Annotated in this window: 53 protein-coding genes and 1 riboswitch (1 of these 54 running past the window's edge); of the genes, 29 read left to right on the plus strand and 24 right to left on the minus strand. The window is 53.5% G+C overall.

Features of this window, described 5'->3' with window-relative positions:
• The first annotated feature begins 125 nt into the window (after window positions 1–125).
• The gene (locus QT231_RS14890; protein ID WP_308337635.1) at window positions 126–779 is read left to right on the plus strand and encodes a YrhK family protein; all 654 of its coding nucleotides are present in this window, start codon (window positions 126–128) and stop codon (window positions 777–779) included.
• A gap of 200 nt (window positions 780–979) precedes the next feature.
• On the opposite strand, the gene QT231_RS14895 is transcribed toward QT231_RS14890, so the two are convergent.
• The 8 genes from QT231_RS14895 to QT231_RS14930 form a co-directional block, all read right to left on the minus strand.
• Entirely contained in the window at window positions 980–1,351 is a 372-nt protein-coding gene (locus tag QT231_RS14895; protein ID WP_308337636.1) for an alanine:cation symporter family protein, read from the minus strand.
• Window positions 1,329–2,417 carry an alanine/glycine:cation symporter family protein gene (locus QT231_RS14900; protein WP_308337637.1) on the minus strand — a complete coding sequence of 363 codons (1,089 nt, stop codon included), beginning with the start codon at window positions 2,415–2,417 and terminating at the stop codon, window positions 1,329–1,331. Before QT231_RS14900 ends, QT231_RS14895 begins: the two co-directional genes overlap by 23 nt.
• A gap of 318 nt (window positions 2,418–2,735) precedes the next feature.
• Window positions 2,736–3,524 carry an ABC transporter permease gene (locus QT231_RS14905; protein WP_308337638.1) on the minus strand — a complete coding sequence of 263 codons (789 nt, stop codon included), beginning with the start codon at window positions 3,522–3,524 and terminating at the stop codon, window positions 2,736–2,738.
• Window positions 3,521–4,420: an ABC transporter permease gene (locus tag QT231_RS14910; RefSeq protein ID WP_308337639.1), complete on the minus strand. Its 900-nt coding sequence runs from the start codon at window positions 4,418–4,420 to the stop codon at window positions 3,521–3,523. The genes QT231_RS14905 and QT231_RS14910 overlap by 4 nt, the downstream gene beginning before the upstream one ends.
• Window positions 4,421–4,490: 70 nt before the next feature.
• The gene (locus tag QT231_RS14915; RefSeq protein WP_308337640.1) at window positions 4,491–5,546 is read right to left on the minus strand and encodes an ABC transporter substrate-binding protein; all 1,056 of its coding nucleotides are present in this window, start codon (window positions 5,544–5,546) and stop codon (window positions 4,491–4,493) included.
• A 37-nt stretch (window positions 5,547–5,583) separates the two neighbouring features.
• Complete coding sequence (locus tag QT231_RS14920) at window positions 5,584–6,891, minus strand: FAD-binding oxidoreductase (protein WP_308337641.1); 1,308 nt, start codon at window positions 6,889–6,891, stop codon at window positions 5,584–5,586.
• 1 nt (window position 6,892) lies between these two features.
• A complete protein-coding gene (locus QT231_RS14925) occupies window positions 6,893–7,591 on the minus strand; it encodes an HAD-IA family hydrolase (protein WP_308337642.1) in 699 nt (232 codons plus the stop codon).
• A 39-nt stretch (window positions 7,592–7,630) separates the two neighbouring features.
• Window positions 7,631–8,740: an ABC transporter ATP-binding protein gene (locus QT231_RS14930; protein WP_308337643.1), complete on the minus strand. Its 1,110-nt coding sequence runs from the start codon at window positions 8,738–8,740 to the stop codon at window positions 7,631–7,633.
• A 110-nt stretch (window positions 8,741–8,850) separates the two neighbouring features.
• Here QT231_RS14930 and QT231_RS14935 point away from each other — a divergent pair, with 110 nt between their 5' ends.
• The gene (locus QT231_RS14935; RefSeq protein WP_308337644.1) at window positions 8,851–9,807 is read left to right on the plus strand and encodes a LysR substrate-binding domain-containing protein; all 957 of its coding nucleotides are present in this window, start codon (window positions 8,851–8,853) and stop codon (window positions 9,805–9,807) included.
• A gap of 140 nt (window positions 9,808–9,947) precedes the next feature.
• Here QT231_RS14935 and QT231_RS14940 read toward each other — a convergent pair whose 3' ends face one another.
• Complete coding sequence (locus QT231_RS14940) at window positions 9,948–10,781, minus strand: oxidoreductase (RefSeq protein WP_308337645.1); 834 nt, start codon at window positions 10,779–10,781, stop codon at window positions 9,948–9,950.
• Window positions 10,782–10,895: 114 nt separating this feature from the next.
• Here QT231_RS14940 and QT231_RS14945 point away from each other — a divergent pair, with 114 nt between their 5' ends.
• The 3 genes from QT231_RS14945 to QT231_RS14955 all read left to right on the plus strand — a co-directional run bounded on the left by QT231_RS14945 (window position 10,896) and on the right by QT231_RS14955 (window position 14,207).
• Complete coding sequence (locus tag QT231_RS14945; protein WP_308337646.1) at window positions 10,896–11,852, plus strand: AraC family transcriptional regulator; 957 nt, start codon at window positions 10,896–10,898, stop codon at window positions 11,850–11,852.
• Between the two features lie 129 nt (window positions 11,853–11,981).
• Complete coding sequence (locus tag QT231_RS14950; protein WP_308321033.1) at window positions 11,982–12,419, plus strand: GNAT family N-acetyltransferase; 438 nt, start codon at window positions 11,982–11,984, stop codon at window positions 12,417–12,419.
• 174 nt (window positions 12,420–12,593) lie between these two features.
• The gene (locus QT231_RS14955; protein ID WP_308337647.1) at window positions 12,594–14,207 is read left to right on the plus strand and encodes an ABC-F family ATP-binding cassette domain-containing protein; all 1,614 of its coding nucleotides are present in this window, start codon (window positions 12,594–12,596) and stop codon (window positions 14,205–14,207) included.
• 56 nt (window positions 14,208–14,263) lie between these two features.
• Here the strand turns inward: QT231_RS14955 and QT231_RS14960 are convergent, their stop codons facing one another.
• Both QT231_RS14960 and QT231_RS14965 read right to left on the minus strand, forming a co-directional pair.
• A complete protein-coding gene (locus QT231_RS14960; RefSeq protein ID WP_308337648.1) occupies window positions 14,264–14,566 on the minus strand; it encodes a helix-turn-helix transcriptional regulator in 303 nt (100 codons plus the stop codon).
• Between the two features lie 10 nt (window positions 14,567–14,576).
• A complete protein-coding gene (locus tag QT231_RS14965; protein WP_374694402.1) occupies window positions 14,577–14,987 on the minus strand; it encodes a type II toxin-antitoxin system RelE/ParE family toxin in 411 nt (136 codons plus the stop codon).
• A gap of 444 nt (window positions 14,988–15,431) precedes the next feature.
• Here QT231_RS14965 and QT231_RS14970 point away from each other — a divergent pair, with 444 nt between their 5' ends.
• Both QT231_RS14970 and QT231_RS14975 read left to right on the plus strand, forming a co-directional pair.
• On the plus strand, window positions 15,432–15,740 hold the full coding sequence (locus QT231_RS14970; protein WP_308337649.1) for a HigA family addiction module antitoxin: 309 nt from the start codon (window positions 15,432–15,434) through the stop codon (window positions 15,738–15,740).
• A gap of 94 nt (window positions 15,741–15,834) precedes the next feature.
• On the plus strand, window positions 15,835–16,773 hold the full coding sequence (locus QT231_RS14975) for a LysR family transcriptional regulator (protein WP_308337650.1): 939 nt from the start codon (window positions 15,835–15,837) through the stop codon (window positions 16,771–16,773).
• Between the two features lie 184 nt (window positions 16,774–16,957).
• Here QT231_RS14975 and QT231_RS14980 read toward each other — a convergent pair whose 3' ends face one another.
• Both QT231_RS14980 and QT231_RS14985 read right to left on the minus strand, forming a co-directional pair.
• On the minus strand, window positions 16,958–17,950 hold the full coding sequence (locus QT231_RS14980; protein ID WP_308337651.1) for an adenosine deaminase: 993 nt from the start codon (window positions 17,948–17,950) through the stop codon (window positions 16,958–16,960).
• A gap of 11 nt (window positions 17,951–17,961) precedes the next feature.
• Window positions 17,962–18,576, minus strand: coding sequence for a hypothetical protein (locus QT231_RS14985; protein ID WP_308337652.1), 615 nt, complete (start codon window positions 18,574–18,576; stop codon window positions 17,962–17,964).
• Window positions 18,577–18,886: 310 nt separating this feature from the next.
• Window positions 18,887–18,986, minus strand: a riboswitch (purine riboswitch).
• A gap of 413 nt (window positions 18,987–19,399) precedes the next feature.
• Between QT231_RS14985 and QT231_RS14990 the strand changes: the two genes are divergently transcribed.
• The 3 genes from QT231_RS14990 (at window position 19,400) to QT231_RS15000 (ending at window position 21,515) form a co-directional block, all read left to right on the plus strand.
• Window positions 19,400–20,635 carry an MFS transporter gene (locus tag QT231_RS14990; RefSeq protein ID WP_308337653.1) on the plus strand — a complete coding sequence of 412 codons (1,236 nt, stop codon included), beginning with the start codon at window positions 19,400–19,402 and terminating at the stop codon, window positions 20,633–20,635.
• Window positions 20,616–20,765: a hypothetical protein gene (locus tag QT231_RS14995; RefSeq protein ID WP_308337654.1), complete on the plus strand. Its 150-nt coding sequence runs from the start codon at window positions 20,616–20,618 to the stop codon at window positions 20,763–20,765. Before QT231_RS14990 ends, QT231_RS14995 begins: the two co-directional genes overlap by 20 nt.
• 114 nt (window positions 20,766–20,879) lie before the next feature.
• Complete coding sequence (locus tag QT231_RS15000; RefSeq protein WP_308337655.1) at window positions 20,880–21,515, plus strand: LysE family translocator; 636 nt, start codon at window positions 20,880–20,882, stop codon at window positions 21,513–21,515.
• A gap of 31 nt (window positions 21,516–21,546) precedes the next feature.
• On the opposite strand, the gene QT231_RS15005 is transcribed toward QT231_RS15000, so the two are convergent.
• The gene (locus QT231_RS15005) at window positions 21,547–22,440 is read right to left on the minus strand and encodes a LysR substrate-binding domain-containing protein (RefSeq protein ID WP_308337656.1); all 894 of its coding nucleotides are present in this window, start codon (window positions 22,438–22,440) and stop codon (window positions 21,547–21,549) included.
• A gap of 145 nt (window positions 22,441–22,585) precedes the next feature.
• Between QT231_RS15005 and QT231_RS15010 the strand changes: the two genes are divergently transcribed.
• The 4 genes from QT231_RS15010 to mmuM all read left to right on the plus strand — a co-directional run bounded on the left by QT231_RS15010 (window position 22,586) and on the right by mmuM (window position 27,111).
• Complete coding sequence (locus QT231_RS15010; RefSeq protein WP_308337657.1) at window positions 22,586–23,800, plus strand: YbfB/YjiJ family MFS transporter; 1,215 nt, start codon at window positions 22,586–22,588, stop codon at window positions 23,798–23,800.
• A gap of 35 nt (window positions 23,801–23,835) precedes the next feature.
• A complete protein-coding gene (locus tag QT231_RS15015; protein WP_308337658.1) occupies window positions 23,836–24,438 on the plus strand; it encodes a glutathione S-transferase N-terminal domain-containing protein in 603 nt (200 codons plus the stop codon).
• A gap of 250 nt (window positions 24,439–24,688) precedes the next feature.
• Window positions 24,689–26,143: an amino acid permease gene (locus QT231_RS15020; protein WP_308337659.1), complete on the plus strand. Its 1,455-nt coding sequence runs from the start codon at window positions 24,689–24,691 to the stop codon at window positions 26,141–26,143.
• Window positions 26,140–27,111 (plus strand): homocysteine S-methyltransferase, encoded by a 972-nt coding sequence (gene mmuM / locus QT231_RS15025; RefSeq protein ID WP_308337660.1) that lies wholly within the window; start codon window positions 26,140–26,142, stop codon window positions 27,109–27,111. The genes QT231_RS15020 and mmuM overlap by 4 nt, the downstream gene beginning before the upstream one ends.
• Window positions 27,112–27,123: 12 nt before the next feature.
• Here mmuM and QT231_RS15030 read toward each other — a convergent pair whose 3' ends face one another.
• The 3 genes from QT231_RS15030 to QT231_RS15040 all read right to left on the minus strand — a co-directional run bounded on the left by QT231_RS15030 (window position 27,124) and on the right by QT231_RS15040 (window position 29,820).
• Complete coding sequence (locus QT231_RS15030) at window positions 27,124–27,351, minus strand: hypothetical protein (RefSeq protein WP_308337661.1); 228 nt, start codon at window positions 27,349–27,351, stop codon at window positions 27,124–27,126.
• 462 nt (window positions 27,352–27,813) lie between these two features.
• Window positions 27,814–28,782, minus strand: a complete 969-nt coding sequence (locus QT231_RS15035) for an Rpn family recombination-promoting nuclease/putative transposase (protein ID WP_308337662.1) — start codon at window positions 28,780–28,782, stop codon at window positions 27,814–27,816.
• A gap of 147 nt (window positions 28,783–28,929) precedes the next feature.
• The gene (locus QT231_RS15040; protein WP_308337663.1) at window positions 28,930–29,820 is read right to left on the minus strand and encodes a LysR family transcriptional regulator; all 891 of its coding nucleotides are present in this window, start codon (window positions 29,818–29,820) and stop codon (window positions 28,930–28,932) included.
• A 143-nt stretch (window positions 29,821–29,963) separates the two neighbouring features.
• Between QT231_RS15040 and QT231_RS15045 the strand changes: the two genes are divergently transcribed.
• The 8 genes from QT231_RS15045 to QT231_RS15080 all read left to right on the plus strand — a co-directional run bounded on the left by QT231_RS15045 (window position 29,964) and on the right by QT231_RS15080 (window position 40,011).
• Complete coding sequence (locus QT231_RS15045; protein WP_308337664.1) at window positions 29,964–30,830, plus strand: SDR family NAD(P)-dependent oxidoreductase; 867 nt, start codon at window positions 29,964–29,966, stop codon at window positions 30,828–30,830.
• Window positions 30,827–31,672, plus strand: a complete 846-nt coding sequence (locus QT231_RS15050) for an SMP-30/gluconolactonase/LRE family protein (RefSeq protein WP_308337665.1) — start codon at window positions 30,827–30,829, stop codon at window positions 31,670–31,672. Before QT231_RS15045 ends, QT231_RS15050 begins: the two co-directional genes overlap by 4 nt.
• Window positions 31,673–31,806: 134 nt before the next feature.
• Window positions 31,807–32,856: a DUF2235 domain-containing protein gene (locus QT231_RS15055; RefSeq protein WP_308337666.1), complete on the plus strand. Its 1,050-nt coding sequence runs from the start codon at window positions 31,807–31,809 to the stop codon at window positions 32,854–32,856.
• Between the two features lie 23 nt (window positions 32,857–32,879).
• On the plus strand, window positions 32,880–33,239 hold the full coding sequence (locus tag QT231_RS15060) for a hypothetical protein (protein ID WP_308337667.1): 360 nt from the start codon (window positions 32,880–32,882) through the stop codon (window positions 33,237–33,239).
• 83 nt (window positions 33,240–33,322) lie between these two features.
• Window positions 33,323–33,643, plus strand: a complete 321-nt coding sequence (locus QT231_RS15065) for a DUF427 domain-containing protein (protein ID WP_308337668.1) — start codon at window positions 33,323–33,325, stop codon at window positions 33,641–33,643.
• 228 nt (window positions 33,644–33,871) lie between these two features.
• Window positions 33,872–35,695, plus strand: a complete 1,824-nt coding sequence (locus QT231_RS15070; protein ID WP_308337669.1) for a hypothetical protein — start codon at window positions 33,872–33,874, stop codon at window positions 35,693–35,695.
• Between the two features lie 282 nt (window positions 35,696–35,977).
• Entirely contained in the window at window positions 35,978–38,002 is a 2,025-nt protein-coding gene (locus tag QT231_RS15075; RefSeq protein ID WP_308337670.1) for an ATP-dependent endonuclease, read from the plus strand.
• Window positions 37,987–40,011 (plus strand): UvrD-helicase domain-containing protein, encoded by a 2,025-nt coding sequence (locus tag QT231_RS15080; protein WP_308337671.1) that lies wholly within the window; start codon window positions 37,987–37,989, stop codon window positions 40,009–40,011. The genes QT231_RS15075 and QT231_RS15080 overlap by 16 nt, the downstream gene beginning before the upstream one ends.
• A 210-nt stretch (window positions 40,012–40,221) precedes the next feature.
• Here QT231_RS15080 and recD read toward each other — a convergent pair whose 3' ends face one another.
• The 5 genes from recD to QT231_RS15105 form a co-directional block, all read right to left on the minus strand.
• A complete protein-coding gene (recD, locus tag QT231_RS15085) occupies window positions 40,222–42,507 on the minus strand; it encodes an exodeoxyribonuclease V subunit alpha (RefSeq protein WP_374694404.1) in 2,286 nt (761 codons plus the stop codon).
• 32 nt (window positions 42,508–42,539) lie between these two features.
• A complete protein-coding gene (gene recB, locus QT231_RS15090; RefSeq protein ID WP_308337673.1) occupies window positions 42,540–46,472 on the minus strand; it encodes an exodeoxyribonuclease V subunit beta in 3,933 nt (1,310 codons plus the stop codon).
• Window positions 46,469–46,996 (minus strand): hypothetical protein, encoded by a 528-nt coding sequence (locus QT231_RS15095; RefSeq protein WP_308337674.1) that lies wholly within the window; start codon window positions 46,994–46,996, stop codon window positions 46,469–46,471. The genes recB and QT231_RS15095 overlap by 4 nt, the downstream gene beginning before the upstream one ends.
• Window positions 46,993–47,301 carry a nucleotidyltransferase domain-containing protein gene (locus tag QT231_RS15100; protein ID WP_308337675.1) on the minus strand — a complete coding sequence of 103 codons (309 nt, stop codon included), beginning with the start codon at window positions 47,299–47,301 and terminating at the stop codon, window positions 46,993–46,995. The genes QT231_RS15095 and QT231_RS15100 overlap by 4 nt, the downstream gene beginning before the upstream one ends.
• Before the next feature lie 89 nt (window positions 47,302–47,390).
• Entirely contained in the window at window positions 47,391–47,684 is a 294-nt protein-coding gene (locus tag QT231_RS15105) for a nucleotidyltransferase domain-containing protein (protein ID WP_308337676.1), read from the minus strand.
• Between the two features lie 120 nt (window positions 47,685–47,804).
• On the opposite strand from QT231_RS15105, the gene pncB reads away from it, so the two are divergent.
• Window positions 47,805–48,986, plus strand: coding sequence for a nicotinate phosphoribosyltransferase (pncB, locus tag QT231_RS15110; RefSeq protein WP_308337677.1), 1,182 nt, complete (start codon window positions 47,805–47,807; stop codon window positions 48,984–48,986).
• Window positions 48,987–49,001: 15 nt separating this feature from the next.
• Here the strand turns inward: pncB and recC are convergent, their stop codons facing one another.
• Window positions 49,002–52,619 (minus strand): exodeoxyribonuclease V subunit gamma, encoded by a 3,618-nt coding sequence (recC, locus tag QT231_RS15115; RefSeq protein WP_308337678.1) that lies wholly within the window; start codon window positions 52,617–52,619, stop codon window positions 49,002–49,004.
• A gap of 192 nt (window positions 52,620–52,811) precedes the next feature.
• Here recC and QT231_RS15120 point away from each other — a divergent pair, with 192 nt between their 5' ends.
• The 6 genes from QT231_RS15120 to QT231_RS15145 all read left to right on the plus strand — a co-directional run bounded on the left by QT231_RS15120 (window position 52,812) and on the right by QT231_RS15145 (window position 57,427).
• The gene (locus tag QT231_RS15120; protein ID WP_308337679.1) at window positions 52,812–53,243 is read left to right on the plus strand and encodes a DUF2384 domain-containing protein; all 432 of its coding nucleotides are present in this window, start codon (window positions 52,812–52,814) and stop codon (window positions 53,241–53,243) included.
• A gap of 35 nt (window positions 53,244–53,278) precedes the next feature.
• Window positions 53,279–53,758, plus strand: a complete 480-nt coding sequence (locus QT231_RS15125) for an RES domain-containing protein (RefSeq protein WP_308337680.1) — start codon at window positions 53,279–53,281, stop codon at window positions 53,756–53,758.
• Window positions 53,759–53,860: 102 nt separating this feature from the next.
• A complete protein-coding gene (gene ilvD, locus QT231_RS15130; protein WP_308337681.1) occupies window positions 53,861–55,543 on the plus strand; it encodes a dihydroxy-acid dehydratase in 1,683 nt (560 codons plus the stop codon).
• A 110-nt stretch (window positions 55,544–55,653) separates the two neighbouring features.
• A complete protein-coding gene (gene chrA, locus QT231_RS15135; protein ID WP_308337682.1) occupies window positions 55,654–56,850 on the plus strand; it encodes a chromate efflux transporter in 1,197 nt (398 codons plus the stop codon).
• 115 nt (window positions 56,851–56,965) lie between these two features.
• Window positions 56,966–57,208: a hypothetical protein gene (locus QT231_RS15140; protein WP_308337683.1), complete on the plus strand. Its 243-nt coding sequence runs from the start codon at window positions 56,966–56,968 to the stop codon at window positions 57,206–57,208.
• Between the two features lie 42 nt (window positions 57,209–57,250).
• Entirely contained in the window at window positions 57,251–57,427 is a 177-nt protein-coding gene (locus QT231_RS15145) for a hypothetical protein (protein WP_308337684.1), read from the plus strand.
• 54 nt (window positions 57,428–57,481) lie between these two features.
• Here the strand turns inward: QT231_RS15145 and QT231_RS15150 are convergent, their stop codons facing one another.
• A protein-coding gene (locus QT231_RS15150) for an XRE family transcriptional regulator (protein ID WP_308337685.1) crosses the window boundary here: on the minus strand, window positions 57,482–57,554 show its 3' portion. 200 nt of this gene lie beyond the right edge of the window; only the last 73 of its 273 coding nucleotides appear in the window; the start codon falls outside the window, past its right edge; its stop codon occupies window positions 57,482–57,484.

The following is a 57,554-nucleotide window of genomic DNA, read 5'->3' on the forward strand; positions in this document are numbered from 1 at the left end:
CCAGGGACTGATCTCGATACTGGACGCGGTAAGATGGCTCAAGCGTTCTTCATGAACCGCCGTGGTACGGAACCGTATGCCCGGTGGTGTGAGAGGACAGGGGAGGCGACTCCCCTTCCTACTCGATGGAAGGCCTGAATGCTTCAGCCTACATCGTGGGAGCCGTCGCCTTTGTGATAGGGAGTCTCTTTTTCCTGCCGGCCTTTGAGAAACACTTGGCGGCGGGTGCCTGGCTGTTCATCTTGGGTTCATTAATCTATTTGGCTGTGACAGCAAACGATTGTGTAGAAATCATCAGCCATTATCGCCGTCACCCCTCGCACGGCACAAAAACAATGCTTGAGTTTGTAATGTCGGCAGGCTACATCATCGGTAGTGTACTGTTCCTGGTAGGCAGCGCCTTGTTTTTGCCGAGTGTAGGCTGGGAGAGAGGCGGAGCCTGGTGCTTTATCATTGGCAGCATTCTGTTCACGATTGGTGCGACGGTTAACGTGACGCAAATCACACAGGCTGGAAACATAGTTGTCTTGCAACTGCTCAATGCCGTTGCCATCTCGTTTATTATCGGTTCCATTCTGTTTCTGGTCTTCTCGATTCCTTATCTCTGGCCGAGCTATCAGACGCCGCTTGCCCATACACTGCATACCTATTTGGGTGCTCAGTTCATTTTCGCCAGTATGCTGTTTCTCGCTGGGGGAATAGTCAACTTCTATAGAGCTTATAGGGCTCACCAAGACCATCAAAAAAAGGAAGACGTCAAAAACCAGTGCCTCTCCTGATTAGCCAGCATCGCTTCCGAATGCTTGTACATCATGGCTAATCGGCAGGGGAGAATAAGCATTGAGTTGTGCTGAAGGGCGATGGCGGGAACGTTGAGGTATGAGATAGGAACATCCCCGAGCACTGATGTGCACAGGGATGTCGATCAAACATTTGACGAGGGCCTGATGCGTTAGGGAGCAATCTCTAGCAACATAGATTAGCGTTGCTCATCGCTATATTCTGACCAGGCCGTATGATCAATATCCAGGTCATTGAATTTATTGGAATCAAACACCGGGCGTTTAATACCTTGAGCAAGCTGCTCGCGAAAATCTTTCAGCAGGCGTAGGCAAGTAGGCAGCAGCATCATAATGGCCACCAAGTTAACCAAGGCCAGTAGCCCCATCATCGGGTCTGAGAAGAAGAACACCGATGTTGCCCCAGGCGCGATGGCGCCTAGGAAGACGATGCCGATAATTACGACGCGTAGTACCTGAATGGCTATCGGATTTTGGGTCATCACGGCCACGGCATTCTCGCCAAGGTAGTAGTTATAGATGATCGAGCTAAATGAAAATAGCAATATCATTAAAGACAGCAGATATTGCGTCCAATCCCCCCAAATGATAGGCCAACGACTGCTGTGTCAGCACCACGCCGTCGATATCACTGGCACCAGGCTCATAAACGCCTCCTAGCAAGATCATAAACGCCGTGCATGAACAGATAAGCATGGTATCGATAAAGACTGAGAACGATTGCGTGATTCCTTGGCTAATGGGGTGACGCACATCAGCGGCAGCGGCAACGTTTGGCGCTGACCCCAGACCGGCTTCGTTAGAAAACAGCCCGCGCCGAATGCCCTGCGCAATCGCGGCCCCCATACCACCGCCTACCGCCTCCTCGAAACCAAACGCATTAGCAACAATAGTGGCGATGACGCCGGGAATTTCAGTGATGTTCATTACGATGATGAGCAGCGCCATCAGTATGTAACCCATCGCCATCACCGGCACCACCGCTTCGGAAACCTTGGCAATGCGTCGAATGCCGCCAAACACGATCAAGCCTGTTGCACCGGCCAGCAGCGTACCTGTGACATAGCGGCTGACGCCCAGGCTGCTCTCGATTGACCCCGCCACGGTATTGCCCTGAAAGGCATTAAAACCAAGGCCAAAAGCAGCCAGCAAACACACTGCATAAAAGACCGCGAGCCATTTGTACTCAGCGCCTAAGCCGTAAATAATCGAATTGGCGGGGCCACCTCTGAAGGTGCCATCGGCCTGGCGACGTTTAAAAAGCTGTGCGAGCGAAGATTCCACCAAGCTTGTGGCCATGCCCACCAAGGCAATCGCCCACATCCAGAACACCGCCCCTGGGCCGCCGAGGGTAATCGCCACAGCAACCCCCGCAATATTGCCGCCGCCCACACGCCCACCCACAGAGAGCATCAAGGCAGCGCGGGCGCTCACGCTATTCGGGTCAGACGACTCACTTTTAGCGGATAGAACGCGGAACATACGCGTGAAGAACCTGAATTGAACAAATCCGGTCATTAAGGTAATGAACAGCCCAAAGACGACCAGCAGGGGTATCAGTGCCCATCCCCAGGTTAGGTCTTCCAGTACACCAAAGAAATTTTCGATAAAAGCCATAGTCTCTTACTCCGCCTATTAGGTGAGATGTTGGTGAGATTCGGCGTCAATTCTGAAAAAGCATCGCGTATTTTTTTATATGACTAACTCGAGTGACTAGATTGAGCATATGGACATTTTTGCGAGGAAAGCAAAATTTTTTAGATTGAACAGCTACATGGGGCAGGGTAATTTTAAGGCATATATCCAAAACGATGACCATCAGCGGCTATACCGCCGCCATTGTTCTGTAGAGCGAAAGAGAGGGTTCTCAATAGCCACGCAGGGGGTCGATGGTTCCCCCCATCTCGCGGCCTGCCGTGGCGTGCAGTTCGATGCTCATGCTGGCGCCTGCTTGCGTGCCAGCACCAGCAGTAACACCAGTGCGAATGAAGCAGCGGTTAATAACGTGCTGATGGCGGCGATGGTCGGATCAATCTCGTCGCGCAGCGCGGTGAACATGCGTACGGTCAAAGGCTGGTTCTGACCACCCGAAATAAACAGCGCCACCATGGTTTCGTCCAGCGCCTGAATAAACGCAAAGATCGCGCCGGTTACCACGCTAGGCATGATCTGCGGCAGGGTGACGCTCATGAAAGCGCGGAAGCGATTCATACCCAGGCTTCTAGCCACCATCTCCTGGGTCTGGTCAAAACCGTGCAGCCCTGCCGTTACCGCGGTGATCACATAGGGGAGCGCCAACATCACGTCCGCCATGATCAGGCCTGGAATGGTGTATAACATTCCTGCCAGGGCATAGATGAAGAATACGCCGGTGGCGACGATAATAATCGGCACGATCAAGGGCAGCAGAAGCACTATCTTCAGATAGCGCATCAGCCAGTGTGTCGAGCTATTGATGGCATAGGCCGCTGCCACGCCAATCGGGGTCGCGATCAATGCCGCGGAGAATGCCACGATCAGGCTGGTTTTCGCGGCGGGCATCCAGCCCGGGTTATTGAAGAAAGTGTCATACCAGCGAAACGAGAAACTGCTGGGTGGAAAGGAGAGAAAGCGGCTGTCCGAGAACGACATGGGCACAACGATCAGCAAGGGCAGGATCAAGAAGGTCAGCACCACGACCACATAGCCAATGAAGATGATTCGGCTCAAGGATAATTTATTCATTTGGCACCCAGTATCTTCTCAAGGGGGACGAGGCGGCTCACCACATAGAAAATGACCAGCACACAAATCAGCAGCACGACACTCACGGCACTGGCGGCGCCCCAGTCGCTATACAGCTGGATGTTGCGGCTGACCAGCATTGAGGCCATGACCGTACGCCCTCCACCCACCAGCTCCGGGGTGATATAGAAGCCGAGGCACAGCACAAACACCAGCGTCATACCAGCTAACACACCGCTAAGCGAAAGCGGGAAGAACACGCGCATGAAAACGTGCAGTGGGCTGCCACCGAGACTGGCGCCAGCCTGTATTAAGTCGTGGGGAATTTTCTGCATGGTGGCGTAAAGCGGCAAAACCATGAACGGCAGCAGAATATGCACGGTGGCAATGATGGTGCCCAGCTCGTTATGCACCAACGCAAGCGGTGCATCAATAAGACCGGCGCTCATTAAGGATTCGTTAACCACCCCTGAGCGCTGTAGCAGAATCAGCCAGGCGTAGGCTCTGACCAAAACGCTGGTCCAAAACGGCAGAATCACCAGCGCCAGCACCACCATTGACCAACGCCGCGGTAATATCGAGGCGGCATAGGCGATGGGGTAGCCCATCAGCAGCGCCAGCAGGGTGACGATAAAACTGATGCGAAACGTGACCCAGAACGTATTCCAGTAGATGCCTTCGGTGAGAATCCGTTGGTAGTGTTCCAGCGTGAAACCGTCGGCATAGAAGGACTGGCCGATCAACCAACCCAGGGGAATAAGCAGCAGCACAAAAACCACCAGCACGGCGGGCGACATCAAGAGCAGCATGAGCGCATGCTCGCGCCGCCGATAGCCACGTGAAGCATCGCGGTGACTGGCGGAGGGGGAGAGGTCGTGTACAACGGTCGCTTTCAAAGGATGTCTCCTAGCAGGGAAATCGACGAGCGTTGCCGTATCTCACCAACGGGATACGGCAACGGCACCCTTATCGCTGCATGAAATCTAGCCAACGACGCTCAGCCTCGACACCATCGTCCGATGTCCACCACTCATAAGAAATCAACACTTGCTTAGCTGCATTGTCAGGCGAGCTTGGTAGTTCTCTGGTCCGCTCGTTGGAAATCTTGCCTGTATCGAAGGCGGCCGGATTGCCGGGGCCGTAGTCGATGTGTAGCGGTAGGTTCGCCTGATACTCGGGGTCGATAGCCGCATTAACGAACTCGATTGCCGTATCCAGGTTAGGCGCATCTTTTATGATGCAAAGGTGAGTGCTCTGCAGGAAGCCTTGGTTATAGGTGAAGTCAGCATTTGCGCCTTCATTCATTATTGAGCTAACTCGTCCATTCCACATCATTAGCATGTCAACTTCACCATCATGAAGCAGTTGTGCAGACTGCCCTCCTGATGTCCACCAGGTGGTGATATGCGGTTTGATTTCCTCAAGTTTTGCGTAGGCTCTATCCACATCAATCGGATAAATGTTATCGGGCTCAACACCATCGGCAAGCAATGCCGCCTCAAGTGTACCTACTGGGTAATTACGCAAGGAACGATTACCCGGGAAGTCTTCGACATTCCAGAAATCCTCCCAACTTTGTGGTGAATTGCCATTGAAGGCGGCGGGGTTATAGGCGAGGACACTAGAGTAGAACTCATAGGCCACCGAGTACGGTGTCTTGTAGTCGTCAGGCATGTTCTCAGCGTTAGGGATGCGGCTAAAGTCGAGTGGCTCGATAAGATCTTGCTCTCCCCCTTTAATGCAGTTAAAGGGGGGCGTATCGACCACGTCCCATACCGCCTGGCCGGTGGTGCCTTGGGTCTTGATCATCGGCCAGGCGTCGGGGGCGCTCTCCTGGCGAATGGTGATGCCTAGCGCTTCGGCAACTGGGTCGAGTATGGCCACCGTCTGTGCTTCCTGGTACGCCCCTCCCTGGGAGACGAAGGTAATTTCGCCGTCTGCCAAACTATCACCAGCACCGACGCTACCTACCGCAACTACCGAGAAACCAAGCAAGTATTTGAAGCAGTGAGTATCTTTCATCTTGCTATCTCCATTGAGTAAATGCACCGACGCCGGATCAGCGCCCGATGGCATCAAGGAACTGGTAATAACCGGCTACCAGTCGAATACCAACTTCACGTAAGGGGTAAAACGGCACGGCCTTGAGCCGCTCCGCCGCCAGCAGCGCGACATCAGGGCTTTCACCCATGGCGTAGTCCGCCGCCAACCGCCCGAGCAACGTTGACATGGCCACGCCGGCGCCGTTGTAACCGGCGGCGTAGCAAACACGGTCGTCGAATCTGCCCACATGAGGGAGAGCATCGAGCGTCATGCCGACATGCCCTGACCAGCGATAGGCAATGTCGATATCGGTGAGCGCTGGAAAAAGCGACACCATAGCGCTCTGCAGGGAGTCGAACGCCGCCTGAGAGTCACGCTTCCCAAACGCCCCGCGCCCTCCAAATACGATCCGTCCATCGACCTTGCGAAACCAGCGCATCATCCGGCGGGTTTCGCCATAGCTTCTTTCCTTGACCAACAGATGGTTCTTCAGCGCCTCCGGAAGGGGTTCCGTCGCAATGATCGAACTTCTAAACGGCACTAAACGAGACTTGATTGCTGCACTTACAGGGGTGATGTCCGAATAGGCATTGGTAGCCAGGATCACCTGTCGCGCCTTGATTTCGCCGCCTGGCGTCGTGATACATACACCATTATCCAATCGACGAATGCTAGTGGCGGGGGTTCGCTCGAAGACTACCTCGCCATGGCGTCGATTAATCCCTTCCGCCAGTCCGCACACATGGTCAAGCGGGTGCAAGGTGCCAACGCCAAGCCCCAGCACCCCGCCTGTAAATGCCTGCGATCCAGTCTCTTCGGCTACTTCGCCTGCGGAGAGGCAGCGTAGCGAATCATCGCCCATTTCCCGCCGCATCCACTCGGCTTCTTGGGTAATTTCTTTCAAAGCCTTGGCCGTATGGGCGCAGCGCAGGTTGCCGCAGCGCGTGAAGCGGGCACCCGCTAGGCCATACGCCTGAATCAGGGCTTCCACCTCATCTACCGCCTCATGGCAGAGCCGATGCATGGCGTTGGCAACCGACATGCCGTGTGCCTGGGCGATGCTGGGAAACGATAGCCGGAACTTGGCTGATACCACGCCGCCATTGCGCCCGCTTGCTCCCCAGCCAATAGGGTTGGCATCCACCACAATCGCTTGAACGCCCCGTTCTGCCAAGCGGTGGGCCGCGGTTAATCCCGTGTAGCCACCGCCGATAATGGCGACATCAACGGTTTTATCGCTGGAAAGCGGCGCGAAATTAGCGGTGGTACTCGCCGTGTCACGCCAAAGCGAAGCAATCGGAGATCCAGACTGCGGCCCACTCATATCACACCTTCTCTACGGCGTCGGCCAACGCCTTAAGGGTTGGAAAATGGAAGTCCGGCGTTGTGAGCTGCTTTGGCTCCGGCGTGCCGCCGAATCCCGCTTGACCCTGACGACGCTCTATCCAGCAGGTGGTGTAACCCAGCTCCTTGGCAATGCCGATATCGTGGTACTGGCTCTGGGCAACATGCAGTATTTCCGAGAACTTATAGCCGTGGGCCGTCTGACGGCCACGGTTGTAGGCGAAAAACTGTGGGTTAGGCTTGGCGACCCCGGTCTCGTCGCAGGTTACGCTATCGTCGAAGGGGTCATCGAGAGTATGCGAGTAACAAGAGAAGGCGGTGCGATCAGCATTGGTCATGGCGACCAGACGATAGTGCTTGCGCAGGCGCTTCAGTGCCACCACCGAATCCTCAAAAGCAGGCCAACGAAATACCGCCATTTGAAAGGCATCGGCCGAAGCCGCATCGGCCGGCAGCTTTAACTCTTCAGCCAACGAGCGGTAGACATCCGCCATGGCACTGCTTGAACGCCCGGGATAACGATCCCGACCGCGCTTATAGGCCTCGAAAATGGTGTTGTTGTCCAGATTCTGGGCCGCAGTCCCGCCAAGTCGCCGGATTGCTTCCAGTACACCTTTCTCGAAATCAATCAGCGTGCCCACGACATCGAATGTCAGAACTTTAAAGTTGGAAAGTTCCATGATCGGCTATGACTCCTGTTTTTTTACTTCACAGTTATATCAGGCAACGTTTGTCGCCGGAGTGGGGCATCCCGCACGAGGCACGATGATGGTGTCCTCTGGATGCAGTACCACGCTCAAGCGCTCGCCGAGCGGTGGAATCTGTAGCCTTGCGGCGTGGTGGCTGGGTTGGCGCATACTGATGGAAGTGCCGTCTTCAAGTTCGAGGAACAATCGCAGGCTATCGCCCTGGTATACCGCCTCAATGACCCGGCATGGCAGGCGATTGGCCCCTGGTTCATGACGCCCATCGTCGATCAGCAATTTTTCTGTCTGTATGGCCAGCAGCAGCTCTGCATGAGGGGCGACGGGCTTGGTCGAACGCAGCGTGTGAGTGCCGAGCCGGACACTATGCTCATCAATGCGGGTCACCGGTAGCAGGGTGGAGTCGCCGATGAAGCTGGCCACAAAGGAGTCTTTAGGGTTGTTGTGCAGCGTTTCGGGGGCGCCGATCTGTACCAGTTCACCATCCTTAAGGATCGCCACCCGGTCGCTCATGGTCAGCGCCTCACGCTGATCGTGGGTCACATACACTACGGTGGCTCCCAGCTTACGGTGTAAGCGGCGAAGTTCTATCTGCATCGTCTCGCGCAGCTGCTTGTCCAGCGCTGACAGGGGTTCGTCCATCAGGATTAGCCGCGGCTCGAACACAATCGCCCTGGCCAGGGCGACCCGCTGCCGCTGTCCGCCCGACAGCTGCGACACCCCACGATCCTGATAGCCATCCAGCTCGACCATGGACAGCGCCTGTTTCACGGGCTCCGGCCACGTTGACTTGGGTAAACGACGGGCACGCAGCGGAAAGGCGACGTTTTCGCCAACGCTCATGTGAGGAAAGAGCGCGTAACTCTGAAAGACGATGCCGATGTTGCGCTTATGCGGCGGCATGTAAGTCATATCCTGATCGCCGACCCACACCGACCCTGATGAAGGCATCACGAAACCACCCAAGGCACCCAGCAGGGTCGTTTTTCCAGAGCCTGAAGGGCCCAGCAATGATACGAACTCACCCGGCTCAATAGTTAAGGTTATGTCCTTCAGGGCTACCGTACTGCCATAACGTTTGCTGATGGAGCGTATGGCAACTCCCACACTGTCTCGCTCATCCATAGGGGTTATCGCCTTTCATTGTTGTGATGCCTATCGGTTGTCATTGAGTACAGCAGATAAGGTGTTCGCGGACAATTGCGAAATTCTTGGCTGTGGCATAACCTGAAGTCATGCCTACATTGCGCCGACAACTGCCCAGTGCCAACGCACTCTTCGTTTTTGAGTCAGCGGCCCGCTGCGGTAACTTCACCAAAGCCGCCGCCGAACTGGGGGTTACCCAGCCGGCGGTCAGCCGTATGCTGGCGCTTCTAGAAGAGTATCTGGAGGTCAAACTGTTCTTGCGTACTCCCGGCAAGACCGAGCTGACCGAGAGCGGCGAGATACTTTACCAAGGCGTGGTCGACGGCTTTCACAATATCGAGGCGGCGATTCAGGAAATTCGGGCACGCAATACCGGACTTGAAACTGTCACGCTATCGGTCTCTACCGCCTTCACCACCCACTGGCTGATGCCGCGTATGCACAAACTGCAGGCGCAGCTACCCAATATCGACCTTCGCTTTCAACTGATTTCAGGGTCGATAAGCGGCTCAGTCGAGGACGTGGATCTGGGGATTCGCTTTGTGACGGGGGAGGACATACTGCATGACGCTTCACTACTACTGCCGGAAATACTGGTACCTGTCTGCAGTCCCGCCTATCGCCAGCAGCAACTCGAATCGCCCAGCAATGACATTGCCACCACCCTGATCAGCCTGAGCGACAGCCGAATTGACTGGTTCGAGCTTCTGCCCAATTTCCATCTGCAGGCTTATGGGGCGACTCACTCGCTGATATTTTCGGACTATGCGGTAGTACTCCAGGCCGCTCTGCTCGGGCAGGGAATCGCCATCGGCTGGCTGAACATCGCCTCCCACTGGCTGGAAACCGGCTCGCTGGTACCCGCCACGCCCACTGCGATTGCCACCGAGCGGCTTTGCCACCTGGTGCACTCACGCAAAAAGCCGCTGAGTGATGCGGCCAAGCAAGTACGCGAGTGGATAATAGAAGAGACCCGCAATGACGTTGCGAATGTGGCGAGGCAGTATCCAGAGTTGAGGCTTGATGCCTATTTAAAGAATTGCTAACTCTTTCCAGACTGTGAGGGCCACTAGCTAATAACTAGCGGAGACACCATGCCGCTAGAGCTATGGCCAAGCGCGCGAGATTCTTGCTGCGCGCTTGAGTCACTGCATCATCCATGCGGGTCTATGTACGGGGTGGAGCTTCAGCCATCGGTTGAGCGTGTTAGCGTCTCCCATTCGCTAATTTCGTCGATAAGCGCCGACAATTTTCTGCGCACCAGCTCTAGCGCATCACTTCCCAGCAACAGATGTTCCGGCGGTGTGTCGCTGGCTATTGCAGCCAGCATTGCGCGCGCGGCTTTTTGAGGATCACCCAGTTGCTGACCGCTTTTCTCCTCGCGGGCGTTGCGGATTGGATCGAACTGCGCGTCGTAGTCAGGGATGGAGCGTGGCGTGCGGGACATCGAACGACCAGCCCAATCGGTGCGAAACGAGCCGGGCGCCACGGCGGTGACGTGAATGTTGAAGGGTTTAACTTCTTTGCCAAGCACCTCGGAAATACCTTCCATAGCAAATTTACTGCCACAATAATAGGCAATGCCCGGCATCGTGATGAAACCTCCCATCGACGTGATGTTGAGGATGTGGCCGCTCCGGCGTGCGCGCATGAATGGCAAGACAGCCTTTGTCACGGCGACCGCGCCGAATACATTCACATCGAACTGTCGACGCATCTCGGCTATCGGGGATTCCTCCATAATACCTTCGTGGCCGTAACCGGCATTGTTGACGAGAATGTCGATCGCTCCAACGTTCGCCTCAATCTCGGCTACGATACCATCAATGGCATCGAAGTCGGTCACATCAAGCACACGGCCCACTGCCTTCGCGGGATCGAGCTCTTCGAACGCTTGCCTGGCCCGTTCGCTGCGGACCGTGCCGGCCACGTGATGGCCGCTAGCAAGTGCTTCCTGAGCCAGCGCCTGGCCAAAGCCGCTGCTGACCCCGGTGATAAATAAGAGTTTGCTGTTAGACATTACATATAGCTCCTGTGCCTCAGTAGAAGATGCACATTACGCTGTTGCATTGCCTTATTTTAGGCTCATAATTCTTATATTATTGCCTATTCTAATAATTCCAGTTGGTATCGCATGGAAAAGACTTTTCCCTCTCCGCAGGCGGCTGAACAGCGGGACATGGTGACGTTGCTTCAGGCGCTGGCGCCGGAAGAAGGATACAACCTCACGGCCCTGCCTGATGTACGCATCCTGCGTTCGGATCGCCCCTTGTCGCGTACCCCCGTTCTATACGACCCTGGTATCGTGATAGTTTGCCAGGGACGAAAGCGGGGTTATTTCGGCGATCAGGTTTATCTTTACGATGAGCAGCACTATTTGGCAGTTGCGGTGCCGGTGCCCTTCACGATGGAAACTGAGGCGACCCCAGAAAACCCACTGTTAGCCATTTACATGCATCTAGACTTCCAGCTCGCAGCGGAACTGATGACCCAGATCGACCACCATCAGGCCCTCGCCCAGGAAAGCGCGGCCCAGAGTCTAATGTCCAGCCCCATGGATGCTGCTTTGCGGGTGTCCGTGACACGTTTTCTCGAAACAATGAGTCAGCCGCTTGAGGCGAAGATTCTCGGCCCCGCGCTGGTGAGAGAACTGTATTTTCGTGTGCTCACCGGTGCGCAGGGCAATGCCATGCGTGCAGCGCTGGCAATGCAGGGGCAGTTCGGGAAAATCAGCAAGGCGTTACGCCACATCCACGCGACCTACGCTCAGCCGCTTAACCTGACGCAACTGGCCAGCGAGGCCGGTATGAGCGTTCCGACGTTCCTTAATCACTTCAAAGCCATTACGCACACCTCACCAATGCAGTACGTTAAATCCACGCGACTGCATCAAGCGCGACTGCTGATGGTTCGCCAGGGCATGACGGCAGAGGCCGCCTGCCATGCTGTCGGCTACCAGAGCCCTTCGCAATTCAATCGGGAGTTCAAACGGCTTTTCGGCTTGACGCCAGCTTCCGAAACGAAGCGGATGCGGGAGAACTTCGCGTTGCCGCCAGCTTTTGCCAGTTCGGACTACGTGTCGTCACATTGAGAGGGAAGACTTGATCCGCTACGGCCAGCCGATATCGACGATATTCGCGCTATGCGTAAACGTTTAGGATAATAGTGCCGCGCCAGACGCTCCGTTTTAACCTAACTGCCACTTAGTGAGAACCACCTGATGCACTACCGCACCATGACCATCAACGACTATGACGCCGCCATTGCCCTGTGGAGCGAAAGTGAAGGCGTGCGGCTGCGCGATGCTGATTCACGGAAAGGCATTGAGAAATACCTGCTGCGAAACCCCGGCCTAAGCTTTGTAGCAGAAGGAGAAAGAGAAGGGGAACTGGTGGGAACGATCATGGCGGGCCACGATGGCAAGCGCGGCTATGTTCAGCACTTGTCGGTGGCGGACTCACATCGTCGAAGGGGCATAGCAACAGAGCTGGTAAACCTTTGCCTGGATGCGCTTAAAAACGAAGGGATACTAAAATCACACCTGATGATTCTTCCCGAGAACAAAGCCGCCCAGAAGTTCTGGGCAAGCCAGGGTTGGGCTTACCGATCCGATATTCTGCTCTATTCGTTTGTTAATGGGGATAATTTAAATATCTAGGCCAGGACTGTCATGTCCTTGTCGACTCCCTATCCTTATTTGTACTATTGAAGTTCTTTCCACGCTAAGCAGAGGTAGTTGCCCAATGAGCCATTGATGCCTGCCGTTGTTATGACGGCCAGTCTCCATTAGCCCCTGACTCAGGGGGAGTACTCGGCATCTCTGGAATCAACTATGACCACTACCCATCTCACCTTAAAGGGTGTCTCCTACGTTTTGCTGAATGGCAGAACGCTTTTCACCGACCTTCATGTGCAGTTCGATGCACGCCCAACCGGGCTGGTGGGCCGCAATGGGGCCGGCAAAACAGTCTTAGCCAAAATTATCGCGGGCTTGTTGCAACCCACCAGCGGCCATTGTCAGCGCCCCGACAATGTGCACTACCTTACCCAGCAAGTGGGTCAACTGAAGGAAGCTTCTGTTGCTGATCTCGCAAATGTGCGAACAACCCTGGATGCACTGGCGCGCATCGAAGCTGGTAGCACGGCACCAGAGGATTTTGAGGCAGTCGATAACCGCTGGGATATGCCCCAGTGCTTCCGCCATGAACTTGATCGCAATGGCTTGGGCTATCTTGAAGCCACTACCCCGGTCAGCACTCTGAGCGGAGGGGAAGCCATGCGGATTGCCCTAATGGGCGCCATGTTCTCGGATGCCGAATTCCTGATTCTTGATGAGCCAAGCAACCATCTTGACCGGCCCAACCGACAGGCGCTCATCGAACAGTTAAGCCGTTGGCCGCGTGGGCTGATCGTGGTCAGCCATGACCGGCAATTGCTTGAGTCCATGGAGCGCATTGTGGAACTTTCCCCTCTGGGGCTGCATAGCTACGGTGGTAACTACACTTTCTATGCCGAAGCGAAAGCCCACGAACAGCAAACTGCGATTGACCAACTCAATCAACATAAGCTGGAGCGCCAACGCCAGGAACGGGAGATGCGTAAGCAGCGTGAACGTCAGGAGAAACGACAGGCCCGTGGTAACCGGCAGGGCAAGGAAGCCAATCAGGCCAAGGTAATACTGGATGGACAGAAAGAGCGCAGCGAAAACTCCACCGGCGCGTTGCACCAAAAGCAGGCAGCCAGCCGTGATCAACTTAACCAGCGCGTGCGGGATGCCGCAAAGGAAGTTGAAGACGAAGCGCACATCACCCTGCATAAGATACCGATTAATCAGGTAGACAAGCGCTGTTTGGTTGAATTAGAAAGGGTAGAGCTACCATTCGTCATGGGAGCTACTCGCCGCATTAGCCTAATGCTGAGAGGGCCGCAGCGCATCGGCATCGTTGGCCCCAACGGCTGTGGTAAATCCACACTGCTTCGCGTGCTAGCGGGCCAGATCGAACCATTATCCGGAACCTGCAAGGTAACCCCAGAAAAGGCTTATCTCGACCAGCGGCTGGAGAGTCTTGAGCCGGGAAAAAGCGTGCTCGAACAACTTCAGTTGGCTAACCGCTCAATGACAGAAGGTGAACTGCGCATGCTGCTGGCCCAGCTAGGCCTGGACGCGCAGAAGATCACCACGCCCAGTGGACTGCTTAGCGGCGGTGAACGCCTGAAAGGGGCGCTGGCCTGCATCCTCTATGCCGATTCGCCCCCGCAATTGCTGCTGCTCGACGAGCCAAATAACCACCTCGACCTGCCATCCGCGCAGGCCCTGGAAGCCATGTTGCGCAGTTACCAGGGTGCGTTACTGGTGGTATCCCACGACGACGCCTTCCTGGAAAACCTGGCGCTAACAGACCGCCTGCTGGCAACCGAGCAGGGTTGGCACTTGGAGCCGGTTTGATGAAGATTCATGGTCAGAAAATGGCCTAGACCGAAGGGCTATTATAGGGAGGGTGGTTATACCGGAAAGCCGTGATGACTCCCATCAGGAAGTTCTATATCTACACGGACTCGGCCGCCCAAAGCTTCAACATAGCGCTTGAGTGAACTCAGCCGCATATCCTGGCCAACCTTCTCAAGCCCTGCGATGGTGGGTTGTTTTACGCCCATTGCATCAGCTATGTCAGCTTGAGTTTTCTCCGCAAGCAGGCGAATTTCGGCAAGCCTGATCTCGAATAACATATCATTGGCTTTCGCCTCAGCTGCTGCAACGACCTCAGGCTTTTCTCTTGCTAACAAGTCTTCCAGTTTACGTGCCATGGTTATCACCTCACTTTAGTGGTTCCAGGTGAGCCGTATACTCTTTATCGGCGATTGGAATCATCTCATTATAGAAGCGCTTGTCATTTCCACCTTTATCGCCTGCGCATAGCAAGATGCCAGTACGACGCGGGTCAAACGCAAAAAATACCCGGATTGGACGCCCAAAGGACTGAACGCGCAGTTCCTTCATGTTGGGATACTGTGAGCCGTTTACAGTGTCAGCGTGTGGCCTTGAAAGCATCGGGCCTCGTTCACGAAGAAGAAGCACAGAAGCCAGAACATTTTCACGTTCAACCTCTTCGAGTGAGAAGAACCAATCTTCAAATGTGTCTGTTTGTTCTATAGACCACGTGGAGACCTCTTTGTTTATAGGTTTTATCCTATATAGGCTATAACCTATTATCAAGTGTTTTCTCAATCTAGAAGAGGCCGCTGCAGTCGAGCAAATTTACGCAAAATTCGCTACATTCTCTACGCCGATTCGCCCCCGCAACTACTGCTACTCGACGAGCTACATAACCACCTCAACCTATCATCCGCACAGGCACTGGAAACCTTATTGCGCAGTTACCAAGGCGCTTTACTGGTGGTATCCCATGACGATACCTTTCTGGAAAACTTGGCGCTAACAGACCGCCTACTGGCAACCGAGCAAGGCTGGTAACTGGAGCCTGTTTCATGAGATCTCTGGCTTTATTAACCTCCAATAAGCGGTGGTTGGTGTAGCATAAAACTCGAATAGGCTTGGCACAGTATCCGAATCAATAGGCAGTACCGTCTTTGTTTTAGGTGGACAGATGCTGGGCCTGACGAGATCGAATTAGTCGATTATCACTAAGAAGGAGACTAAAAGGAGAAAGCTATGATCCGTGTACCCACACATCGCGAGCCGACACATCCCGGCGGAATGTTGCTGGAAGAGTTTTTGCAGCCCATGAAAATTACCCAGCGTGAGTTGGCCGCTGCTATCCACGTTCCTTATCAGCGGATCAATGAGATGGTAAATAAAAAGCGGGGTGTTACGCCCAGTACAGCACTAAGGCTGGCACGATTTTTTGATGTTTCAGCAGATTTTTGGCTGAATTTACAGATGCGCCGGGATCTCTTCAAAGCAGAGCAGTTAGAGCATGAGGAGCTCTCTAGTATCCAGCATTGGCAGAAGATGGCGTAGCCCTAAGCATCATGGCAGGGGGAAGCCGTGATGACTCCCATTGCAACAGCTACCTCAGCTATATGATGAACACTTACCTCCTGAAAGGCCGCCAATGACTGATTTAATAATCTTGCGAGATTTTCTGGTTCTTTGCGAGACCAAAAGTTTCAGTCGTACGGCGGAGCACCGACATGTATCGGTGTCAGGGTTGAGTCGCCGTATTCAAGGGCTTGAAGAGTGGGCAGGCACCGCGCTGTTTGAGCGGCGTAAAGGGACGTTAGTGCTGACGGAGGCAGGCCACAGACTGCAAACGGTAGCCTCGCAAGCACTTAGCTCTTTAGATTGCTTTCGGCGCTCCGTTGCTGACGATATTAATGATCAGAAACAGCGGATACGTTTTTGCTCACCACACATTATGGCGACGATGTTCTTTCCCCAGTGGTTGCCGCGCATACAGGAGCAGTTCACACAGGCTAAATTTAGTATTGAATCGAATACGCTACCTGAGTGCCTGACCGCGCTCAATCAGGGCGATACCGACTACATAACGGCGCTATTCGATTGCGAACAGCTTATTGCAAAGCGCTTGGGAATAGCGAGTGATAGCTACGCATCTGTTGAGCTAGATACCGAGTATCTCATCCCTGTTAGCGCGCCAAATGTTGCCGGTCAACCGCTGTTTAATTTACATGTGACAAATAGCATCCCACTCTCATTTTTGAATTACTCACCAGAGTGTCACTTAGAGTGGTCGCTGAGTGCCATGCTCGCACAGCAAGACTTAAATTTGCAGCAACACCATGATGCTGGCCTCGCTGACAGCTTGCGCCATATGACGTTATCAAAATTGGGTGTTGCGTGGCTTCCCTATTCGCTCGTGCGAGAAGATCTCGCTGCTAAGCGGCTAGTTCGAGCAGGAGGTACCGTTTTCGATGTGCCATTAAAAATTATCCTGCTGAGACGAACCACGCCCTTACCAACAGAAGCCCAGCGGCTATGGGACCGTCTTGTGGAAATGAAGGATTTGAGAGCGTTTCCTGAGCTTGTTTGATTAATATTCCCCCATAGTTCAAATGGATAGTTTAAGTGGAAAGGCAAAACCCTGGTAAAGCGTTATGCCTTCTTTCGACGAATCTTTGCAGCACAACCGGGGGCTGTTCAAAAAACGTTTATGGGAACTACTATAATCAGCCCTATAGCACCCGTCTGGCCTTTGGTGGCCAGCCAGGGCGTTATTAAAGAGCGTCTAAGCGGGCCAGTAGGTCAATGCGGCGTTCTTCAGTAACAAACGCTTCTTCAATCGCATTACGTGTGAGCTGACGAAATACCGCTTCGCCCCAACCAAAAGCCTCAGCACAGGCAAAATGATTAGCTAGCATTCCGCCGCCAAAATACGCCGGATCATCAGAACTAATTGTGACCTTGAGCCCTTCTGCCAAAAGCTGAGGCAATGGGTGATCGCGCAGGTTCTCGACCACGTTAAGACTGACATTGGAAAGCGGGCAAACTGTCAACACAACTTGTTCTCGACACAAGCGCTCAACTAACGCGGTGTTTTCCAAGCAGCGCACGCCATGGTCAATCCTTGTTACTTCCAATTGATCTAGTGCCTCTTGTATGTAGCTTGCAGACCCTTCCTCACCAGCATGTGCCACGCGCATAAATCCCAATTCCTTAGCGCGCTGATAAACATCTACAAACTTTATCGGTGGATTATCAATTTCTGCGCTATCAAGGCCAACGGCGTCTATCATTTTCCAGTACGGTGCAGCCTGCTCCAGCACATGTAGCGCTTCATCTGCAGGACGGTCGCGCAGAAAAGCCATGATCATGCCGATGGAAAGGTCGAGGGTTTCCTCAGCTTCCTGCTTGGCTCTTAAAAGCCCGCTCATGACCTCTTCTAACGGTAAGCCGCGCTGAAGGTGCGCCTGAGGATCGAAGTGCATATCGATATGCACAACTCCTTCCCCCCGTGCCCGCTTAAAGTAATCCATTGCTAGGTCGTAAAAGTCGTCTTCGTTACGAAGCACACTCATACCTTGAAAGTAGAGGTTTAAAAACCCCTGAAGATTACTAAATTGGTAAGCATCTTTCGCTTCTTGTACCGTGCTATAGGGGAGCTTAATGCCATTGCGTTGTGCCAAAGTAAACATTAACTCTGGCTCAAGTGATCCTTCAATGTGTAAATGCAGTTCCACTTTAGGTAGTTGCTGTAGAAAATTATGCATAGTCCCTCCTTTTAATATAAAAAAGTTGCATTTTTTATTTCTTCATAGCGTTTCAAAAAATCACTTTCATCTTCTCTCCAACCTCTTTCAGAAATCATATCGGAAGAAAAGGGATAAGGATCTCCATTCAGTTTTTTTACCCAGCTATAATCATTGAGCAAAGCCATGCTCTCTGTAATTAACATCCTGTCATCGATTTCTAAAACCTCTTTGCTTAACACCGGGGGAAGGTTGAAAGCGGGAGCGATGGCGTTTCTATATATATTGGCCTCCAGCTGTACATATTCCGCCAGTAATTTTTTTGTAGGCCTTGAAATGTCTGAAATATAAGCTTCAGTTGCATCATGAAGAAGCGCTTCCATCTGCCTTTCAGGAGATGCCATCAATGAGCAATTAATGCTATGGCGGGCGACAGAGAGTGGGAATTTTGAATGTCCAGAAAACCTGTTAGTTAAAGATAAGGCATGCGCAATATCCTCAATATCTATCATGGAGGGAGAGGGAGATCCTGGGAAAAATTTGATGGATTTATAGGTTATAATATATAGCATTAAATAATCTCTATCTTTTTTAATTGACAAGAGAGTAATTGTTTCAGAAAAACTGTCGATTTTTTTATTAAGCATTGTGCTAAAGTGTATGCATAAGCCAATTAAATTAAAAAAATAGGACAGGTTTCTGTTGTCTGAAGGGCAGATAAAATTCTGCTGTACTATGGTATTTCAGTGCATTGGTTAAGGGCGCTATAAAAATAAGCAGATATAGGTTGGAAAACGCTATTAAAATAGAGTTTGATAGGGCTGAAAAATATGTTGTATATAGCATGATGCCTCCTCTCTAGTGTACAGAGTAGGCTGTCAGCGGTAGTTGGTCGTTTGCGAAGAACAAAAAGATTAAGTTAATCCTTAATCCCGCACAAAAAAAACCTGACTAGAAAATGCCTGACAGCACTTTCGTAATCAGGAGTTTACGGTTCCTGGTAGACACCCCCGACCCATATTGTCGGGGTTATACGAAAAACTTACGTGTTTTTAGGCTACAACGACTTTTTTTATTTTGCAAGATTTTTTTTGGCTGACTTTAGAAGCGAAAAAAATCATCTCTTCTTGGAGTTAAATTCCCATATTTTCAAGGCCTTAAGTAGTTAATCTGGATGGTGAATTACAATAATTGGCACTGACTTGAATATTTAACTTTTCAGCATTGACTGATGGCATAGCCCTCTGAAGAAGGGGGCTCATGGGGAAATCACCTATTACGCTGCCAAGCATAATCAGCGCCCAGAGTTGCAGCGTTGGCAATGTTTTCGTCTTTTTTTAGCCTGTAGTGCAACCTAGCAAGAAAATTCGCGGTGCTTGCTGATTTGGCAACAGGCGTTGCGATATCGTCGTGGCGTGACATCCATAAATGGCTAATGCTAGGGAAAGGTCCAATTTACAGAGTCTCCCTATGACGACGATGCTGCCGATGGCTTCTGTGCAAACCTACCGCTGGATCATTCTGCTGATAGCCACCCTTGCCCAAGCAGCGGCGTGTTTCTTCGTTCAAGGTATTGGCGCCTTAAGCGTTTATATACAAGCAGATATGGGGCTCTCTGCATTTCAGATTGGGGCGCTGGTCTCGGCGGCTCAACTGGTGCCTTTGATCGGGCTGTTGGTTGCCGGGGAGTTGCTGGACAGGTTCAGTGAGCGTTTGGTGGTGGGGGGAGGCACTCTCGTAGTCGGTATCGCGCTGTGCGCTGCCGTTCTGGCTGATAGCTACTGGGCCATGCTGCTGTTTTTGGTTATCGTAGGGGCGGGCTACAGCACCGCCCAACCCGGCGGTAGTAAATCGGTAGCCGCTTGGTTTGATAAATCCCAGCGCGGTTTTGCCATGGGTATTCGTCAGGCGGGCTTGCCGCTGGGCGGGGCGCTGGCGGCGATCATCCTGCCAACCGTCGCGATTACCTGGGGGTGGCGCGCCTCTTTTCTAGTGGGTGGACTGATAGCGATTTTTGGCGCGTTGGTCTTTATGCTTTTTTACCGTGCACCTGCTGGTGTGGTACCTGTCGCAAGAGCCTCTGAAGGCAGCCTAACAAACGTCGTCTTGTCGCGACTGGCGATGATTCACGAACCGGCTATGAAGCAGATTATGGCGTCCGGTATAAGTTTGATCTCGGTTCAGTACGGCATTTTGATTTTTACCGTGCTCTATCTGCACAGCCGTTTGCAGATAGAGGTACTGCAGGCCGCGACGTTGCTATTTGTGGCCCAGGGGGCTGGGGTTGCCGGGCGTATTTTGCTGGCGGCCTGGAGCGATCGCTGTCGGTCGCGCTATTTCCCGGTAATGGTGTGCATGGTGGCGGTGATCGTCGGGCTGCTGGTATTGGTTTGGCTACCGCTAAACTCGACGTTCATGCTGGGCTGCTTGATGGCCTGGCTAGGTTTTTTTGGTTTCGGCTGGTACGGCCCTTGGGTGGCTTATGTGGCAGAGTCGGCACCCGCCAATAAAACTGGTTTTGTGCTGGGCCTGGCCATGGCGATTAACCAACTGGCAATCGTATCGGTACCGCCACTGCTTGGCTGGATGCTGGATGTAACGGGCAGCTTTATGCTCGGTTGGAGCCTGCTGATTGCCATGACACTGCTGGGATTATTAATGACCCTCCAACGGCAAGGAGACGTTAATGAAAGCCATCGTGTTTGACGTGTTCGGTACTATTGTCGATTGGCGTTCCAGTTTGATTAATCAGTTCGGGAAGCTTGAGAAAGAGTTAGGGCTTGAGTTACCAAGTGACGGGTTGGCTGTTTGGTGGCGTCAACATTATGTGCCTTAAGCATTTGAATCTGATGGTTAGCCAAAATGACGATACGAGCATTCCGAGACAGCGATTTTGAGGCCTGCTACAACCAAGCATTAAAAACCAAGCATTAGCTTCATAGGAGATAGCATGGTACCTATCGAAACCTTGATGACGTATACCGTCGCATGCATTTTAATCATTCTTGTGCCGGGGCCTGACAATATTCTTGCCGTTAGTCGAGGGCTTAGTCAGGGTCGTCTAGCGGCTTGTATCTCTAGTGCCGGGGCTGGTCTTGGCCTGATGGTGCATGTTTTAGTCGCTTTCCTGGGTTTGGCGGTTCTCATTCAAACCTCGGCAGTAGCGTTTAGTGTGGTTAAATTCGCTGGGGCTGGATATTTGATTTGGCTAGGGATCAAAGCCTTGCGCTCAAGAGAGTTGATTGCTTTCACGTCTCAGAGCCACTTGTCCCATCGGGCAGTGTTTCTCACCGGCTTTTTAACCAATGTACTCAATCCTAAGCCAGCGCTGTTTGTTTTGGCCTTTGTTCCTCAGTTTGTATCTCCCCTGCATGGAGCAGTCGAGCTACAAACGTTCTTGCTAGGCACATGGTTTGCGTTGCTAGCATTCGCGGTTTTTACAGTGTTAGGTACCTTTTCATCCTTATTTGCGAGATGGCTAGAAAGCCACCCGCGCGCTATTTTTGGTTTGAACATTGGTGCTGGCATTACGTTTATCGCCGCGGGTTTATCTGTCTTGTTGCTTGGTCGGGCGGAGAGAAGCTGATAAAGCCTCAGAGGTCAGCCAGCTACCTCATTCAAGATGCAGTGAGCTGAGGCTCATCTATAGCCACCGCCTCACGCAAGGTTTCAGCGAAGCTTGCCAGAGCGGGTGTCCATGTCTCGGGTTCGAAGGCGGCAAAGTAAGTATCGACATTGGCGATGGACGCGGGCAGTTCCAGGGTATGAATCCCGAACCGGTGTTGGTGGGCTTCGACTGTCCCACGGGGCAGTACCGTGTAGCCCATTCCTGCAGCGACGCAGCCTAGCATCGCGTCCAGTGAGCCGAACTCAAAAATCCGGCCAGCATTCACGCCGTGGGAGGCCAGCAACAGCTCGATACGTTGGCGGTAGCTACATCCTTGGCGAAACGCCAGGAAGGCCGAGGTCAGCAGCTCCTGAGAAGAGGGCATCGTCGTCATCGGCGTTGAACCCACCAGCACAAGCTGCTCGCTGAAAGCCTTGAGCAAGTGATAGCGGCTATGCTCAAGCCGCCCGGCCACAAAGACGCAGTCCACCTGTCCGTCCAGCAACAACTCGACCAGTTCGGCCGTTGGCCCGGTTTTGATCTGGATATCAACGTCAGGCTGTGCTGCGTGGTACGCCGCCAGTATCGGCGGAAGGCGCACAGCTGTGGTGGTCTCCATGGCGCCAATACGCAGGCGGCCACACGCCTTCTCCTGACCCCTGAATAGCGATACCGCTTCATCGTGGGCCGTCAGCATGCGCTCAGCGTACTCCACCAATGCCAAACCAGCGCTCGTAGGGCGAACGCGGCCCGCACGCTGAATAAGCTGCACGCCTAGCTCATCCTCAAGTTTTTTGATGTGAGCCGTCACGTTGGATTGCACCGTGTGCAGCTGATTAGCCGCCGTCACGAAGCTGCCTGTTTCGGCGACGGCCATGAATAGTCGCAGTGATTTCAATTGCACGCGCCGTCTCCCTGTCAGGCTATCTCAAAAAAAGATAGTAACGATCAAAACTAATCGTTTCTAGAAATAGTTTCTCACGCGTAGTCTGGCTGTGTAACAACGCGCTGCCCACCTTGCCCTAATGGCGGCACGAAAAGGACACAGCATGATGAATCGAACACTCACTACCCAAGACCTACCCGCCCTAATCACCGGGATAATGGCGACCTTGGCGGGCATTGGTATTGCGCGCTTTGCCTACACGCCGCTACTGCCTGCGATTATTCAAGAGGGATGGTTCACCGCCAGCCAAGGCGCCTACCTGGGGGCTGCCAACCTACTGGGTTACTTTATCGGCGCGCTCTCCGCCCACGCCTTGAGTGAGCGCTTTTCTTCCCGCTGGGTAATTGGCGCAAGTTTTGCGGCTATCGCCCTCAGTTTTATGCTCTGCGCTGGCGCGGGCAGTTTTGCCTGGTTCTTCTTTTGGCGATTAGTCTCCGGCATTGCTGGGGCCATTTTAATGGTGGTTGGCCCATCGCTGGCGCTGGCGGCTACTCCGCCTGAAAGGCGAGCCAGTGTGGGTGCTATGGTGTTTACCGGGATTGGCCTCGGCGCGCTGCTTTCGGCCTTCATCGTTCCTGTGCTTCTGGAGTTAAGCCTAATGGTCACCTGGAGCACGCTGGGGTTGCTCTGCATTGCTGCGGGCCTTTTAAGCGACGCTTTTTTACAACGCGTGACGCCCTTAGCACTAACTTCAGGTGCTAGCCCATCGGCCAATAGCCAGAAGGGATATATGGGTATAAAGCTAGTGGTATGGCTGGTGATAAGCGCTTATGCCCTGGACGCGGTTGGCTTTGTGCCCCATACCGTGTTCTGGGTGGACTATCTCGCCAGGGAAAACGCCCTGGGGAATCACGCTGCTTCCCTACAGTGGGGCATCTTCGGTTTGGGCGCCGTATGTGGGCCGCTAATGGTGGGTGCCTTGGCGCATCGAGTGGGTTGGCATCGTGGCTTAGCGATCGCCTTTGTGGCGAAGGCTGCCGCTGTATCGCTGCCGGTATTTTCGCTAGCGCTGCTCAGCCAATCGATATCCTCTTTCATGGTGGGAGCAATGATCCCCGGTATAGTCGCGTTGACTTCTGGCCGTCTTGCCGAATTAGTAGGCCCGGCCGCACACAAGAAGCTATGGGGGCAGGCAACCGCTGCTTTTGCTGCTGCCCAGGCAGTGGCGGGTTATGCCATGTCCGCGCTTTATGGTACCTGGGGTACCTATGCGCCGCTATTTGCCATCAGCGGCTTTATGCTAGCGGCAGGCTTTTTGTTGGTGCTGCTTAGCCGTGGCGTACAGCAGCGCCACGCGCACCTTTCTACTTTGCATTAAACCCAGCAATCTACATCACACCCAGGGAGGCAATAATGGAACTCTACCTGAACGCCACATCACCCTATGCGCGCCTGGCGCGAATTGTGTTACTGGAAAAAGGCTTAGCAGACGCCGTCACGTTGAAGTGGTGCGACCCCTGGGCAGACGATGCCGATTTATTGAAAGCCAACCCCGCAGGGCGTATTCCCGCGCTGATAACGGAGGAGGGCACCACGCTAAGCGAGTCACTGCTGATTGCCGTTTACCTGGATGGCGTAAGCCCTAACAAGCCAATGATTTCCCAAGACCGTTTGGGTGCGGTGTTGCATCTGGCAGGGTTGGGCCAAAACCTGATGGATGCCGCGTTCAACACCGTGATTGCCCGAAAGCATTACGGCAACGAGATAGATGACAGCGAGCTGGGGCAGAGGCGTTCTCGGGCGATTCAGCGGCTGTTAAAACAGTTGGACGGTGAGCTTGGTGAAAAACAGCAGACCTCAACCATTAACCTGGGAGAAATCGCCATTGCGGTGGCGCTTGATTACCTCGCCTTCAGGCAGCCAGAAGTCAGCTGGAAAGAAGACTACCCACAGCTTCAGGCATGGCATGCTGGCGTTACTGCGCGCGAGAGCTTTCAGCAGACGGCATTCTGTTAGTCGAGACTTAAGAAAGGGGGGACTTGGGTTGGTTTGAAAATGGTTACGATTGAGTGATTGCCAAGCAGTCGATGATCATGCATTGGTTTCGTCCCTTATCACCCACGCTAAATTTACATATGCAAAATAAGAATATTAAATCTTTCTTTTATGCTTTTTGTTAAGTTAAGTATGCACTAAAATGGCGCCCTTTCTGAGCCGGGCCGCTGGGTGTCTTCTCCCTTGTTAGGCCACAGATGGGGATGTCACCATGAGTGAGCCAGCAAGCGATCAAAACCCTTCTCAAGAGCGTGCGCACTTCAAGCGCAGTATGCAGACGCGCCATTTGGTGATGCTCTCTTTAGGGGGCGTGATTGGCACCGGGCTATTTTTGAGTTCCGGTTATACCGTGCAGCAAGCCGGGCCTATTGGCGCGGTGTTGGCCTATCTGGTAGGTGGCATTGTTGCCTGGCTGGTGATGATGTGCCTGGGCGAGCTGGCGGTGCATATGCCGAATTCAGGTGCCTTCAGCGCCCATGCCAGCCGCTATATCGGCCCCGGCACCGGTTATATGGTGGCCTGGATGTACTGGCTTATCTGGACGGTGGCGCTAGGTTCGGAATTTACTGCGGCGGCGGTCTTTATGGGGCGCTGGTTTCCCGACATCCCCGGCTGGTACTGGAGCGGCATGTTTGCGGCGATTGTCTTTGGCGTTAATGCGTTTACCTCGCGCTTCTTTGCCGAGTCTGAGTTCTGGCTCTCACTGATCAAAGTGATCGCAGTGGTGGTGTTTGTGCTGGTGGGCGCCGTGGCGATTATTGGCTGGGTACCGCTGCATGATGCCACGGGCACCGAGGTCGCCTCACCGGGGCTATCGGCCCTATGGGGAGAGGGCGCCATGCCGCCCAACCTGCTGGCCATTGGTACCGCCTTACTGGCAGTGATGTTTGCCTTTTCGGGCACCGAGCTGATCGGAATCGCCGCCGGAGAGACGGTAGACCCAGCTCGCAATGTGCCCAAGGCGATTCGCGCGACACTGTGGCGGTTGATCCTGTTTTTTGTCGGCACCATCGTCGTGATTGCAGCGCTGTTACCTCAGGATCAGGCCGGGCTCAGTCAAAGCCCCTTTGTGGCCGTATTCCAACGCCTTGGGGTACCGGGCGCAGCCGATGTCATGAACTTTGTCATCATTACCGCGCTGCTGTCGGCGGCCAATTCTGGGCTTTACGCTTCGTCGCGCATGCTGTGGACGCTCGCTGACCAGGGCACCTTGCCCAAGTCGCTTGGCCGCCTCAACAAGCGTGGTATCCCGATGAACGCCCTGTTACTTAGCATGGTCGGCGGCCTGGGCGCTCTGTTCTCCAGTGTGTATGCCCCTGAAACCGTCTACCTGGTGCTGGTCTCGATTTCCGGCCTGGCTGTGGTGGTGGTCTGGATGGCGATTGCGCTTAGCCAGTTCAACTTCCGGCGCCAATACCTGCGTGACGGAGGGCGGCTGCAGGATCTGGTCTATCGCACGCCGTTCTATCCCTGGGTGCCGATTATTGCGTTTGCAGCCTGCCTGGCCGCGTGCATTGGCATTGCCTTCGACCCGCATCAACGCGTGGCGCTCTATTTCGGTGTGCCTTTCATTGGCCTGTGCTACCTGGTGCACTATGTGCGCCACCGTTCGGTCCCCCAACGTTCTGAATATTCGCCCAACGCCATTGAGGAAAAGACCGTATGAGTGCCCCAATGAATGAGCTGAATCCGATCAAAGCGCTGTTGGCCGACGTGCCCTTTATGGTTATCGACGGTGCCCTGGCCACCGAGCTGGAAGCGCTCGGCTGTGACCTCAATAACGCCCTCTGGTCGGCGCGCTTGCTGGCCCAGGCCCCAGAGAAGATTCGTCAGGTGCATCAGGCCTACTTTGAAGCCGGGGCCGACTGTGCGATTACCGCCAGCTATCAAGCTACGGTGCCCGGTTTTATGCAGGCGGGGATGACGGCAGAAGAGGCGTGGGAGCTGATTCAGTTATCGGTCACGCTGGCCCAGCAAGCGCGGGATGCGGTCTGGCAGCCCGGCCAGACCGACCGGCCCAAACCACTGGTGGCCGCATCCGTCGGCCCTTATGGCGCGTATCTTGCGGATGGCAGTGAATACCGCGGCGGCTATGACCTGGATCGCGCCGGGCTGGTTGAATTTCACCGCGAGCGTTTTGAACTCTTGCTGGCGTCGGGGGCGGATCTACTGGCCGCTGAAACTTTGCCTTCATTGGAGGAAGCGTTGGCGATCACCGATTTGTTGGCTGAAAACCCAGGCGCCCAGGCCTGGATAACCTTCTCGGCGAAGGATGGCCAACATATCAGCGATGGCACGTCGATTGCGGAATGTGCGAGAGCGCTGGCCAACTGCCCAGGCGTAGCGGCGATTGGTGTGAACTGCACGGCGTTGGCCCACATCGAATCGCTGATTGAGGAAATCCGCCGCGAGTGCGATCTGCCGGTGTTGGTTTACCCCAACTCGGGGGAAGTCTACGACGCGGTGACTAAAACCTGGCACCCGGCCCAATGCGATCACACCGCTGCCGATCTTTCCGGGCTGGCGCAAGGGGTTGAGCAATGGCTGGCAGCAGGTGCGTCAGGCATTGGCGGCTGCTGCCGGACGACACCGGGGGATATTCAGGCGCTGGCTGAGTGGCGGCGGTCTCGATAACTTATTTAGGCCTTAATGCTGAGTCTCTGCCCGTAACTTTTCCACCTCTTCGACGGGCAGCTCTTCAATATCCGCGATCATCTGATCATCCATTTCGGTGCGAGCGATCAGCTTACGGGCCGCGTTGCGCTTGCTTTCCAAAGCACGCTTCTCGGCTTCTTGACGCCCTTTTTCAATACCCAGTTGCTCACCAGCCCGACGCTCTTTTTGCACCAGGTTTTCTAAATTCTCTGCCAACATATCTTTATCCTCCACCAAACTGTTGAGCTGCTCCAGATTCACCTCTGCCCCAAGCCGTTGCAGGTGACGCTTGATCCAACGTGTAATGACCTTATCAATGCGCTATTTGTTCGGATCCGTTTTGATAATGGCCACAATACGATCAACGGCTCGCTGCAGGGTCGGTTAGTTGAAGCGGATATCCTGGAAACTCGGCCTGCTTAGGATGGCACGGCCTATCAGGAGTACGTGCTGGCCCCATACGATGCGGTGGTGAGAAAAGTTAATAAAACAAGGTTTTAGGACAGTGGCCATTGCCAGTAAAGGTGGGTGATATCAGCGAGGGGCTCACGCCTTGTCACTTCATTAACGCGGAAAGCGTAAGGAAGTCGGCAAGCTACAAGCACCCGTGGGAGGCTGTTCTAGTGCCCAATCGTTAGGCGCCCAGCTAACGATGAGACTCGCCTCGGGAGCCGTTAGCTCTCAGTGTTTATCTTCGCGACGCAGCTTAGCGATATCATCAATCGTTACCCCTGTTGCCTCAGCAATCTGCTCATCGGTAAGCACACCAAACGCCAGCAAATGGCGAACAGTATCACGCTTGCTCTCCAAAGCGCGTAGCTCGGCTTCCTGTCGACCCTCCTGACGCCCTTGTTGGCGCTCTTTTTGCACCAGATTTTCTAAGTTTTCTGCCAACATATCTTTATCCTCCACCAAACTGTTGAGCTGCTCCAGATTCACCTCTGCCTCAAGCCGTTGCAGGTGGCGCTTGATCCAGCGCGTTATGACCTTATCAATGCGCTCTTTGTTCGGATCCGTTTTGATAATGGCCACAATACGATCAACGGCTCGCTGCAGGGTTTCCCAGCTCTCCCCAGCGTTTTCGACGCTGAACACGCCACTGAGCGGTGTCTGAACCAAGCCTAGCTGTTGATCAGTATAGCGCCCTTCATCGACTAGGTAATAGCGCAGGTGGGGCTGATAAATCTGCAGAAAGTCGGGCGGTTCAGGGGTGATCATCTCGAAGATATCCAGCGGTGCAGTCCAGCGCTCCGAGCCGTTGTAAAGTACCACCGGAAACACGGGCGGCAAGCCTTGGCCGGGCGTGATGATTTTCTGCTTGAGTAGTTCGCTATAAAAACAGGCGGCGTAGTGCAGCAGCCGAATAGGCATGGTGCGATCCACCGAGGATTGAAACTCCAGCAGTATGTAGAGAAACACTCGTTGTGTGACGCCTTCCCAGGTCACTTCAACCGACCACACCACATCCTCAATCTTCTCCTCAAACAGCGGCGTAATGTAGTTGCCGCTGTGGCTCTTCAGCGTGGAGAAATCCATCAGCTTAGCAATCTCACCAGGCGCAAAGCCTTCAATCAACTGCTGCACAAACTCTGGGTAGCTAAACAGTTCCTTGTAGCCGGTATCGTGGTTATTGTGGAAGGTGTCTACCATGCGCGCTCCTTGTTCAATGCGTTAGCGGGATAGCACCGCAAAAAACAGCATTTCTAAGAGAATAAATAGCGGTGTGCAGACAAGCAACTATTGGCACGAACCTTCGCCTAACCCGCTCACCTTAACGTTGCATGCCATTGAATGGCTTTACTCCGTCGAACGAATAAAGGCTTCAACGGCAGGAGATAAATGGCGGTAACCCAACACGAGATCGAAGTGAGCTTCCGAACCCGGTAACGAACGATAACAGATTCGGTCTGCCTGAAAGCCACGCATGCTTTCGGGAACAACGGAGACGCCGCCTTCGACGGCGACCAGAGACAGCACCGCATGCATCCCGTATGCCTCTTGCTCCACCCTGGGTACAAAGCCTGCATTGGCACAAAGGCGGATAACCTGCAGATGAAAACCGCGTCCTTCCACCATCGGCCAGAGGATGAACGGTGCCTCAGAGAGGTCGGCGAGCGTAAGCGTTGGCCGACTACACAGAGGATGATCTTTCGGGATAGCCATGCACAAGCGGTCACTATCGAAGTGTGTTTGCTCGATATCTTCAGCCTTCGCAAGCGGTGGGATCAAAACGCCCACATCCAGTGTTTCGTCACGTAACGCATCAATTTGTGCAGCCGTCGTGGCCTCGCGTAGCTCAAGACGAACCTCCGGATGGCTTGTCCGAAACTCACGAATGACATCGGGCAGTCGCCCATAAAGCGAACTTCCCACATAGCCCAGGCGCACTAAACCTGATCTGCCTGCCGCGACATCTTGTGTCGCGGTGACCGCTTGTTCTGCTCGTCGAAGGGTTTCGTAGGCTTCCTCAAGGAATCGCTTGCCCGCAGGGGTCAAGCCAAGAACACGGTTGCCGCGTTCTATGAGAGTGATATTGATATCGCCCTCCAGCTTGCGGATCGCACTGGTAAGCGGGGGCTGCGACATATTCAAGCGCGCAGCAGCACGGTGAAAGTGTAACTCTTCCGCCACAGCAACGAACTGCTCCATGGCGCGCAAAGTAATACGAGCTTTGGTGTCTGGTGTCATGCTGCAACTCTGGATATATCGCTAGTTACTTGATACTTTAATGATATTAAAAATGTATCGCGCCTCTATATTATTAGTATTTTATATATTGCTTTGCCCATTTCACACTTTCTGCTCGTGTTCTTAAAAAACTGGAGTGTGAAATGGTGAACTTTGAAGGGCAGGTGGTACTAATTACCGGAGCAGGTCGTGGGCTGGGTTTAGCGTATGCTCGGTGTGTTGCACGCTTGGGGGCAACGGTGTTGCTTCAGGATAATGGTGCCAATTCTGCGGGGGATGGAGCTGATCCACGGGTGGCGGAGCAAGCCGCCGAGCAGCTTCGGTTGGAAGGTTTGGATGCAAGGGCCGTGTCAGCAGATATTGGAACGCGAGAAGGCTGCCATGCACTCATACGCACTGTTCTGGCCAGCAACGGACGATTGGATGCGCTGATTCACAATGCAGGGTGGGTCGCCTACGACAACATTGACGCGATAGAGGAGAGCACCTTCGATCACATGATGGCCATCGCCGCCAAGGCCCCGCTTTGGCTGGCACAGGCGGCTTGGCCTGCGATGAAAAGCGCGGGCTATGGCCGCATCGTCATGACCACGTCTTGTCGGGCGCTCTTTCCACAGTATGTTCAGAACGGGCTGGCTTCCTACGCCGCTGCCAAGCTGGCAGTGGTGGGAATCATGAATGTACTGGCTGCCGAAGGCCAACAGCAGGGGATTATCGTCAATGCGGTTTCCCCCGTTGCCAAGACACGCATGTGGGGAGTAGAGGGAGAGCCAGACGAACTACGGCCCTCCGATGTTGCGCCAGGCGTGGCGTTTCTTGCCTCTTCACAATGCACAGAAGGTGGCTGGATACTGCGTGCCGCGAACGGGCAGTATCATGCCACCAGGGCGATGGAGGCCGAGGGAGTGGACTATCCGCGTGATCTGCGTGCAGCCACTGCCTCAACAGCGGATGAGATAGCGTCGAACTGGCCGCGGATCGCTGTTCCTAGTGTGGAGCCCCGTTCATGAACGGGGTGGCCGTGGCCTTTGCCAGCCAAGCCGTGCTGGGAGAGTCGCCGGTATGGAGCGCTTCCACCCATCGGCTGTTATGGGTAGATACCCTGGGCGCCTCACTCAATCTATTCGACCCCATAACAGGCAAAAATGATGCCTATGTGATGCCCAGCCCATTAGGCTTTGTCGCGGAGACTCCGGCAGGCCAGTGGATCATCGGCAGCGGTTGCCATGTTGAGAGTGTTAGTCGGTCAGGTGAGAGGCAGCGAATAGCGACCGCGCCGCATAATAAAGCAGTGTATCGCTTCAATGATGCCAGCCTCGACCCGTTCGGCCGCCTGTGGGTGGGCCTGATGAACGAAGCGCTCACCGAGGGCTCGGGCTACCTCTACCGGCTTGATCCTGACGGCACGTGGCACACGGTCGATTCGGGATTCACGCTCATCAATGGCATCGACTGGAGCCGTGATAGGAGCACGCTCTACGTCACAGACTCCCGCAAAGGTGTCATCTACGCCTATGATCACGACTCCTTGTCCGGTGAGGTTAGAAATCGACGTTCTTTGATCAGCATAAGCCCAGATAAAGGTAAACCTGATGGGCTGACGGTTGATCGAGAGGGCTTCTTACTCAGTGTGCTCTTCGATGGTGCTGCTATCGCGCGGATATCTCCAGAAGGGAATACTGCCAGTACGATAGCGCTCCCCGTTCCACGCCCAACGAGCTGTGCCTTTGATGCGACAGGCCAATACCTCTTCGTCACTTCAGCACGGCTGGGTTTGTCCAAAAGCGAGATAGCAAGCGCGCCCGCATCGGGGGCGCTGCTTCGAATTGACTATCAGCAGGTGACGGGATGAATTGTCGACTAACCTTCATTCAATAATGTGAAGGTCGCAGGTACGCGTTGCCCTAGAGAGCATTGCGCATCGTCTGCCTCTCATTTAGCGGTCATGAGCACTGTTCAAAGGTGCGCATCATCATGGGGAACACAATGACAAAACAAAAACTGATCCTGCTATTTGATGGAACGTGGAACGACCCTGAAGACCAAACCAATGTTTATCGTATTACCCGACTGATCCATGATGACGATGGCGGTATCAGGCAACGGTTCTATTACAACCCCGGAGTAGGGACATCCAAGTTTCAGCGCTTTACCGGCGGAGCCTTCGGTTATGGGCTGAGCAAAAACCTTCGGGAAGGCTATGACTGGCTGGCCAGGCGTTACAGTGAAGGCGATGAGATCTGGATATTCGGGTTCAGCCGCGGTGCCTACACCGCCAGAAGTCTGGTGGGGCTGATTCGTAAATGCGGGCTAGTGCATGTCGTCACGCCAGGGTTGCTCGATAAGGCCGAAAGTATTTATCGAAACCGCGATTTGCACCCCGATTCTGAGGTGTGCACAGGGTTCAAGGAGAGCTTCAGCCGCCAGCCCAGGATTCATTTCATTGGTGTGTGGGATACCGTTGGCGCGCTGGGCGTGCCCGGAACCAACCTGTTCAAAAGCAAATACGACTGGCACGATACCGAGCTTTCCAGCATTGTCGACCATGCCTATCAAGCGGTGGCGCTGGACGAACACCGGTCGACCTACAACGTATCGCTCTGGACGAGCAAGGATGGCAAGCAGAAGACGGGCAACCGCAACGTCGAGCAGCGTTGGTTCATCGGTGCCCACGCCAATGTAGGCGGCGGCTATGGCACTGACGACACACTGGCCGATCTATCGCTGAGCTGGATGTTAGCCAAGGCGCAAAAAGCAGGCCTAAAAGTGGCACCCTTTGATGTTGTTGAGGATGCCTGGAAGACAGCACCAAAAGACTCGTTTACCGATTTTCTGAAGGGGTTTTACGCCAGATACAAACGCCTTGGAAATACCACTGACGGCCGATTTTACCGACAATATTCAGAAGGAATGCCAGGGCAGCGTGCGGTGAATATTTCAGTCGATGCGAGTGTATGGAAGCGCTGGGCCGATACAACGTGTGAGTACCGGCCACGTACCTTGACTGATGTCCCCCTTTCCCCACCGGATAAGTAGGCGGGCGGGCACTTTTGATTGGCATGGGCAGCCTTCAGGTTAGCACCCACCCCAGTCACTCCTCTTACGCCGCCGCCCAACAAGCGGACGTTTACCTAGCCAGCGCGCTGATCTCCCCAAGCGGTTACGCCAAAGATGCTGAGCTATTCGCCGCCATTGCCCAACGTCACCAACTGCCGGTACTGCTCGCTAACCACGTTTCCAGCACGGGCGGCTGGCAAACCTGCGGCAACAGCGGTAGCTGGAACGCAGCGGGGGAGCTAACCGTGAAAGCTAATAGCACGCAGTCTAGTCTAGTGCTGTGTCACGTTAACCAAGGTGCCATAAGCAGTAGCATGGAAGTGATGACTGACCTAGATCACGAAGTGGCCACTATCGACTAAAAACTAAGTATTCAAAGTAGGCTTAATCTAAATGAAGTGCTAGTCTCGAAGTATTAGAGCGAAAACGCCGCAGGGAATTGACGATGCAGAATACCCGCATAACGCTTCATCCAAGCAAGCAGCGCATACAGGTGCAGGTTGATGGCATTCTGTTAGCCGACTCCACCAATACGCTTGAACTCCGCGAACACGGCTACCCGCCACGCCACTACTTCCCACGCGAAGACGTGCGGGTGGACTTACGAACCGTTTCAGAAACCACCACTTATTGCCCATTTAAAGGGCATACAGTGTATTTTTCGATGGATGAAGGTCGAGATATGGCTTGTAGTTATGAGGAGCCGATTGAGGGTATGGAGCCTCTAGCGGGTAGGGTGGCTTTTTATGAAGAAGTGCGCGAATGACTCTTCTCTGCCCACAGCGAACATGCTGGCAAAGGCAGCGTGTGCGCTCACTCGTATTATGCCGCACACACGATGATCTGTGCTATACAGCCTATTTTCAATTCATTTCCATTAATGGGATGACGGCATGCGCGGTCAAGTAAGAAAAGGCGCGTGCTACCTAATATCTGTTAGCTTATCGAGCTGTGTTTCGAGATAAACAAAAAAAATAGTTAAAAGGATGTTGTAGTGATAAATGAGTTGGAAATATCTGAAGGGGCATATTTCTATAGAATAAAGCCAAATAAAAGGCTCTCTAACACGGCTATATCTAAGATATTTATAGGTTTGTCAAAAGATAGGATGACCAGAAGCGTTACGCTGCAAAATATTAGAGATGAAGTTATCATAAACGGTCACCCTTCAAAGCTATCAATTTGCGTATTCAAGATAAAGTCGAAACCTAGTTTCTTTAAAAACTATATCGAAGGCGAACACGAGATAAAGTTTTGCTACGTTCTTATTTTTGAATATAGAGACTACATAGTCATAAGCAAAAAAAACGTATCATCTTCATCTGATCTTGATGTATATCTTGACGATGTGGATTACTCAACACTGTCAAGGCTATACGCCGATAGCGACTCCAATTTCCACAAATTGGCACTCGATAACCTTGATGTGTCTGATTCTGCTATAAGAAGTAAATCCGTAGAAGCTAGAGCCCTTGAGGATTCATATTCTACTTTTGGAGCTAATAACTACGCAGTGAAAAATATGCGTATAACTTCCAGAGGTCACCTGTATAGTTTAACCCTAAGCACGGCTAGAATTAATAGACACAGTGGAAAGGTGAGCATTCAAGTGCTTAGAGAGTGGATGGCAGAGGTGTGCGATGATATTGAAAACTTTTCTGCAACAAGCAGTTTTATGGACAGCTTTGCGCTTCCTATTAGCTTTGAAGATAGAATTAAATCTCTAACGCCAAATGGACTTCTGTTGAAACTTAACTCTCTGGTTGATGCGTCTAATGACGAGGTCTTAGTTCGATCATATTTAAAGGTGGGTGTTAAAGATGTTGATTTAGAGCTGGGAAGGTATATTTCGAAATACGATCAAGTTCTTGATATTGAAGCAGACAAAGATAAATATGTTGCTATATCCTCCAAGAATAAACATCTCTTTAATCTAGTCAGAATTGAAATAAAGATATTAAAGAAGTCTATAAAGATAAAGTCGGATGCTTTTAGATCGATATATCTTGAATTCTCTAGTGGTGAAGTTCAATCCTTAGAAGAATATATAAATAAAAATAACTGCTTTGTCATCACGTTCGATAATCCCGAAGTAGCATACAATTCAAAAAAACTTTTTGAAAATACTCAGCTATTGTCAAATATCAGTTCATTTATGACTGTTTTTGAGCCATGTGACGAGTTAAGTGGCGTAAGCTCTGAAAAAGGAAAATTTAGTACGGCTAGCGTTAGCTTTAGTCCTTGTTCGATCTTTAACAAGGTAGAGAGCGTAATTGATATAAGTTCTACATATTTATTTTTGGACGATCTCGGCAATGAATGGGCAGACCATATTGCACTGTCTGATGGAATAATTGAATTCTATCATTCCAAGTCTGGCGCTGAAGGTCTCTCAGCATCGAAGTTTCAGGACGTAGTCGGACAAGCACAGAAAAACTTAGGTAACCTTGTGCCTCCCCAACATAGAATCGACGCAAAGAAAATATTATGGAGTCGAACGTATATAGCAAAAGTTGGGAAGAATCAGAGTGTAAGTACTAATATCCAGCGGCTTCGGAAATCACCAGCAGGTTGTACTATTGATGACGGTCTTGAGTTTTATAAACAACAAACACGTAAACCTAATTTAAGAAAAATTGTTTACTTGGTCGTTAACTTTATTTCAAAATTAAGGCTTGAAGATAATCTAACAGCTCTGCAATCAGGAGGCCAAGTAGAAAGGCGTAATGAAGTAGTGCAAATACTATGGTTTATTTCATCACTAATCTCTTCCTGCAAAGAGCAAGGCACTGAAATTAAGATAATTTGCTTGAGGTAAAAAACTAACAAGCACGTGTAATCTGACCTTCGGCCACTGTCACCTTTTTTGCGTTTAGCTGCATAAATGGCGCCAGTAGGTTCCGGCAGCTGAAGCGTTCGTTAGCCATAATAGTCTAGAGCAGCCATGGAAATTTTCGTAATACGATTAAACTCAGATTTGCGGAATCAGAAGCCTAACTTGAGATGCCCTACTATAGCTGAATATAACAAGAAAACTTCATGATGAATGTATTTCTTAAAGCAGCTAGTTTCCTGAACGAATCTGGGGTAGGGAATTAGGGTGTCCCTCTTTTTAAAAGGAAAAAAGATGTACATAAGTAAGGTGCGAATACAGAATTTTAGGTTACTTAAAGACACAATGCTAGATTTAGAGGGTGAGCCAAATAACGAGCTCTCTCTATTGATTGGAAAGAATAACTCGGGCAAGACATCCTTCATTGTTCTGTTTGAGAACTTTTTGACATCCAGAAGTTTTTGCTATGATGACTTTCCTATGGGACTGCGTAAAGACATTCTTGAGATTTGTGACGAGACTGATGTTTATTCATTAGCAATAAGACTATCCCTTAAGATAGAATATGGCAGGGACGACAACCTTCAGAATCTCTCTGATTTCATTGTGGATCTTGATCCAAAATGTAATACAGTGAAAATTGCATGTGAAGCAACGATCAACAAATCAAAATTATTAAATGATCTAGAAGCTGTTGATAAAAGAAAAGAGGAGTTCATCAAAAAGAATCTTTCTGATTATATCCAAGTAAGATACTACATCTTTGATACCTACAATGATTTTGAGGCTGCTCATCGTTCAAACTTAATCAAGAAAGAAGCGTCCGATGTAAATAATCTGATCAATCTGAAGATAATTCAAGCGAACAGAAATGTTACAAGTTCAGATGCAACTCCTCAAGATAGAAGAATACTTTCACACTTAACAACGAGGTTCTATAACAGTAAAGTCAAGATGTCGCATGATGACCTTTACGATATTAATTCATCTATTATAGATGCTGATGTTCAACTAAGCGGCAACTATAAAGCCTTTTTTGAACCATTTCTTGAAAACGCAAAATCCTTTCTTTCGCTTACAGCCTTAAACGTTGTGTCTGATCTTCAGTCAAAGGAAGTCATGGCAAGCCATTCCAAAATCACCTATGGCAAAGATGATGCTGAACTTCCTGAACACCTGAACGGTTTAGGATACATGAACATACTTTACCTTCTTCTCAATATAGAGATTGAGAAGTCTGACTTTGAAGAGAAGGGACGGGATATAAACCTGCTGTTTATTGAAGAGCCTGAAGCTCACACCCATCCACAACTACAGTATATTTTCATTGAGCAAATTTCCAAGATTCTAAATGGGATTAAGGGGCTTCAAACTTTCATATCGACGCATTCAGCTCATATCGTCAAGAAATGTAACTTCAAGAATATTCGTTACTTTAAAATCCCAAAGGGTGAAGAGAATGTAGAAATACGAAATTTCTACATAGAGCTACAAGCAAGGTATTCTGATGAGAAGGATGCTGATATTGATAAGGTGGAAAAGGAGCATTTCAAATTTCTAAACCAATACTTATCAATCGAGTCCTCAGAACTCTTCTTTGCAGAAAAGATAATCTTCATAGAAGGCACTTCCGAAAAGATGCTTCTTCCATATTTCATCAATCAGTTTGACGAAGATGGCCTGGGAGATAAAGGGGATACTGCGCTCACGTCTCAAAACATATCAATCCTTGAAGTTGGAGCAAATGCCAAAGTATTCAAACACTTCCTCGATTTCCTTGAGATAAAGACACTTATCATTACAGATCTAGATACAACCAAGGAGAGTGAGACGGGAAGGAAGACTTACAAGGCATGCCCTGCAAAGATTGGCACACATACCAGCAATGCAACCCTACGGCATTACTATAATTCACCGAATTTTGATGAGGAAGGCTTCTCTGCATGGATGAGAAGACTAAAAGAGCATAGCCATGATGAACCATCGTCATTGATCAAGATTGCCTATCAGAATGTTGAAGATGGATATCAGGGTAGGAGCTTCGAAGAGGCATTCGTGAGTGTGAACATGAAAAAAATAGGCAGTAACCTTAACGATGTCGACGGACTTAAAAACAAGGTAAAATTTGATGAGTACAAGTTTGATCCTGATCAGTTTGTAGATAATATTCTTGATAGTAAAGGGAAGTCTAGTTTTGCTTCATCTTTACTCTACCTTGCTCTCTCAAAAGAAAACCTGAAGTGGAATATCCCTTCGTATATTAAGGAGGGCTTAAAGTGGATAGCCAAGTAACCGCACTGCAAAGAATTCAAGAGTGTACAGCAAGCAAAAAAAGTTTTGTTTTGCAGGGAGGGGCAGGATGTGGAAAGACAGAAACACTAAAGGAAACGCTACAGTTCCTATCCAAAGATTATCCTAAGAAGAAAATTGCGTGTATTACCCACACCAACCTTGCAGCAAACGAAATCATAGATCGTGTAGGAGAAGGTTACAATATATCCACCATACATTCATTTCTTAACTCACTAATCAAGAACTACACCAGAGCAATCCACGAAGTTATACATGAGATATTTACAGTGGATGGGCTAGAAATTGAGACTGAGGAGAGTTCAGGGTTAACCGGTAATGAGCTGAAGAAAGCTAATCACGACAACTACAAGAAGGCCTATAAGAAGTATACAAAGTTAAAATACATTGCCAAAGGTGAAACCTCACCAAAAGAACTTGGAAAAAGAGCTTATGATAAAGCACCGGAGGAGAACAATCAGACACTCAATGAAGATATAGCTGAATTGAATGCTGAAGTTCGACAGGTCATTGAGGGTAAGGATCATAGGAGTATAAGGTACAATGATTCACGTTTTGACAGATTCAATGATGTTTCATTTGGGCATGATAGCCTACTCAAGATCACAAGCTTGCTCTTTCAACGTTATCCAAAACTTGGAAAGATCTTGGGTGATAAGTACGACTTCATCCTGATTGACGAATACCAGGATACACATGAGGACGTGGTTGAAGTATTCTTAAAACATCTCCCTGAAGACATGAAGACCACAATAGGATTATTTGGGGATGCAATGCAAAGCATATACTCAGATGGTATTGGGGATGTGCGTGCCTATATTGATTCAGGTGATCTTGTCGAGATACCAAAGGAAGATAACTTTCGATGTTCTGAGCAGGTAATTAACTTTGTTAATGCTCTTAGAGAGGATGCTCTTAGGCAAGAACTAGCATTCAAGATTAAAGACGATGGCACCAAGGAGATCTTGGAGGATAGACAAGGTCAGGTTAGATTGCTTTATGCAATCTGGGGTGATAACAAACCTCATACTAGGAGCCCTTCTGAAGAAAAACAGGCGTACCTTGATTTCGTCGACAAGTTGATTGACTTGGCTGATAGTGAAGAATCCCCTCATAAGAAGTTAATGCTTACAAACAAGTCAATTGCAGGGAAGGTTGGATTTGGCATACTATATAAAGTATTTTCTGATAGATATACGGAAGTCAAAGACGAAATAGAAAGGGTACTTTCAAGCATTCAGGTACTTGACCTAGCAGAGCTATGTGAAGCCTATAGCGGTACAAAAAAGAGGTACAATTTCATATTGACCGAACTGAAGAAGTCGGGGCTTGTGCTTAACAAGATTGAGGACAAAGAAAAAATTGTCGCTGCATTTGATAGGATCACTCTAGAAGACCTAAGTGTTATTAAAGCTCTTGAGGTTGCTTTTGAGAAAAATATAATCAGGAGATCAGACAGTTACCTTGCATTTTTTGAGCGTAGGGACTCTTTCTTGGCTGAATTAAAAAAAGACGAGGCATACCAACAGTTAAAAGAGAGATTCAACTCAGGAATTAATACCATATCTAAGATGGAAAAAGAAGATCCTGATCTGACTGAAGAAGTGTTTAATGAGTTCAAGTCCAACCTTAACAGAGAGAGATTCTACGAGGAGCTATTCTCTGAATCGATATCCTTTAATGAGGTTATAAACTATTACAGTTACCTAAATGAAGAGTGTGATTATATCACAATGCACAAGACTAAAGGGTCTGGTATTGAAAACGTTTTAGTTGTTCTTGATGAGTATTTCTGGTCTCAATACAAGTTTAAATTTAGTGCTGAAAGTACTGAGGCTAGTAGCGTCTTCACGCCTCCAAACATGAAGCTATTTTATGTGGCATGTTCTCGAACGATCAGGAATCTAACTGTTGTTAAAGTGGTAACCAGTGATGAGGAAGAACATCTACTGGCAACATTCCCGGATTTTGAAAAGGTAGTTGTGGATTAGGACAATGGCCGTCCATTACAAAAAGTGAAGAAAGAAGAGGTATATCTTAACTATTGAAAAAAGAGATGAGCCGGCTAACAAATAGTTGCACTGGAAAAATACTTGCTGCGCTCCTATTTTTCCGGTGAGCAAGCCGTTACATTGGCGCCCAATCTAATTCTGCTCTAAGCCGAAAACTGATACCACTAGAATCGGTGGTGTCAATTTTGATCAACCCTTAACCCCACTAACCCTCATCACCTCCCTAGCCACCGCATCATTCAAAATCCCCCGTTTGACCTCAATTAAAGTGAGCCAGTCGCGAGCGCGGGTGATGCCGGTGTAGACCAGCTCGCGGGTGAGGATGGGGTTGGGCGTTTGCGGTAGTAGCAGGGCGGTGTGCTGAAACTCTGAGCCTTGGGATTTGTGTACCGTCATCGCGAATACGGTTTCTACCGCGTGCAGGCGGGAAGGCAGCACCCAATGAATCGGGTTGTCTACGTCACTGGTTGGGAAGGCTACACGTAAAAGCGACCTACCAGTAGTGCGGGGATCTGGCACGGCGAGGGTGATGCCGATATCGCCGTTCATTAGTTTCAGGCCGTAGTCGTTTTGGGTGACCAGCACTGGGCGGCCTTCGAACCAGCCTTTTTCCAGCGTGTGGTCGTTGCCGAACAGCAGTTTTTCACTGCGCAGTGTTTTGGCGATGAGCAGGTTTAAGCCTTCTACTCCCCACGGGCCTTTGCGCAGTGCGCATAGCAGCTGAAAGCGGCTATAGGCGGTTAGTACTTGCTTAGCCCACGCATCGTAAACATCTCTGTTCTCTTCAAACGCCAGTGCCGTATCAGGCCGCTCACTATCTAATGTATTTAGGTAGTGGCAGTAGCCGGTGGGCGGAGCGATGGGCTTGCCTTTGTGGTCGGTGCGGCTTTCGCCTGCGTTGGGAAAACGTTCCGGGCTGCCGGTGACCACTAGGCGCTCCAGGGGGCTGTCTTCGTTTTGCGCGTCTGGCTTTAATACCAAGTGGTGCAGATCGGCATAGCCGTTATTCAGTACGCCATGCACCGCTTGGTGCTTTTCCCGTTCACTTTGTGATTCGCTTAACGGCTGGTTAATCGCCTGGGCGAGTTGGCCGATGCCGCTTGTTTCAGTAAAGCGGTGGCTTACTCGCAGCATGGTAATGGCTTGATCCAGCGGCTGGCCGTTGGGGTCGATTAATGTTTCCGGTAGCGGGTGGTCGGTGAGTTCGGTTAGCCACTGCGCCGTGGCGGGGGTGTAGTGAGCGGCGTCGGCGCGGCGGCACAGGTCGCCCAGCACGGCGCCTGCTTCTACCGAGGCCAGCTGGTCTTTATCCCCCAGCAGCACCAGCTTGGCGCTGGCGGGCAGGGCGCTGAGTAGCGCCGTCATCATTTCGATATCCACCATCGAGGCTTCATCCACCACCAGCACATCCAGCGCCAGCGGGTTGGCGGCGTTGTGGCGGAAGTGGCGGGTGTCGGCTCGGGCACCTAACAGTCTGTGAAGGGTTGTTACTTCAGTTGGTATGGCTGCTTGTAGTTGGTCAGTGCTTGAATCTTCGTCGAGGTGTCGAACCAGAGCTGAAGCTCCCTCCCACAAGTTGACTAAGTCGCTGAAGGGGAGCTTAGCGACTTGCCCGGCGATGGATTCATTTAGCCGGGCGGCGGCTTTGCCGGTGGGGGCGGCTAGGCGAATGCGCAGCGGGTGGGCGTTGGGCTGTGCCAGTTGCAGGGTTTGCAGCAGGGCAAGCAGGCGTACCACCGTGGTGGTTTTGCCGGTGCCGGGGCCGCCGGTGATGATCGCAAACGGGCTACGAGCGGCGAGGGCGCTGGCGTTCTTTTGCCAATCCAGGCTGTCGCTCGCGGGGAATAATGTTTCTAACGCGCTTTTGAGTAGCGGGCTAGCCGCCGAGCTGTTCAAAGAGCTATCCGCGTTAACCCGGTGGGCGATTTCCTGGTGTAGGGTTTGCTCGAACTGCCAGTAGCGGCGCAGGTAGAGTTTGCTGGTGTTACCGCTGTGGCTCACTACCAGCGGCGTATTGCCGGGGCCGTCGCTAATCAGCGTGGGGTGATAAAGCGCGGCCTGCCACTCGCTCAGCGTTAGCGTGGCCAGCACATGGCTGGGCAGCGGCGGCGGGTCGTTGAGCTCGTCGCCTTCGGGCGGTAGCGAAAGGGCAAAATCCGGGGCTTCGAGCGTAGCGGCTAAATCCAGGCACACATGGCCGCGGCCTAACTGGTGGCTGGCTAGCGCTGCGCCTAGCAGTAGCAGCGGCGGGGCGTGTTGGCTTTCACGCTCAAAAAAGCGCACCAGGGCCAGGTCTAAATCCCGCAGCCAGCCACGGGAAACCCAGCGCTCACATAGTTGTAGCAGCGCGGCGGTATCGCTTAGCGCGGGGTGCGGCTGGGTGGTACTGGTGGTTGATTCTGACGGTGGTGCTGTCGATGTGGTTGAATCAGGTGCAGCGGGCGGTGCGTCATCGGCGAATAGGTCAAGGTTCATGGGCTCGTTCATTGAAGACGTGTCTCGCTTGCTCATGCCTCCACCTCCTTGTGAGCTTCTTCTGCATCTGCCGCTGTGCCTGCAAAGAGGACATCCAGCGCTTCAATCAGCGCGACCGGGGCGGGTACGGCGTGTACCCCGCGGGCGGTGGTGCGGCTGCCGCGCAGAAATACTGTCATCGAACCGCCCAAGTGGTGGTGCGGGTCGTAGTCGGGCAGGCGCGCTTTGAGCAGCCGATGCAGTGCGAGCAGGTAAAGCGCCGCCTGCAGGTCGTAGCGTTTTTCGAGCATGGCGTTGCGCAGGGCATCAAAGGTGTAGGCGCTGTCGTCGCTGCCCAGGTAATTGGATTTCCAGTCGAGCACGTAGAAGCGGCCTTCATGCTCGAAGGCCAAATCGATAAAGCCTTTGAGCATGCCATTGAGGGTATCGGCATCCAACGCGGGGCGCGATACCCCAGGCAGTAAGTGGCCACTTACCAGCTCGTCAAGCTTGCGCGTTCCCACCTGATGGGCGGCAAACCAGAACTCCAGCTCTACCTGGTAGCTGCCTAGTTCGCTTAGCGCCACTTGGTCGCTTTCGCCAGGTTGTGAAAGTGGCTTTGACGAAGGCAGGGGAAGAGGGACATTGAGCAGCTCTTCAAACCAGCCCGCCAGCGTATCGTGCCATGCCTGCCAGCCGCGTAGCTGCACGCGCCGACGCAGCATATCTTCTCGTGCGGCGGGGTCTTCCAACGCTTTGTTAAAGCCTAGCTGGCCTGCCCACTCTAACAGCCCGTGCAGAAAGGTGCCGGGGCCGGGGCCACGCGGAAAGCGGTGCAGGTGAAACGCTTCGGTGTTGATGGCGTTGTCGTGGGGCTCGCCCAGCACTTCAAGGGTCGTGGCTTCCTGGGGCGTAGTGGGTTCTGGCGTGGGCGTTGCCTGCGCTGTCGGTATCGCTCCTGAGACAGCCCCCGAGGTGCGCAGCGCCGAGTAGCTGGCGATCCACCACTGTTCCCGTGCGGGGCGTAGCGGGGTGCGGGCGTGGCCCAATGCCTGCTGTTCCGGCGCGGGGGTAAAGCGCAGCGCGGTGGGCTCTGGGGCGGGGCTTAGCGCGATATCGCTGCCTTCCACCAGCTCGCCTAGGGCTTGGGTAAACCCGCTGGGGGCGATAGCTTTGCCGCCGTTGATCAAGTGGCCGATGGCGCTGTTCTCGCTGCCTTTTAGCGCTGCCAACCCCAGCCAGGTGGCGTGGCGGGCGCGGGTGAGCGCGACGTAAAGCTTGCGCAGGTCTTCGCCCAGGCGTTCGCGGTCGGCGGTGGCCAGCGTGGCTTCATCGGCGCTTAGGCTGAGTTGCAGCCTGCCTTCGCTGTCGTGCCAGCGCAGCGGCAGGTCGCTGTCGCTGACCGGGCGGTGGTTGGCGATAAACGGCAGGAACACCAGCGGGTACTCCAGCCCTTTAGATTTGTGGATGGTGACGACCTTGACCAGATCGGCGTCGCTCTCCAGGCGCAGCTTGTGGCTGTCGCCGTGGCTTTCCGGGTCGGCAATTGCCTCGGCCAGAAAACGAATCAGCGCGTGCTCGCCATCTAATTCCTGGCTGGCGTGCTGAAGCATTTCGCCCAGGTGGAGCAGGTCGGTTAGCAAACGCTCACCCTCGGCGAACTCGCTCAGTAGCCGGGCGGCGATATCAAAATCAACCATCAGGCGGCGCACCAGCGGCAGCACGCCTTGGCGCTGCCACAGGCGGTGGTAGTCGCTGAACTGCTCGACCCGCGATTCCCAGGCAAGCTCGCTCTGGTTGAGGTGGTCGAGTTCTTCAAGGCTGAGCCCGATCACCGGTGTGGCCAGCGCGGCGCGCAGCTTGGCCTCCGCTTGGCGGGAGTTGGCCTGGGGCTCGGCGCAGGCGCGCAGCCAAATGGCCAGCTGCGGGGCGATGGGGGAGCTAAACACCTTATCGTGATCGGAAAGGTACACGCTCTTAATGCCCCGGCTGGCCAGCGCTAAGCGAATCGCCCGAGCTTCCTGCAGGCCGTTGACCAGCACCGCCATATCCGAGGGAGCTAGCGGAGTGAGTGATTGCTCTCCGTTATCGACCCCAGGTTCAACAACGGGTGCAAAGCCCGCCTGCTGCTTGCGGCCTGCTTCCAATAGCGCGGCCATCTGCGAGGCGCAGCGCTCGGCCATTTCGGTTTGGTAGGCGGTTTTGGAGAGCGGCTCGTCGCTTTCCAGGGGCCACAGGGTCATCGCGGGTATCGGCTTACCTTTGAGTACCAGCGTGTCCTTAGTGCCTTTGGCCTTAACTGGATTAAACGGCAGCGGGTTGTCGCCACCATCAGCGCGGAAAAGAAAGGCCCCGGCGTCGTGCTTATCGGCATAGCTAAAGCAGTGGTTGACCGCATCGACCATCGCTTTGCTGGAGCGAAAGTTGGTGCCTAGCGTCACGTGGCGGCCATCGGTGTCCTGGCGGGCTTGCAGGTAGGTGAAGATATCTGCGCCGCGAAAGGCGTAGATGGCCTGCTTGGGGTCGCCGATCAGCAGAATGGCGCTGTCGCGGCGGGGCGTGGCGACGTCATACACGGCGTTGAAAATGCGGTACTGAATCGGGTCGGTGTCTTGGAACTCGTCGATCAGTGCCACGGGGAATTGGCGCTGGATCTGTGCTGCCAGGGCGTCTTTATTAGGGCCTTTTAGAGCGCGATCCAGGTGTGTGAGCAGGTCGTTGGGACCCATTTCGGCGCGGCGTTCCTGTTCGCGCTCCAGGCGGGCACGGCACCACTGCACGGCATGTATCAGCAAGTCGTTGCGAGGCTCGGGCAGGGCATCCAACGCTGCCGGTAGCTGGGCCAGCGCTTGCCATACTTGCGGGCAGGGCGGCGCGCCCTCTTTCCAGATCTCGGCCATGCCGTCGGGCGTCATGCGTTTCCAGGCGGCGTCGGTGAGTGCGGGGCGGTCGGCGTCGCTTTCGCTCCACTCGCGCAGGGCGCCTAGCCAGTTGGCGCGGCTTTTGGCGTTGAAGCTTTGGCCTTTGAAGGCTTTGCTTTTGGCGGCCTCTTCCAGGGCGGGTACCAGCTCGTCCAGCCAGGCGGGCCAGGGGGCTTTGAGTTCGCTGAGCTGGGCGCTGCGTTCGGCCTGGGTGGCAGCCAGGGTTTCGCGGGGTTCGGGTTTTTCGCAGCCTAGCGCTTCGCTTTCGGGCAACAGCCGTTGCAGCGGGGCGTGCAGGTCGTCCGGTGATTTCCAGTAGCGGGTGACAATGCCGAGGGCGTCGCTATCCAGCGGGTAGTAGAAGCTGCGCCAGTAGTCGCGTACTACTTCCTGTTCCAGTTCGCGCTGGTCGTTCTCTAAATTGAGCGAGAACAGGCTGCCGCTATCGAAGGCGTGTTCGCGCAGCATGCGGTAGCACCAGCTGTGGATGGTGGAAACCGCGGCTTCGTCCATCCATTCGGCTGCCAGCGCCAGGCGTCGCGAGCAGGCGGGCCAGGTGGCGGGGTCGTATTGGTCGCGGAGTTCTAGTAGCAACGGGTCTAGAGCAGCTATCCCAGGGGCTTCACCGGCGGCAAGCCTACGTGGAGGCGCTGTGAACCCATCCTTGGGCGTTACTTGAGACATCTGACCGCCAGGGATGGCGGAAATGCCGGAATTGTCAGGAACATTTTCCGGCCCTGTTGAATGACCTCCACTACGGCTTGCCCCCGGCGCCCCTCCTTCTACGTCCTCAGCTCGAAATACTTCTGCTGCTTCTACCAAGCGGTTGCGGATCCGTTCACGTAGCTCTTGGGTGGCGGCGTTGGTGAAGGTAACGACCAGGATTTCCGGCGGTGTGAGCGGGCGGATAAACGCCGTGTCGTCGTCAACGCGGTGGCCGCCGAGTACCAGGCGCACGTAGAGCAGCGCGATGGTAAATGTTTTGCCGGTGCCCGCGCTTGCCTCTATCAACCGGCTACCGTGGAGCGGGAGGCTCAATGGATTGAGTGGGGCGGGCTGGCTCATAAGAAAATAGTGTCAAACTCAGTGGTGAAATCTTGGCTGGCAGGGAAAATCTGCAGCTGTTCAGCACTCCAGGTTACAAGACGTTGCGACGTCATTAAGAGGACCTCGGCGAGTTCGTTCAGCAAATTGAAGTGTTCTGCTATGTGGGCGTAGTCAGTTGAGTAGTCATGCGCTGCTATATTGCGGATGGCGCGGCAGCGTTGCCAATCACTTGTCGCGTCAATCACGCCTTGCTTTTCAAACAGCGCAAGTACTTTGAGAAAGCTGTCAGTGGACTCACCTGCAAGCAAGGCGCTGTGCCGCATCGCTGAGGCGATGGAGTCTTGTAGCTTTGCAAACCGCTCATTGATGGCGGCGAGCGTTTCGAAATAATCCACATCTTTTTTGTGTTCGGCTAACCACTCACCGTCAATGGGCCAGGTGATTTTGTTGCGTGATTGATGTAGAAACCAAGCGCAGCGCTGAATCGCTTCTAGCAGCTGGGCAAGATAGCGCTGTTGCTCGCTGAGAACATCCTGGCTCATGCTGCTTCCTCGCTATCAATCGGGTGTGACTGTGCTAAGGCGATTGCCTGAAAGGGCGTGGGTTCAGCCGTCGATACATAGCTCACGATATCCACTGGTAACTGTATGCGCTCCTCAAGGGCCATTTTGAGTTCGGCGCAAGCAAGCAGCGGTATCGCTGTAGGGGTGATCAGCAATAGATCAACATCACCGCCTCGCTTGGTATCATCTAGACGCGAGCCAAACATATGGACTTGCACAGAAGGCTTAATGAACTCGCGGACACTAGCGAGAATAATGGCACGCTGTGTTTGAGTAAGTCGCATTAAGATAGCTCCTTGCTTGTTAAAGTCTCGCACTGACTGTATCAGAGCCCTGTCACCTATCAATCTAGTGCTAAGACACTTGGAGCTGCCTAGCCAATAGGGCGCGCTTCGGCTAAAACTCTCGCTTGAGCGGGGCTTGGCTCATCAGTAGATATATAGGTCACTATATTCACTGGCATTTTTAGATATTCTTCGAGTATGTCGTTAAGTTCGGCACAAGCCTGTGGCTGTATCTCTTGCGGAGAGATCAGCAGTAGATCAACGCCTCCGCCTCGCTTGGAATCATCGAGTCGCGAGCCAAACACATGAGTTTCCACCGAATCACCAATAAACTCGCTCACGCCAGAGAGAATGATTGCTCGATGTGTTTGGGTAATACGCATGAAGACAGCTCCTAGACTGTATGAGAGCTCCGCCACCTGATAATCTTGTCGCCGAGCCACTTTGGGTGCATTTTAGTTTACGCTACCGGCGGCTTCTGTTCACTCTAACGATGGGATCACATGCTGACATCGCTGCTGGATAATGACTTTTACAAGATCACGATGCAGAACGCCGTGATCAAACGCTTTCCCTATGCCCATGCGCGCTACGCCTTTATCAATCGTGGCGATCATGCGTTTCCCGAAGGGTTTGGTGCCGAGCTGCGTCGCGAAGTCGATAAGATGGCAGAGCTTCGCCTGGGCGATGATGAAAAGCGCTATCTCGAAAACACCTGTCCTTATCTCGACCCTACCTATCTCGATTTCCTCGCCGGGTTTCACTATAACCCCAGCGAAGTGATTATCGAGCAGCAGGGGAGCGAGCTTTCGGTAATTATCGAAGGGCCGTGGTATCGCACCATTCTTTGGGAAGTGCCGCTGATGTCGTTGATCAGCGAGCTGTGGTACCGCGTGCGCGGCGTGACGATAACGTCTGAAGCCGATGCAATGATTGAGCAGCGCGCCCAGGAGAAGATCGAACTCTACCGCCGCCTAGGGCTGAAAATTGCCGAGTTCGGCACCCGGCGGCGCTTTTCATTTGACGTTCACGATCGCGTAGTGGGTGCGCTTGGTCACTATGGTGGCGAAGCGTTTAGCGGCACCAGCAACGTGCTGCTGGCCATGCGCCATGGCGTTAAGCCAATCGGCACTCATGCCCATGAGTGGTTTATGTTCCACGGTGCCCGCTTTGGTTTCAAAATGGCCAATAGCCTCGCGCTTGAGCATTGGGTGGATGTGTATCGTGGTGATCTCGGCATTGCCTTGACCGATACCTTTACCTCGCGAGCCTTTTTCGACAGCTTCGATAAAAAGTTCGCCAAGCTGTTCGATGGTGTTCGCCACGATAGTGGTGATCCGTTTGAGTTTGCCTCCCAGACCATCGCGCACTATGAGCGTCTGGGCATCAATCCGTTGAGCAAGACGATTATCTTCTCCGATGCGCTGACGCCGGAACGAGTCGAGCGTATCCAGGCCTTTTGCCAGGATCGCATCGGGATGGCATTCGGTATTGGCACCAACTTCACCAACGATGTGGGCGTCGAGCCGATGAACATGGTGGTCAAGATGGTCGAGGCGCGCCCGGAAGGGCAGGGCTGGCTGCCGGTGATCAAACTTTCCGACGTGGCGGAAAAGAACACCGGTGACCCGGAAATGATCGCCCTGGCGAAGCGGGTGTTATCGCTGAGTCGCAAGGATTCTTGAGCCGCTGACTGGCCATTAGCCTTTTACAGAGCGGTGCAGCGGCGCGTAGAGCGCTTCGGATAGCGTGGCGAAGCTGTGGCCTAGGGCGCGATCATTAAACAGTCGCTCAAAGCTGGGCCATTGGTGGGAAAGATAGGCGCTTTGGGCGACTTCGCCGGTTTGGAAGCGGCCGCCTTCGTAGGCGGTTTCGGCGGCGGCGTAAGCATCGCTATCGTGTTCCGATTCAGGCGTGCCAAGTTTAGCCAGCCAGGCGAAAGCGGCTTGGGGGGCCAGCGGTAGCGGGGTTTGCATGCCATCACACCAGGCGCTGAGCAGGGCTTCTAGCTGGTAGCGGGCATTCGCGGCGTCTAGCGGTTCCAAGCGTACATGGCCCGCTTTGGAGAGTAGCTGGGTGGTCATTGGGCGCTCAATATTGCCCGCTAAGTGGGCCACCCAAGGGCGTAGCAGGTGCTGCCAGCGGTATTGGCCACGGCCGCGCCCTTGGCTGACTAGGCTGCTGCTGAGCAGTAGCAGGCGGCAGCGGTTACCCGCATCATCCTGGCGTAGCTCGCCCAGCCAATCTTCCAGCGTTATCTTTCCTTCAGCTCTTTCAATTCCTTCAACGTGCACCGCCTGGGGCGCCGTTACTGCCTGAGGCCACTCTCGCAGCGCCTCTTCGTAAGCGTTGAAGAGCGCTTCCATTGGTTCTGCCAGTGCTTCGCGCATCCTTTCGCCAAAGGCACCTACGGCCAGCACACCTTGCCCTTTAAAGCGCTCCAGTTCGGCATGTAGTGCTTCCATACGGGGCTGGCCGTTATCTACGGCGTGGCGTTGGGCGGCGATTAGTTGATCCTGTAGCTGCCAGTTCTGCAGCCCATCCAGGGTGAAGGGCTCAACGTCTAACTGGGTAAGTTCTTCCTGCTCGAAGTAGACCCCCAGGCGGTTATTGAAAAACGCTTTGGCCGGTTCGCGCAGAAAGCTGCCTAGCTGGGCAAGGGTTAACGTGCTCTGCTGTTCGGTGTCCGGTTTTAGCCTCGATGGCTGCGAACCTTGGGAGCTTTCGCTTCGCGGTGCGTGCAGGGCGTGCCACTCGTGGGCGTATGTAAACAGCCTCGCTTGGGCGGGGGAGTCGCTGGCTTGTTGAGTAAAGTAGCGGCGACTAAACGGCTGTAGCGGATGCTCGGTGGTCAGGGCATTGAGCAGCGGCTCGCCGTGTTGCGTGCGCCAGCCCGCTTCAAGGTGGTCGCGCAGCTGGCCGACCAGTACCGAGGGCGGCATGAGGTTGTTGTCGATCTGGCTGCGGCCCACCCAACTAATGTAAAGCTGTTGACGGGCAGAGAGCAGCGCTTCCAAAAACAGGTAGCGGTCATCTTCCCGCCGCGAGCGGTCGCCGGGGCGGTAGTCGCTACCCATTAAATCGAAATCCAGCGGCGGCTGGGAGCGCGGGTACTCGCCATCGTTCATGCCCAGCAAACACACCCGCTTGAAGGGAATCGCGCGCATGGGCATTAAGGTGGCGAAGTTGACCGCCCCAGCTAGGAAACGCTGGGAGAGGCTGTGTTCGTCGATCTGCCCCAGCCAGTGTTCGCGCACCATGGAGAGCGGCAGGGGATCATAAAGCTCGGCCTCTTCGGTGCTGTCCAACAGCTGTTGAAGCGCGGTCTCCAGCTTGGTGAGCATCACGCTCTCTTGGGCGTCGTCAGTGAGGAAGTAGGTTTCCAAAAGCTCGCGCAGCCGGGCTACCCAGGTGGCGGCGTCGGTGGGCTGGCAGAAGGTTTTCCAGGTGCTTTCCAGCTTCTCCAGCAGGTTCGCCAGCGGCCCTGCCAGGGATGCTTCCAGCCCGCCGATATCATCAAACGGCTCGATGCCTTGCCACGCGTCGGCACTCCCCACCGTATACCCCAGTAGCAGGCGGCGTAGGCCAAAGGCCCAGGTGTTCTGGGTGAGGCCTTCGGGTAGATCCAGCCGGGTGCGCTGTTCGGCATTAAGCCCCCAGCGAATCCCCGCGCCCTCAATCCAGCGGCTAAGCGTCGGCAGGTCGTGTTCATCAATGCCAAAGCGGCTGCGCAGGGCGGGGACTTCCAGCAGGTCTAACAGGTCGCTCACCGAGAGGCGCAGCTCCGGCAGGCGCAGCAGTTTTTCCAGCGCGATCATCATCGGTAGGCGGTGGCGGCTGGCCTGATCCGAGAGGGTGTAGGGAATATAGCGCGGGTCGTCGGGTTTTGCGTTATAGCTGCCGGAAGCGGAACGGTACTGGCCGAATACGGCTTCAATATGCGGCGCGTAGCGGTCAATATCCGGCACCATCACAATGATATCCCGTGGGCGCAGATCCGGGTCGGCGCTGAAGGCCGCGAGCAGTTGGTCGTGAAGAATCTCCACTTCCCGCTGGGGGCCATGGGCGATATGAAAGACGATAGAGTCGTCATTGGCCGGGTCTAGCGCGGGCCAGTGGGTTTGAGTTTCCGCCACCGGGCGTAGCTCGCGGATATCGTCCTGTAACTGGCTGAGCAGGCAGTTGCGTTCTTCGCCGCTAAACGGCTCAAACATATCGATGCGCAATGCCTGCTGCTCGAACAGGGTTTGGTAGTTCCCCGCGTCGTCGTGCTCGTCTAGCAGGCGTAAATAGTCGCGGCCCTGTTTGCCCCAGGCGGCGAGCAGAGGCTGAGCGTGCAGGTGCAGGGCATCACTGGCATCGCCGGTGCCCAGCACGTCTAACGCATCAGGCATGCCGGCCTTGCGACGCTGACGGTAGCGGCTGGCGCGCAGCAGGTCTTTGTGCTCGATAATATCCGCCCAGTAAAACTGGCAAGGGTTGTGCACGCAGAGCACAATTTGGCAGCAGCGCGACAGCGCCGCCAAAGCTTCCAGCGTTTGCTGCGGCAGCGATGAAATGCCGAAAATAATCAGCCGCCGGGGTAGGCCGGACGGGCACTCCTGACCTTCAAGCTGAACGGCGGCGCCCAGAAAACGGCTATGAACCTGGGCGCGGCTGCTGTTAAGGCCTGCCTCACCTAGATGTTTAGCCACATCGTCGCGCAGTGCGCGCCACAGTTCAGGCTGCCATAGCTGGTGTGTTTCCAGCGGACGGGCTTCGCCGCGGGCGGTGATCAGTACGTCGTTACCTTTTGCCCAGGCATCCAGCCAGTCGGCGCGGTAGACCTGATACTGGTCGAACAGGTCCGCCAGCCGCTCGGCCAGTTGATAGTGTTTGCGCTGGTCGCGGTCGACCTCTAAAAAGCGCGCCAGCGGTGCGAACGCTTCCTGCTCGGCAAGGCTGGGTAGCAGGCGCAGTAAACGCCATATCAGCCGCGATTTGTCAAACGGCGAGGTTTCGGGAACGGCCTCGGTGTCTGCCGTCGTGTGGGTCAGCACCGTGCGGTAGGCTTGCCACAGAAAACGCGCGGGGAGCGTAACGTTCAGCGCCGCCGCTATACCCGCTCCGCCTTGGGCCGGGTCTTCTGCCAATGCCAGCTTTAGCCACTGCCCGATACCGTTGCTCTGCACCAGAATGGTCTCATTCTCAAGCGGCGAAAGCGGGTGCCGGCGCATCCACTCCACCGCCAAGCCGCGCAAATCTTCCAGGCGATTGGCGTGTACCACCATAAAGCCCGGCGTTAACGGCGTTGGTGAGAGCAGCGGGTTTGCAGACATGCGCGATGTTTCCTAATGGCTGAGCAGCTTAGTGGGTTATTCCGTCACGGCTAACGCGGTGGCTAAGTGTATGGTGCCATAAGTTTAGTTCTGAAGCTTGAATCCCTAGCATCCTGGTTAAGAGATGCTATGATGAATATGTGATGCATATAAGTTGCATATTAGCTGTGTAAGCGTAGCAGGAGGTTGTCGATGGCAGTGGGCACGGTAAAAGAATCTCTCAATGCGCCTTCTGAGTATCGGGTGCCCGACTCGTTCGAGCGATTTTTGGCTGACTTGAAGGGCGTTGCTCGCGAAGAGCGTCACCCACTGATTAACCCGAGGTTGTTCGCCAGCGCATTGAGTATCGATATCCAAACGCTGGCCACTCAAGCGCATGTCCACCGCACGACGATCTCACGTGCTCAGGGGGCGGAAAAACTACAACGCTATCTGCGGGATGCACTTCGAGTGCTCGGCGCTGCGGCAGATATTAATGGTGATTTTCATGACGCCTTGTTTTGGTTTCGCAATGAACCTCTTGGTGCGTTTGACTATAAAACGCCCGAGCAACTCGTAAGTGAGGGACGCGCAGATGACCTGCTGCGTTATGTTCAGGCGCTACAAGCGGGTGTGGTGGGATGATATTGCTGCCAGAGCTAAAAACTCAGGCATACCGTGTGCATGTTCCGCGTTGGGCATTTTCACCTACCAGCGGGGCTGGTGCGAGAGAGCATGGCGGGCGGCTGAACCGTGTTGGTGTAGATGCGTTATATCTCTCGCTTGAGGAACAGACCGCGTTAGCGGAGTACAAACAGCTTTCTGCATTGATGCCGCCTGGGCTGATTGTTAGCTATACGGTCAGCGTGACTAGTATTGTCGATTTTCGATCAGGTTATAACTCAAAATGGGATAGCCTGTGGCAAGAGCTTAACTGTGACTGGCGTAAGTATTGGTTTAATCAGCGTATTGAGCCGCCTAGCTGGTTACTAGGCGATATGGCACTGGAGCAAGGTGCTAAGGGAATACTTTTTCCTTCGTTGGCATACGGCTCAGGCACCAACCTCGTTCTGTATACCGAAACACTAGCAGAAAACGATGTATTAGACGTCTACGACCCCCAAAGTGATTTGCCACGTGATGCGAGCTCCTGGCAGTAATTACTTTTAATAAACTTACTTATGCGACCTCTTCCCTTGCGCGAACGCCCTAGCATCGCCAAGCTATGCGGATACCGTGGACAACGCTAAGAGAGATCTCCAATGACCGACCCTACTAATAATTCCCGCCGCCACTCTGCTCAAGTAGTCGATGGCCCAGGCAAAGCCGCCAGCCGCGCCATGTTGCGCGCCGTGGGTTTTAATGATGAAGATTTCAAAAAGCCCCAGGTAGGTATTGCCTCTACCTGGAGCATGGTGACGCCTTGCAATAGCCATATTAACGAGCTAGCCGAGTTTGCCCGCGATGGCGCCGATGCGGGCGGCGGTAAGGGTGTGATTTTCAATACCATCACCATTTCCGATGGTATTGCCAATGGCACCGAAGGTATGAAGTACTCGCTGGTGTCGCGGGAAGTGATCGCCGACTCCATCGAAACTGTGGCGGGCTGCGAAGGCTTTGACGGCCTGGTCGCCATTGGTGGCTGCGATAAGAACATGCCGGGCTGCCTGATGGGCTTGGCGCGCTTGAACCGCCCCAGCGTGTTTGTTTACGGCGGCACTATTATGCCCGGTAAAGGGCATACCGATATCGTGTCGGTGTTTGAAGCCATGGGCGCGCACTCCCGCGGCGATATCGATCTCATCGAACTTAAAAACATCGAAGAGACGGCGATTCCAGGCCCCGGTTCCTGCGGCGGTATGTACACAGCTAATACCATGGCCTCGGCCATTGAAGCCTTGGGCATGAGTCTGCCGGGCAGCTCGGCACAAAACGCCATCTCCCAAGAGAAGCGTGACGACTGTAAAGCCGCGGGCGAAGCGGTGCTGGCGCTACTGGCCGACGATATCAAACCGTCCGATATCATGACCCGTGAGGCGTTTGAGAACGCGATTACCGTGGTGATTGCCCTGGGCGGTTCTACCAACGCGGTGCTGCATCTTATCGGTATGGCGCGCACCATTGGTGTTGAGCTTTCGCTTGCTGACTTTACCGAGATTGGAAAGCGCGTACCGGTGCTGGCAGATCTGCGCCCCAGCGGCCACTACATGATGAGCGAGCTGGTGGCGATTGGTGGTATTCAGCCGCTGATGAAAATGCTACTGGATGCAGGCCTGCTCAACGGCGAGTGTTTAACCGTCACGGGTAAAACCCTGGAAGAGAACTTGGCTGAGGTCGAGCCTTATCCTGCTGAACCGCCGATCATCGCCCCCTTAGGCAACCCGATTAAAGCGGAGAGCCATCTGCGCATGCTTTACGGCAACCTCGCGCCGGAAGGCGCGGTAGCGAAGATTACCGGCAAAGAGGGCACGCGCTTCTCTGGCTCGGCACGGGTGTTCGGTTCGGAAGAAGAGGCCCAGGCACGCATTAACGATGGCACCGTGGTCGCTGGTGATGTGGTGGTGATTCGTTATGAAGGCCCCAAAGGTGGTCCCGGCATGCGCGAAATGCTTACGCCGACCTCGGCGATTATGGGCCGTGGCCTGGGCAACGACGTAGCGCTGATTACCGATGGGCGTTTCTCCGGTGGCAGCCACGGTTTTGTGGTTGGCCATGTGTCGCCGGAAGCTTTCGACGGCGGCCCGCTGGCGCTGGTGGAAGATGGCGACATCATCACCATTGACGCCGTGGCCGATACGATTGACATGCGTGTGCCTGAAGAAGAACTTATGCGCCGGAAAGCGGCGTGGCAGCGGCCTGAGCCGCGCTATACGCGGGGCGTGCTGGCCAAGTATGCACGCTTGGTTAGCTCGGCCAGTACCGGTGCGGTGACCGACCAGGAATAGCCGCGTTGCCGTGATGAGCGTCTTGTCATGAACTGGTTGTCATAAAGCGTTAAAGCGCAAGGCTTACTATAAGAGCCTTGCGCTTTTTAATTGGATAACAGGTGGTTGAGATGATGGAGCCAACGCAGACACGTGGGCGCATAGGTGAAGTTTTTTGGGCATTTTTAGCGCTGGGCTTAACGTCGTTTGGTGGCCCGGTGGCGCATCTGGGGTATTTTCGTACGGCCTTTGTCGAGCGGCGGCAGTGGTTAACCGAAAGCGCCTACGCTGATCTAGTGGCGCTGTGTCAGTTCTTACCGGGGCCTGCCAGTAGCCAGGTGGGCTTTGCCCTGGGCTTAATGCGTGCGGGGCCTTGGGGCGCGGCCATGGCCTGGCTGGCGTTTACGCTACCTTCGGCGATCATTCTGGTGCTGTTTGCCTTTGGCGCAGCGGTGCTGGATGGCCCCATTGCCAGCGGCATTATTCACGGTTTAAAAGTGGTGGCGGTGGCGATTGTGGCCCACGCAGTGTGGGGCATGGCACGCAACCTCTGTCCGGATAAAACCCGCGCGGGGATCGCGCTTGCGGCGGTATTTACGGTGGTGCTGGTTAGCGGCCCGTTGGGCCAGGTGGCGGCGATTATATTGGGTGGCCTGGTTGGGCTAGCACTTTGTCGCAATAGTACTGCTGCCACAACAAGTGAGTGGCTGCATTTTCGGGTATCCAGCCGGGCAGGTATGGTGGCGTTGGGGCTATTCGGTGGTCTGTTGGTTCTGCTGCCACTACTGGCGGGAGCCGCTGCCTGGCTGGATATTGCCGATGCATTTTACCGCTCCGGCGCGCTGGTGTTTGGCGGTGGGCATGTGGTGCTACCACTGCTCGAAGCCGAGGTGGTGCAATCGGGCTGGATTACCCCGGATGAATTTTTGGCAGGCTATGGCGCAGCGCAGGCGGTGCCGGGCCCGTTATTTACCTTTGCGGCTTATTTAGGCGCGCTGCTGCCCGGTATAAATGCTGTCGCCGGTGCATTGCTGGCACTGCTGGCGATCTTTATCCCCGGCTTTTTGCTGTTAGTCGGCGTGCTGCCGTTTTGGAACCAATTTCGTCAGTGGGAAAGCGCCCAGGCGCTGATGCGTGGTGCCAATGCAGCGGTAGTAGGCATTTTAGGCGCAGCGCTTTATCAGCCGGTGTGGACAAGCGCTATCATTGGTGCAGAAGAGTTTGTGCTGGCGCTCACCGGTTTCTTGCTATTAACCGTTTGGAAACTGCCCGCCTGGGTAGTGGTGGCGCTAGTGGCGGTTGCAGGAGTATTTATTCCTCTTCAGTAGGAGTCGTTGCGTCAAACTACTGGGCATGATGGCTAATAAACCAACGCTTGTGCTGTGTGCGCCTAAAGTTTTACCTACTTAGTGGTTATCTTCTACGCTGGTAAAGGTGCAATTAATGGCAAACGTGGGAGACGTCATTATGACCGACATGGGAGTGTGTGCTTGTACAGGCTGTGAGCATCAGGTTTCCAGCGAGGATGCGGCTATCAGTGAAGGGCGCACCTATTGCTGTACTGCATGTGCCGCTGGTCACCCTGCAGGAAGGGAGTGTATCCATGAGGGGTGTGCCTGCAATGAACTTAACCGACCCCCTGCTGGGGAAGAGGTAATGGAAGAGCCCAGTAATATGCAGTTTTAACCTACTACATCGCTTTACTGTAAAATTGACAAGGAGTCTGCAATGTCTAGACAAGCCCGTATCGAACCCGTTATTGATGCCGATGATCTTAACGAGACTGTCACAGGGTGGCTGGTAATCGATGAGACAGTGCCCGAAAACGAAGTCGTCGTTTCCGAACATACCTCCAAGAAAGAGGCTATTCAGGCTGCAGAGGCGTTAGAGCAGCGCGAAGATTAACGGCTATCTAAATATAAAACGCCTCGCTTAAGCGAGGCGTTGATTGGCTCTCGGCTATGGCGCCTCCAGCTCTAAGGTGCGACGCAGGGCGTTAAGTTCATCCACTCCCAGGTGCTCAAGCCTTCCG

The sequence above is a fragment of the Halomonas sp. SpR1 genome, assembly GCF_031010175.1.
Classification (GTDB): Bacteria; Pseudomonadota; Gammaproteobacteria; order Pseudomonadales; family Halomonadaceae; genus Vreelandella.

Bases quoted from the DNA above. Each gene is read 5' to 3' on its own strand.
- recC (WP_308337678.1), bottom strand. From the start codon at position 52,619: ATGTCTGCAAACCCGCTGCTCTCACCAACGCCGTTAACGCCGGGCTTT.
- QT231_RS14945 (WP_308337646.1), top strand. From the start codon at position 10,896: ATGGAAAAGACTTTTCCCTCTCCGCAGGCGGCTGAACAGCGGGACATG.
- mmuM (WP_308337660.1), top strand. From the start codon at position 26,140: ATGAGTGCCCCAATGAATGAGCTGAATCCGATCAAAGCGCTGTTGGCC.
- QT231_RS15045 (WP_308337664.1), top strand. From the start codon at position 29,964: ATGGTGAACTTTGAAGGGCAGGTGGTACTAATTACCGGAGCAGGTCGT.
- QT231_RS15065 (WP_308337668.1), top strand. From the start codon at position 33,323: ATGCAGAATACCCGCATAACGCTTCATCCAAGCAAGCAGCGCATACAG.
- pncB (WP_308337677.1), top strand. From the start codon at position 47,805: ATGCTGACATCGCTGCTGGATAATGACTTTTACAAGATCACGATGCAG.
- QT231_RS15010 (WP_308337657.1), top strand. From the start codon at position 22,586: ATGATGAATCGAACACTCACTACCCAAGACCTACCCGCCCTAATCACC.
- QT231_RS15000 (WP_308337655.1), top strand. From the start codon at position 20,880: ATGGTACCTATCGAAACCTTGATGACGTATACCGTCGCATGCATTTTA.
- QT231_RS14895 (WP_308337636.1), bottom strand. From the start codon at position 1,351: ATGATATTGCTATTTTCATTTAGCTCGATCATCTATAACTACTACCTT.
- QT231_RS14980 (WP_308337651.1), bottom strand. From the start codon at position 17,950: ATGCATAATTTTCTACAGCAACTACCTAAAGTGGAACTGCATTTACAC.
- QT231_RS15060 (WP_308337667.1), top strand. From the start codon at position 32,880: ATGGGCAGCCTTCAGGTTAGCACCCACCCCAGTCACTCCTCTTACGCC.
- chrA (WP_308337682.1), top strand. From the start codon at position 55,654: ATGATGGAGCCAACGCAGACACGTGGGCGCATAGGTGAAGTTTTTTGG.
- QT231_RS14960 (WP_308337648.1), bottom strand. From the start codon at position 14,566: ATGGCACGTAAACTGGAAGACTTGTTAGCAAGAGAAAAGCCTGAGGTC.
- QT231_RS14940 (WP_308337645.1), bottom strand. From the start codon at position 10,781: ATGTCTAACAGCAAACTCTTATTTATCACCGGGGTCAGCAGCGGCTTT.
- QT231_RS15035 (WP_308337662.1), bottom strand. From the start codon at position 28,782: ATGGTAGACACCTTCCACAATAACCACGATACCGGCTACAAGGAACTG.
- QT231_RS14920 (WP_308337641.1), bottom strand. From the start codon at position 6,891: ATGAGTGGGCCGCAGTCTGGATCTCCGATTGCTTCGCTTTGGCGTGAC.
- QT231_RS15140 (WP_308337683.1), top strand. From the start codon at position 56,966: ATGGCAAACGTGGGAGACGTCATTATGACCGACATGGGAGTGTGTGCT.
- QT231_RS15145 (WP_308337684.1), top strand. From the start codon at position 57,251: ATGTCTAGACAAGCCCGTATCGAACCCGTTATTGATGCCGATGATCTT.
- QT231_RS14975 (WP_308337650.1), top strand. From the start codon at position 15,835: ATGACTGATTTAATAATCTTGCGAGATTTTCTGGTTCTTTGCGAGACC.
- QT231_RS14950 (WP_308321033.1), top strand. From the start codon at position 11,982: ATGCACTACCGCACCATGACCATCAACGACTATGACGCCGCCATTGCC.
- recB (WP_308337673.1), bottom strand. From the start codon at position 46,472: ATGAGCCAGCCCGCCCCACTCAATCCATTGAGCCTCCCGCTCCACGGT.
- QT231_RS15095 (WP_308337674.1), bottom strand. From the start codon at position 46,996: ATGAGCCAGGATGTTCTCAGCGAGCAACAGCGCTATCTTGCCCAGCTG.
- QT231_RS15020 (WP_308337659.1), top strand. From the start codon at position 24,689: ATGAGTGAGCCAGCAAGCGATCAAAACCCTTCTCAAGAGCGTGCGCAC.
- QT231_RS14995 (WP_308337654.1), top strand. From the start codon at position 20,616: ATGAAAGCCATCGTGTTTGACGTGTTCGGTACTATTGTCGATTGGCGT.
- QT231_RS15100 (WP_308337675.1), bottom strand. From the start codon at position 47,301: ATGCGACTTACTCAAACACAGCGTGCCATTATTCTCGCTAGTGTCCGC.
- QT231_RS14915 (WP_308337640.1), bottom strand. From the start codon at position 5,546: ATGAAAGATACTCACTGCTTCAAATACTTGCTTGGTTTCTCGGTAGTT.
- QT231_RS15055 (WP_308337666.1), top strand. From the start codon at position 31,807: ATGACAAAACAAAAACTGATCCTGCTATTTGATGGAACGTGGAACGAC.
- QT231_RS15120 (WP_308337679.1), top strand. From the start codon at position 52,812: ATGGCAGTGGGCACGGTAAAAGAATCTCTCAATGCGCCTTCTGAGTAT.
- QT231_RS14900 (WP_308337637.1), bottom strand. From the start codon at position 2,417: ATGGCTTTTATCGAAAATTTCTTTGGTGTACTGGAAGACCTAACCTGG.
- QT231_RS14985 (WP_308337652.1), bottom strand. From the start codon at position 18,576: ATGCTTAATAAAAAAATCGACAGTTTTTCTGAAACAATTACTCTCTTG.
- QT231_RS14890 (WP_308337635.1), top strand. From the start codon at position 126: ATGGAAGGCCTGAATGCTTCAGCCTACATCGTGGGAGCCGTCGCCTTT.
- QT231_RS15040 (WP_308337663.1), bottom strand. From the start codon at position 29,820: ATGACACCAGACACCAAAGCTCGTATTACTTTGCGCGCCATGGAGCAG.
- QT231_RS15105 (WP_308337676.1), bottom strand. From the start codon at position 47,684: ATGCGTATTACCCAAACACATCGAGCAATCATTCTCTCTGGCGTGAGC.
- ilvD (WP_308337681.1), top strand. From the start codon at position 53,861: ATGACCGACCCTACTAATAATTCCCGCCGCCACTCTGCTCAAGTAGTC.
- QT231_RS15050 (WP_308337665.1), top strand. From the start codon at position 30,827: ATGAACGGGGTGGCCGTGGCCTTTGCCAGCCAAGCCGTGCTGGGAGAG.
- QT231_RS14970 (WP_308337649.1), top strand. From the start codon at position 15,432: ATGATCCGTGTACCCACACATCGCGAGCCGACACATCCCGGCGGAATG.
- QT231_RS14905 (WP_308337638.1), bottom strand. From the start codon at position 3,524: ATGAATAAATTATCCTTGAGCCGAATCATCTTCATTGGCTATGTGGTC.
- QT231_RS15030 (WP_308337661.1), bottom strand. From the start codon at position 27,351: ATGTTGGCAGAGAATTTAGAAAACCTGGTGCAAAAAGAGCGTCGGGCT.
- recD (WP_374694404.1), bottom strand. From the start codon at position 42,507: ATGAACCTTGACCTATTCGCCGATGACGCACCGCCCGCTGCACCTGAT.
- QT231_RS15015 (WP_308337658.1), top strand. From the start codon at position 23,836: ATGGAACTCTACCTGAACGCCACATCACCCTATGCGCGCCTGGCGCGA.
- QT231_RS14935 (WP_308337644.1), top strand. From the start codon at position 8,851: ATGCCTACATTGCGCCGACAACTGCCCAGTGCCAACGCACTCTTCGTT.
- QT231_RS14990 (WP_308337653.1), top strand. From the start codon at position 19,400: ATGACGACGATGCTGCCGATGGCTTCTGTGCAAACCTACCGCTGGATC.
- QT231_RS14930 (WP_308337643.1), bottom strand. From the start codon at position 8,740: ATGGATGAGCGAGACAGTGTGGGAGTTGCCATACGCTCCATCAGCAAA.
- QT231_RS14955 (WP_308337647.1), top strand. From the start codon at position 12,594: ATGACCACTACCCATCTCACCTTAAAGGGTGTCTCCTACGTTTTGCTG.
- QT231_RS14925 (WP_308337642.1), bottom strand. From the start codon at position 7,591: ATGGAACTTTCCAACTTTAAAGTTCTGACATTCGATGTCGTGGGCACG.